At 67.9% G+C, this 54246-nt stretch carries 60 protein-coding genes (2 of these 60 running past the window's edge); 38 read left to right on the top strand and 22 right to left on the bottom strand.

Annotated features, from left to right (window positions below):
* The 3 genes from cycA to QE394_RS07065 all read left to right on the top strand — a co-directional run.
* Positions 1-55 carry the end of a D-serine/D-alanine/glycine transporter gene (cycA, locus tag QE394_RS07075; protein WP_235501508.1) on the top strand. The gene continues 1490 nt to the left of window position 1, outside the view, so the window shows 55 of its 1545 coding nt (coding positions 1491-1545); its start codon lies beyond the left edge, outside the window; its stop codon occupies positions 53-55.
* A 219-nt stretch (positions 56-274) separates the two neighbouring features.
* Positions 275-1081 carry a hypothetical protein gene (locus QE394_RS07070; RefSeq protein WP_349034134.1) on the top strand — a complete coding sequence of 269 codons (807 nt, stop codon included), beginning with the start codon at positions 275-277 and terminating at the stop codon, positions 1079-1081.
* Positions 1065-1814, top strand: a complete 750-nt coding sequence (locus QE394_RS07065; RefSeq protein ID WP_045732844.1) for a 5-oxoprolinase subunit PxpA — start codon at positions 1065-1067, stop codon at positions 1812-1814. Before QE394_RS07070 ends, QE394_RS07065 begins: the two co-directional genes overlap by 17 nt.
* Positions 1815-1845: 31 nt before the next feature.
* Here the strand turns inward: QE394_RS07065 and QE394_RS07060 are convergent, their stop codons facing one another.
* The gene (locus QE394_RS07060; protein WP_349034133.1) at positions 1846-3195 is read right to left on the bottom strand and encodes a DUF445 domain-containing protein; all 1350 of its coding nucleotides are present in this window, start codon (positions 3193-3195) and stop codon (positions 1846-1848) included.
* Positions 3196-3244: 49 nt separating this feature from the next.
* Here QE394_RS07060 and QE394_RS07055 point away from each other — a divergent pair, with 49 nt between their 5' ends.
* The 7 genes from QE394_RS07055 (at position 3245) to QE394_RS07025 (ending at position 7877) form a co-directional block, all read left to right on the top strand.
* Positions 3245-4201, top strand: a complete 957-nt coding sequence (locus QE394_RS07055) for a glycerophosphodiester phosphodiesterase family protein (protein WP_349034132.1) — start codon at positions 3245-3247, stop codon at positions 4199-4201.
* 2 nt (positions 4202-4203) lie between these two features.
* Positions 4204-5550 carry a CoA transferase gene (locus QE394_RS07050; RefSeq protein ID WP_349034131.1) on the top strand — a complete coding sequence of 449 codons (1347 nt, stop codon included), beginning with the start codon at positions 4204-4206 and terminating at the stop codon, positions 5548-5550.
* A 102-nt stretch (positions 5551-5652) separates the two neighbouring features.
* Positions 5653-6120: a hypothetical protein gene (locus tag QE394_RS07045; protein ID WP_056080048.1), complete on the top strand. Its 468-nt coding sequence runs from the start codon at positions 5653-5655 to the stop codon at positions 6118-6120.
* On the top strand, positions 6117-6866 hold the full coding sequence (locus QE394_RS07040) for an AzlC family ABC transporter permease (protein WP_156368393.1): 750 nt from the start codon (positions 6117-6119) through the stop codon (positions 6864-6866). The genes QE394_RS07045 and QE394_RS07040 overlap by 4 nt, the downstream gene beginning before the upstream one ends.
* Positions 6863-7174, top strand: coding sequence for an AzlD domain-containing protein (locus tag QE394_RS07035; protein ID WP_261621117.1), 312 nt, complete (start codon positions 6863-6865; stop codon positions 7172-7174). Before QE394_RS07040 ends, QE394_RS07035 begins: the two co-directional genes overlap by 4 nt.
* A gap of 91 nt (positions 7175-7265) precedes the next feature.
* Positions 7266-7520, top strand: a complete 255-nt coding sequence (locus QE394_RS07030; protein ID WP_349034130.1) for a hypothetical protein — start codon at positions 7266-7268, stop codon at positions 7518-7520.
* 108 nt (positions 7521-7628) lie between these two features.
* Positions 7629-7877: a hypothetical protein gene (locus QE394_RS07025; protein WP_349034129.1), complete on the top strand. Its 249-nt coding sequence runs from the start codon at positions 7629-7631 to the stop codon at positions 7875-7877.
* A 21-nt stretch (positions 7878-7898) separates the two neighbouring features.
* Here QE394_RS07025 and QE394_RS07020 read toward each other — a convergent pair whose 3' ends face one another.
* Entirely contained in the window at positions 7899-8123 is a 225-nt protein-coding gene (locus QE394_RS07020; protein WP_056080007.1) for a hypothetical protein, read from the bottom strand.
* Between the two features lie 202 nt (positions 8124-8325).
* The gene (locus QE394_RS07015; RefSeq protein WP_056080010.1) at positions 8326-8946 is read right to left on the bottom strand and encodes a TetR/AcrR family transcriptional regulator; all 621 of its coding nucleotides are present in this window, start codon (positions 8944-8946) and stop codon (positions 8326-8328) included.
* Between the two features lie 120 nt (positions 8947-9066).
* Between QE394_RS07015 and QE394_RS07010 the strand changes: the two genes are divergently transcribed.
* The 6 genes from QE394_RS07010 (at position 9067) to QE394_RS06985 (ending at position 13990) form a co-directional block, all read left to right on the top strand.
* On the top strand, positions 9067-9390 hold the full coding sequence (locus tag QE394_RS07010) for a thiamine-binding protein (RefSeq protein ID WP_056080013.1): 324 nt from the start codon (positions 9067-9069) through the stop codon (positions 9388-9390).
* Positions 9391-9475: 85 nt separating this feature from the next.
* Entirely contained in the window at positions 9476-10153 is a 678-nt protein-coding gene (locus tag QE394_RS07005) for an O-methyltransferase (RefSeq protein ID WP_056080015.1), read from the top strand.
* 98 nt (positions 10154-10251) lie between these two features.
* A complete protein-coding gene (locus QE394_RS07000) occupies positions 10252-10731 on the top strand; it encodes a DNA starvation/stationary phase protection protein (protein ID WP_261621113.1) in 480 nt (159 codons plus the stop codon).
* A gap of 81 nt (positions 10732-10812) precedes the next feature.
* Positions 10813-11853 (top strand): acyl-CoA dehydrogenase family protein, encoded by a 1041-nt coding sequence (locus QE394_RS06995; RefSeq protein ID WP_349034128.1) that lies wholly within the window; start codon positions 10813-10815, stop codon positions 11851-11853.
* Positions 11847-13241, top strand: coding sequence for a bifunctional PIG-L family deacetylase/class I SAM-dependent methyltransferase (locus QE394_RS06990; RefSeq protein ID WP_349034127.1), 1395 nt, complete (start codon positions 11847-11849; stop codon positions 13239-13241). The genes QE394_RS06995 and QE394_RS06990 overlap by 7 nt, the downstream gene beginning before the upstream one ends.
* Positions 13238-13990 (top strand): glycosyltransferase, encoded by a 753-nt coding sequence (locus tag QE394_RS06985; RefSeq protein WP_349034126.1) that lies wholly within the window; start codon positions 13238-13240, stop codon positions 13988-13990. The genes QE394_RS06990 and QE394_RS06985 overlap by 4 nt, the downstream gene beginning before the upstream one ends.
* A 53-nt stretch (positions 13991-14043) precedes the next feature.
* Here QE394_RS06985 and QE394_RS06980 read toward each other — a convergent pair whose 3' ends face one another.
* The 5 genes from QE394_RS06980 to QE394_RS06960 form a co-directional block, all read right to left on the bottom strand.
* A complete protein-coding gene (locus QE394_RS06980; protein WP_056080032.1) occupies positions 14044-14301 on the bottom strand; it encodes a hypothetical protein in 258 nt (85 codons plus the stop codon).
* 323 nt (positions 14302-14624) lie between these two features.
* A complete protein-coding gene (locus QE394_RS06975) occupies positions 14625-15833 on the bottom strand; it encodes a YihY/virulence factor BrkB family protein (protein ID WP_349034125.1) in 1209 nt (402 codons plus the stop codon).
* Between the two features lie 114 nt (positions 15834-15947).
* The gene (locus tag QE394_RS06970; protein WP_056080139.1) at positions 15948-16610 is read right to left on the bottom strand and encodes a DUF3618 domain-containing protein; all 663 of its coding nucleotides are present in this window, start codon (positions 16608-16610) and stop codon (positions 15948-15950) included.
* A complete protein-coding gene (locus QE394_RS06965) occupies positions 16607-17035 on the bottom strand; it encodes a phage holin family protein (RefSeq protein ID WP_268159574.1) in 429 nt (142 codons plus the stop codon). Before QE394_RS06965 ends, QE394_RS06970 begins: the two co-directional genes overlap by 4 nt.
* Positions 17035-18045 carry a hypothetical protein gene (locus tag QE394_RS06960; protein WP_349034124.1) on the bottom strand — a complete coding sequence of 337 codons (1011 nt, stop codon included), beginning with the start codon at positions 18043-18045 and terminating at the stop codon, positions 17035-17037. Before QE394_RS06960 ends, QE394_RS06965 begins: the two co-directional genes overlap by 1 nt.
* A 187-nt stretch (positions 18046-18232) precedes the next feature.
* Between QE394_RS06960 and QE394_RS06955 the strand changes: the two genes are divergently transcribed.
* Positions 18233-19006 carry a hypothetical protein gene (locus QE394_RS06955; protein ID WP_156368328.1) on the top strand — a complete coding sequence of 258 codons (774 nt, stop codon included), beginning with the start codon at positions 18233-18235 and terminating at the stop codon, positions 19004-19006.
* Here QE394_RS06955 and QE394_RS06950 read toward each other — a convergent pair.
* Positions 19003-20070 carry an NAD-dependent epimerase/dehydratase family protein gene (locus QE394_RS06950; RefSeq protein WP_349034123.1) on the bottom strand — a complete coding sequence of 356 codons (1068 nt, stop codon included), beginning with the start codon at positions 20068-20070 and terminating at the stop codon, positions 19003-19005. The genes QE394_RS06955 and QE394_RS06950 overlap by 4 nt on opposite strands.
* A gap of 145 nt (positions 20071-20215) precedes the next feature.
* Between QE394_RS06950 and QE394_RS06945 the strand changes: the two genes are divergently transcribed.
* From QE394_RS06945 to QE394_RS06895, 11 genes are all read left to right on the top strand, one after another.
* The gene (locus QE394_RS06945) at positions 20216-21148 is read left to right on the top strand and encodes a sigma-70 family RNA polymerase sigma factor (protein ID WP_314216491.1); all 933 of its coding nucleotides are present in this window, start codon (positions 20216-20218) and stop codon (positions 21146-21148) included.
* Between the two features lie 155 nt (positions 21149-21303).
* Positions 21304-21840, top strand: coding sequence for an HAD family hydrolase (locus QE394_RS06940; protein WP_261620101.1), 537 nt, complete (start codon positions 21304-21306; stop codon positions 21838-21840).
* A complete protein-coding gene (locus tag QE394_RS06935) occupies positions 21840-22928 on the top strand; it encodes a glycosyltransferase family 9 protein (RefSeq protein ID WP_349034122.1) in 1089 nt (362 codons plus the stop codon). The genes QE394_RS06940 and QE394_RS06935 overlap by 1 nt, the downstream gene beginning before the upstream one ends.
* Positions 22925-23953 (top strand): glycosyltransferase, encoded by a 1029-nt coding sequence (locus tag QE394_RS06930; protein WP_349034121.1) that lies wholly within the window; start codon positions 22925-22927, stop codon positions 23951-23953. Before QE394_RS06935 ends, QE394_RS06930 begins: the two co-directional genes overlap by 4 nt.
* Positions 23950-25209, top strand: coding sequence for a glycosyltransferase (locus QE394_RS06925; RefSeq protein WP_056077030.1), 1260 nt, complete (start codon positions 23950-23952; stop codon positions 25207-25209). Before QE394_RS06930 ends, QE394_RS06925 begins: the two co-directional genes overlap by 4 nt.
* Entirely contained in the window at positions 25206-25907 is a 702-nt protein-coding gene (locus QE394_RS06920; protein ID WP_056077029.1) for an SIS domain-containing protein, read from the top strand. Before QE394_RS06925 ends, QE394_RS06920 begins: the two co-directional genes overlap by 4 nt.
* Entirely contained in the window at positions 25904-27364 is a 1461-nt protein-coding gene (locus tag QE394_RS06915) for a PfkB family carbohydrate kinase (RefSeq protein ID WP_349034120.1), read from the top strand. Before QE394_RS06920 ends, QE394_RS06915 begins: the two co-directional genes overlap by 4 nt.
* A 74-nt stretch (positions 27365-27438) precedes the next feature.
* Complete coding sequence (locus tag QE394_RS06910; RefSeq protein ID WP_056077025.1) at positions 27439-28140, top strand: SDR family oxidoreductase; 702 nt, start codon at positions 27439-27441, stop codon at positions 28138-28140.
* A gap of 53 nt (positions 28141-28193) precedes the next feature.
* Positions 28194-29627, top strand: coding sequence for an aldehyde dehydrogenase family protein (locus QE394_RS06905; RefSeq protein ID WP_349034119.1), 1434 nt, complete (start codon positions 28194-28196; stop codon positions 29625-29627).
* Entirely contained in the window at positions 29618-31168 is a 1551-nt protein-coding gene (rfaE2, locus tag QE394_RS06900; RefSeq protein ID WP_349034118.1) for a D-glycero-beta-D-manno-heptose 1-phosphate adenylyltransferase, read from the top strand. Before QE394_RS06905 ends, rfaE2 begins: the two co-directional genes overlap by 10 nt.
* 53 nt (positions 31169-31221) lie before the next feature.
* Positions 31222-32151 carry a fused MFS/spermidine synthase gene (locus tag QE394_RS06895; RefSeq protein WP_349034117.1) on the top strand — a complete coding sequence of 310 codons (930 nt, stop codon included), beginning with the start codon at positions 31222-31224 and terminating at the stop codon, positions 32149-32151.
* Here QE394_RS06895 and QE394_RS06890 read toward each other — a convergent pair.
* Entirely contained in the window at positions 32148-33044 is an 897-nt protein-coding gene (locus QE394_RS06890; protein WP_261620108.1) for a LysR family transcriptional regulator, read from the bottom strand. The two genes, QE394_RS06895 and QE394_RS06890, sit on opposite strands and share 4 nt — an antisense overlap.
* A gap of 130 nt (positions 33045-33174) precedes the next feature.
* Here QE394_RS06890 and QE394_RS06885 point away from each other — a divergent pair, with 130 nt between their 5' ends.
* Complete coding sequence (locus QE394_RS06885) at positions 33175-34557, top strand: MFS transporter (protein WP_349034116.1); 1383 nt, start codon at positions 33175-33177, stop codon at positions 34555-34557.
* 46 nt (positions 34558-34603) lie between these two features.
* Positions 34604-35353, top strand: coding sequence for a 3-hydroxybutyrate dehydrogenase (locus tag QE394_RS06880; protein WP_314216483.1), 750 nt, complete (start codon positions 34604-34606; stop codon positions 35351-35353).
* Between the two features lie 67 nt (positions 35354-35420).
* Here the strand turns inward: QE394_RS06880 and QE394_RS06875 are convergent, their stop codons facing one another.
* Both QE394_RS06875 and QE394_RS06870 read right to left on the bottom strand, forming a co-directional pair.
* Positions 35421-35684: a hypothetical protein gene (locus QE394_RS06875; RefSeq protein WP_056077014.1), complete on the bottom strand. Its 264-nt coding sequence runs from the start codon at positions 35682-35684 to the stop codon at positions 35421-35423.
* Between the two features lie 261 nt (positions 35685-35945).
* The gene (locus QE394_RS06870; protein WP_056077012.1) at positions 35946-36323 is read right to left on the bottom strand and encodes a helix-turn-helix domain-containing protein; all 378 of its coding nucleotides are present in this window, start codon (positions 36321-36323) and stop codon (positions 35946-35948) included.
* Positions 36324-36463: 140 nt separating this feature from the next.
* On the opposite strand from QE394_RS06870, the gene QE394_RS06865 reads away from it, so the two are divergent.
* Positions 36464-37330 (top strand): SDR family oxidoreductase, encoded by an 867-nt coding sequence (locus QE394_RS06865; RefSeq protein ID WP_349034115.1) that lies wholly within the window; start codon positions 36464-36466, stop codon positions 37328-37330.
* A 132-nt stretch (positions 37331-37462) separates the two neighbouring features.
* Here the strand turns inward: QE394_RS06865 and QE394_RS06860 are convergent, their stop codons facing one another.
* The 4 genes from QE394_RS06860 to QE394_RS06845 all read right to left on the bottom strand — a co-directional run bounded on the left by QE394_RS06860 (position 37463) and on the right by QE394_RS06845 (position 41168).
* Entirely contained in the window at positions 37463-38098 is a 636-nt protein-coding gene (locus QE394_RS06860; protein WP_349034114.1) for a LysE family translocator, read from the bottom strand.
* A gap of 48 nt (positions 38099-38146) precedes the next feature.
* Positions 38147-39643, bottom strand: coding sequence for an amino acid permease (locus QE394_RS06855; protein WP_349034113.1), 1497 nt, complete (start codon positions 39641-39643; stop codon positions 38147-38149).
* A 150-nt stretch (positions 39644-39793) separates the two neighbouring features.
* Positions 39794-40384, bottom strand: coding sequence for a DinB family protein (locus QE394_RS06850; protein ID WP_349034112.1), 591 nt, complete (start codon positions 40382-40384; stop codon positions 39794-39796).
* Between the two features lie 64 nt (positions 40385-40448).
* Positions 40449-41168 (bottom strand): class I SAM-dependent methyltransferase, encoded by a 720-nt coding sequence (locus QE394_RS06845; RefSeq protein WP_349034111.1) that lies wholly within the window; start codon positions 41166-41168, stop codon positions 40449-40451.
* 167 nt (positions 41169-41335) lie between these two features.
* Here QE394_RS06845 and QE394_RS06840 point away from each other — a divergent pair, with 167 nt between their 5' ends.
* The 4 genes from QE394_RS06840 to QE394_RS06825 all read left to right on the top strand — a co-directional run bounded on the left by QE394_RS06840 (position 41336) and on the right by QE394_RS06825 (position 46213).
* Positions 41336-42160: an IclR family transcriptional regulator gene (locus QE394_RS06840; protein ID WP_349035382.1), complete on the top strand. Its 825-nt coding sequence runs from the start codon at positions 41336-41338 to the stop codon at positions 42158-42160.
* A gap of 212 nt (positions 42161-42372) precedes the next feature.
* On the top strand, positions 42373-44115 hold the full coding sequence (locus QE394_RS06835) for a urocanate hydratase (protein ID WP_349034110.1): 1743 nt from the start codon (positions 42373-42375) through the stop codon (positions 44113-44115).
* A gap of 105 nt (positions 44116-44220) precedes the next feature.
* On the top strand, positions 44221-45813 hold the full coding sequence (hutH, locus tag QE394_RS06830; protein WP_261620114.1) for a histidine ammonia-lyase: 1593 nt from the start codon (positions 44221-44223) through the stop codon (positions 45811-45813).
* A gap of 163 nt (positions 45814-45976) precedes the next feature.
* Positions 45977-46213, top strand: a complete 237-nt coding sequence (locus tag QE394_RS06825; protein ID WP_045732783.1) for a hypothetical protein — start codon at positions 45977-45979, stop codon at positions 46211-46213.
* Positions 46214-46318: 105 nt separating this feature from the next.
* Here QE394_RS06825 and QE394_RS06820 read toward each other — a convergent pair whose 3' ends face one another.
* Positions 46319-46579: a hypothetical protein gene (locus QE394_RS06820; protein WP_349034109.1), complete on the bottom strand. Its 261-nt coding sequence runs from the start codon at positions 46577-46579 to the stop codon at positions 46319-46321.
* Between the two features lie 186 nt (positions 46580-46765).
* On the opposite strand from QE394_RS06820, the gene QE394_RS06815 reads away from it, so the two are divergent.
* Positions 46766-47635, top strand: coding sequence for a fumarylacetoacetate hydrolase family protein (locus tag QE394_RS06815; protein ID WP_349034108.1), 870 nt, complete (start codon positions 46766-46768; stop codon positions 47633-47635).
* Between the two features lie 11 nt (positions 47636-47646).
* On the opposite strand, the gene QE394_RS06810 is transcribed toward QE394_RS06815, so the two are convergent.
* Genes QE394_RS06810 through QE394_RS06795 form a run of 4 tightly spaced genes read right to left on the bottom strand, consistent with a single transcriptional unit; the run spans position 47647 to position 51126 of the window.
* Positions 47647-48039 carry a universal stress protein gene (locus QE394_RS06810; RefSeq protein ID WP_015935818.1) on the bottom strand — a complete coding sequence of 131 codons (393 nt, stop codon included), beginning with the start codon at positions 48037-48039 and terminating at the stop codon, positions 47647-47649.
* Between the two features lie 37 nt (positions 48040-48076).
* Positions 48077-49615: a tripartite tricarboxylate transporter permease gene (locus QE394_RS06805; protein WP_268159526.1), complete on the bottom strand. Its 1539-nt coding sequence runs from the start codon at positions 49613-49615 to the stop codon at positions 48077-48079.
* On the bottom strand, positions 49616-50119 hold the full coding sequence (locus tag QE394_RS06800; protein WP_091717869.1) for a tripartite tricarboxylate transporter TctB family protein: 504 nt from the start codon (positions 50117-50119) through the stop codon (positions 49616-49618).
* The gene (locus QE394_RS06795; RefSeq protein WP_056076990.1) at positions 50116-51126 is read right to left on the bottom strand and encodes a tripartite tricarboxylate transporter substrate-binding protein; all 1011 of its coding nucleotides are present in this window, start codon (positions 51124-51126) and stop codon (positions 50116-50118) included. Before QE394_RS06795 ends, QE394_RS06800 begins: the two co-directional genes overlap by 4 nt.
* 256 nt (positions 51127-51382) lie before the next feature.
* Between QE394_RS06795 and QE394_RS06790 the strand changes: the two genes are divergently transcribed.
* Entirely contained in the window at positions 51383-52957 is a 1575-nt protein-coding gene (locus tag QE394_RS06790) for a sensor histidine kinase (RefSeq protein ID WP_349035381.1), read from the top strand.
* Positions 52954-53625, top strand: coding sequence for a response regulator (locus QE394_RS06785; protein WP_349034107.1), 672 nt, complete (start codon positions 52954-52956; stop codon positions 53623-53625). The genes QE394_RS06790 and QE394_RS06785 overlap by 4 nt, the downstream gene beginning before the upstream one ends.
* Before the next feature lie 42 nt (positions 53626-53667).
* On the opposite strand, the gene hutG is transcribed toward QE394_RS06785, so the two are convergent.
* On the bottom strand, positions 53668-54246 hold the 3' portion of the coding sequence (gene hutG / locus QE394_RS06780) for a formimidoylglutamase (protein ID WP_349034106.1). 399 nt of this gene lie beyond the right edge of the window; the window shows 579 of its 978 coding nt (coding positions 400-978); its start codon lies beyond the right edge, outside the window; its stop codon occupies positions 53668-53670.

Raw genomic sequence — 54246 nt, 5'->3', positions numbered from 1 at the left:
GCAGGACCGCGAAAGGTCCGCCCAGGAGGAAGCATCCAGGGGCTCCCGCTCCTAGGCTTCTTCGCAAATCCAGGCCATCAGGTTGCGGATAAGCGAATAAGCTCCTGACTGCAACGCTGCGGCGGGACCCACACCGGGTCCCGCCGCAGTGCTGTCTGCAGCAGGAGGGTGCAGGGGCGCCGGGGTCAAAGTTCAGCATGCTTAGTGTTTCTGCATCTAGGATGGAGAAGCACGGCAGCCACCCGCTGCAGCTCGACGTGAAACGAAGGTGACCATGGCTAAGCGCAGCAACCCAGCAGTACGGATCGCCCAGGAAACTGCCCACAATGCAGTCTTTGACAAGGACGGCAAGCCCAAGCCCGGCGTCCACAACATGCTCCTGAAAGCCGTGGAGATCCAGCGCCCGCTGGTGCTGGCCTACATCCGCCGGCTGCAGAAGAAGCACCCCCGTGCCACGGCAGCCCAGCTGGCCGGCTTCCTTGAGCGCGACTACCTCCGCGCCGTCACCGGCGGCGGCGCAATCGTGGGGGCCACCGCCGTCGTGCCCGGTGTGGGGACCGTCGCGTCGCTGGGACTCTCCGCAGCCGCCACGGTGGGCTTCCTTGAGGCAACCGCCCTGTACGCAACCTCCCTCGCGGAGCTCCGCGGCATCCGCCTGACCAACCCGGAGAAGGCCAGCACCATGGTCATGGCCATCATGCTGGGAGAGGAAGGAACCGCTCTGCTGGGCACCCTCAGCGGACAAATGGCCGGCAACGGCGCGGGAGCCACCAAGCAGTGGGGCAGCGTGCTCTCCAAGTCGATGCCGATGCCGGGCTTCAGCACCATCCGCAACCGCATCCAGAGGGCCTTCCTCAAGAACCTCCTCAAACGCCAGGGAACCGCGCTCCTGGGCCGGGCCCTCCCGTTCGGGATCGGCGCCGTGGTGGGCGGAGCCGGTAACCTCGTGATGGGCCGTGCGGTGGTGGCCAACGCCAAGGAGGCGTTTGGACCCATGCCGGACAGCCTGCCCGGCGAGCTCACGGCAGCCGGGGCCACGGACAACCAGCTGGAAGGCAACACTTTTGGATCTCAACGCTGACCTCGGCGAATCATTCGGCTCGTGGACCATGGGCGATGACGCCCGGATGTTCCAGCTGGTCACCAGCGCCAACGTGGCCTGCGGCTTCCATGCCGGAGATCCCGTCACCATGCTGGACAGCTGCCGCGCGGCCTACGAACTGGACGTCACCGTCGGCGCGCACGTTGGCTACCGGGACCTGGCGGGCTTCGGCCGGCGGTCCCTGGACACGAGTTTTGATGAGCTCTTCGGCGACGTTCTGTACCAGCTGGGCGCGCTCGACGGCGTGGCCCACGCCGTAGGTGCGTCGGTGGACTACGTGAAGCCGCACGGGGCGCTCTACAACCGTTTGGTGCACGACGCCGAGCAGGCCTCCGCCGTGGTGGCGGCCGTCAACGCCTACGACCCCGGGCTGCCGATCCTGGGCCTCCCCGGTTCCGAGCTGCTCAAGCAGGCGCAGGAAGCCGGGCACCCGGTGTTCGTCGAAGCTTTCGTGGACCGCGCCTACCGGGCTGATGGAACGCTGGTGCCGCGGTCCGAGGAGGGCGCCGTGCTGCACGATGTCGACGCGATCGTTGAGCGGGCCGTCCGGCTGGCCACAAAGGGCGAAGTCGTGGCCACGGACGGCACCGTGGTCCAGGTCCGGCCCGACTCTTTGTGCATCCACGGAGACACCCCCGGCGCCGTGGAAATGGCGGCCGGTGTCCGGGCAGGCCTGGAAGCCGCGGGCGTCAGCCTGGAGTCCTTCGCCTGACCCAGCCCGGGTGCACACCGGTGGCCGGAGCTCAGCCGAAGATCAGGTGCGCCACCGTGAAGATCAGCAGCCCGGCCAGCGATCCCACCACGGTGCCGTTGATCCGGATGAACTGCAGGTCCTTGCCCACCTGGAGTTCGATCTTCTGGGAGGTCTCTTCCGCATCCCAGCGCCCCACAGTATCCGTGATGACCCCGGCAATATCTGACCGGTACGTCTTTACCAGGTAGCCGGCGGCGTCGCCGATCCAGGTATTGACCTTGCCGGCGAGTTCGGGATCGTTGACCAGCCGCGAACCGAAGTCGCGGACCGCGGCCTTGAACTTGACCGTCAGTTCGCTGTCCGGATCGTCCACGGCTCCGAGCAGGGCGTTCTTGACGGTGCCCCACGTCCGCGAGGCCAGCTCCCGGACCTCGGGATCGCCCAGGACCTGGGCCTTGACGTCCTCGGCGCGCGCAATCATCCTGGGGTCGTGCTGCAGGTCCTGCGCCAGGTCGTTGAGGTACTTGTCGATCTGTTGCCGCACCTGGTGGTTGGGGTCGGACTGCACGGCACGGGCGAATTTGAGGATTTCAACGTAGACCTTGTCGCCCACCAGGCCATCGACGAACTGGGGTACCCAGGTGGGGGAGCGGTCGGAAACCAGCCGCGAGACAGTCTCGTGGTTCTCGTCCACCCAGTCGGCGGCACGGTCCACCAGCAGGTCCACCAGGGTGTGGTGGTGCCCGTCGTGGAAGATCCGCTCCGCGAGCCTGCCCACCGGCGGTCCCCACGGCGGGGTCAGCAGGTGCTTGCGGACCATGCCCTCGATGACCGCCTGGACGTCGTCGTCGTTCAGGACCTTGAAGGCGCCCCGGATGACCGCCGCACCTTCCTTGGCCACCCGGTCCGCGCCGCCGGGTGCGGAGAGCCATTCACCGGCGCGGCGGGCGATGTTCACGCTGGCCAGCTTGTCCTGGACCACCTGCTCGGAGAGGAAGTTGGTCTCCACGAACTCGCCCAGGGACGCGCCGATCTGGTCCTTTCGGCGCGGAATGATGGCGGTGTGCGGAATCTTGATGCCCACGGGGTACTTGAACAGCGCGGTGACGGCGAACCAGTCAGCCAGCGCACCCACCATGCCGCCTTCCGCGGCGGCGCGTACGTACTGCAGCCACGGATATTCCTCCTGCAGCGCAAACGCGAACACGAAAACCACGGCCATGGCGATGAGCAGGCCCAGGGCCAGCATCTTCATCTTCCGCAGCGCTGCCGCCTTTTCGGCGTCTCCCGCGCTGAGTTGATGGCCGACGACGGCGGGCCGCGGTTTCGCGCCTTCCGGCACCGGAGGAGCGGTGCGGGGAGGGGATTCCCGGGCAGTTGGCTCAGAGTTCACCTGCATGTGCCAAGCCTAGCCCCGCTGACCGGGCCGGGTCGGCTACCGTGTCTCCATGACACCTGACGAGCTCACGCCTGACGGGACCACATCTGAGGGGACCATAGCTGACGAAACCGTTCCGGACCGGCTGGCGCAGCGGCCGCTGGTCTTCGCCCACCGCGGCTCGAGCGGCGCCTTCGCCGAACACACCCGCGCCGCCTACCTGCAGGCGCTGGCGGACGGCGCTGACGGCGTAGAGTGCGACGTCCACCTGACCCGTGACCAGCATGTGGTCCTGCTGCATGATGCCAACCTGGACCGCACCTCGGACGGCACCGGCCCGGTGGCCGAGCGGACCCTCCGCGAACTGCGGCAGCTGGACTTCTCCTCCTGGAAGGGCGCCCGTATCCCGGAAACCTACGGCGCCCGGTCCGAGCAGCTCCTCACGCTCCCGGAACTCCTGGACGTCCTCCGCGGCGCGGGCCGGCCAGTGAAGCTGGCCATCGAGCTCAAACACCCCAGCCCTTACCATCTCAAACTCGAGGACCGCGTGCTGGAGGTCCTGCGCAGCGAAGGCTGGGATCCCGGAAGCTCCACGGTGGACAACGTGGCGGTGACCTTCATGAGCTTCAGCCCGGATTCGGTCCGGCACCTGCTGCAATCCGTGCCCGCGCAGTACATCTGCCAACTGGTGGACGACCTCACGGTCCATGAAATCCGCGGCGGCCTGGGCCTTGGCCTGATCACCGGCGGAGCAGTCGCCAACCTCATGAAGGCCACCCAGCTGGAGGGCGAACGTATCCTTGACACCGGCCTGGTGGGGCTTGCAGGACCGGGCATCGACTACGTCCGTGAACGCCCGGACACCATTCGGCAGTGGCTCAAGGCCGGAAGGCGCTTCCGGGTGTGGACCGTGGATTCGGCGGACGACGTGGCGCTGTGCCGGGAGCTGGGGATCCAGGAGGTCACCACAAACGTCCCGGCCCGGGTGCTCTCGCAACTGCAGGCGGCACCCCCGCGGGGACGGTAGCCGTGGCGGGGGCGGATGCAGAGGGCCTGCGCACCTGGTGGGGCGGCCCGCTGGATGTAGAAGGCCTCGCCCTGGCTGCCGTGGGTGCTGCGGGCGCCGCGTTGGACCGGTACACGGGTGCGGCCGGCAGGTACACGGCCAGCCCGGAACTGACCGCCGCCGCATTCGACTCCTCGGGGCACCTGAGGATCGCCGGCCGCCCCTTGCAGGGATTTGCTCCGCTCTCGGGTTTCCGCCCTACCCGGGACGGCTGGATCCGGCTGCATGCCAACTACCCACACCACCGGCAACGCCTCCTGCAGGCCCTGGATGCCACGACGCCGGAGGAAGCCGAAGCCGCTCTGCGCAGCAGGGATTCCCTCGACGCCGAGTCCGCCATCCAGGCGCGGGGTGCAGTGGCAGCCGCCGTCCGGACCCGGGCCGAGTGGCAGGCCTCGGACATGGGCCGGGCAGCAGCCGCCGGGCCGTGGATCGTCCTTGACCCGCAGGTTCAGGACGGCCCGGCTGCTGGCGCTGCCACGCAGGGCAGCGGCCGCCGGGACATCCCGCAGCCCGGTGGCAATCCGCGCCGGCCGCTGGCGGGGGTGCGCGTCCTGGACCTCACCCGCGTGATCGCGGGCCCGGTGTCCACGCGGCTCATGGCGGCCCTGGGAGCCGACGTACTCCGCATCGACCCGCCGGTGCTGCCCGAACTTTCCGACCAGTTCGTGGACACCGCCTTCGGCAAACGCAGCGCCGTGGCCGACCTCGGCCTGCCCGAAACCCGCGCCGCGCTGGAACGCCTGGTTGCCGGCGCCGACGTCGTGATCACCGGCTACCGCGGCGGCTCCCTGGGCCGCTTCGGCCTCGACGCGGCGTCGCTGCTGTCCACCCGGCCGGACCTCGTGGTGGTCACACTGAACAGCTGGGGGACGGACGGGCCATGGAGCAGGCTGCGCGGCTTCGACAGCATCGTCCAGGCCGCCAGCGGAATCGCCCACCTGTACGGAATGACGGACGACGCCGGATGGCGGCCGGGTGCCCTGCCGGTCCAGGCCCTGGACCATGCAACAGGGTACGGGGCGGCAGCCGCGGCGGTTACCCTCCTCACCCGGCGGCGGGAAAGCGGCGCTGGCGGATCGGCGCGCCTGTCACTCGCCCGGACAGCGGAGGAGCTTTTCGGGCTTCCACCTAACCCGCGCAGACTGCAGGCCCTGCCAGCGCCGGGATACCGCACCCTGGCCAGCTCCTACGGCGAACTGCGGTACGTCCGGCCTCCGCTGCTGGTGGAGGGGCAGCCGCTGGACTACCCCGGCCCGCCACCGCCCTACGGCAGCTCCGCCATGGAATGGGTGCCGCGCATGGACTGATCCGGGCGACGCCCATTGACGGTGGCTGCACAACGGTAGCCCCCACAACGAGGGGACGCACGCTGGTTTCTGCCGCTGCCCGCGCTGTGATTGAGTGGAGCCATGCCTTTCCCCAGCTCCGGCCGGGCTGCACGAAACCTGTCCGCTGCTGCGATGAGCGCCCTGCTCCTGGCCAGCGCCGGCAAGCACTTCCGAAGCCCCGGCTTCTACCGCCAGGTGGTTCCCGACTACCTCTGCCGTGAAGACCCCGCACCCGGCACCGTGCCCACCGGCGCCAACGGCCCATTCGCTGTTCTCTCACGTGAGGAATGGATCGCCGCGTCCGGCCTGATCGAGGCCGCGGCCGCCGTCGGGATCCTCATTCCAGCAACCCGAAAGGTCACCGCCACTGCCGTGGCCGCGATGTTCACGGCGTTCCTCGCCGGCCACGCTGACGCGCTCCGGCGGGCCTACAGCCCGGAAGGGACGCCGCTCCAGCGGCGGATCCACACGGCGCGCCTGCCGCTGCAGGCACCCCTCATCGCCTGGGCCTGGAGCCTCCGCAACACTGGCCCGGACGGCCGGCGGTGAAGCTGGCGGCGTCCCCCGCCGTGCGGGTGGGGATCTCCATCAGTATCGCCACCGGTCTTTATGGCGTGTCCTTCGGTGCCCTGTCCGTCACCTCCGGCCTGGATTTCTGGCAGACCATGGCACTGAGCCTGCTGCTGTTCAGCGGCGGCTCACAGTTCGCGTTCATCGGCGTGGTGGGCGGCGGCGGTTCCGGCATTGCCGCCATGAGTGCGGCCACCCTGCTGGGCATGCGCAACGGGATCTACGGGATGCAACTCAATGCCCTCTTACGGCCCGAAGGGTGGCGCAAATACGTCGGCGCCCAGCTGACCATCGACGAATCCACGGCCACGAGTACCGGCCAGGCTGATCCTGCCGAGCAGCGCCGAGGCTTTTGGGCGGCGGGCATTGGCATCTACGTGCTCTGGAACCTCTTCACCGCCGTAGGCGCGCTGGCCGGCAGCGGACTCGGCGACCCCAAGCAATGGGGGCTCGACGGCGCCGCGGTGGCCGCCTTCCTGGCGTTGCTCTGGCCACGCCTGAAGGGCCGCGAGCCGGTGGCCATCGCCGTCGTCTGCGCCGTGGCCACCGTGCTGGCCGTGCCGTTCGTTCCCGCGGGGGTGCCCATCCTGGTGGCCGCGCTGGTGGCGGCCCTGATCGGCTGGTTCAGCCACGGCCGCAGCGATGAGGGCCTCGAACCTGATGTGGAACCGTACGGCGGCCACCACCGGCAGGGGCACGGCGACGCTGCGGAGGCCGGCCAATGAATCTCTGGTTCTGGATCCTCGTGTCCTGCGTGCTGGCCTACGCCTGGAAGCTGGTGGGCTACTTCGTCCCCGCCCGGTTCCTGGAAAACCCCCGCATGTCCCGGATCGCCGGCACCATGACCATCGGACTGCTCGCCTCCCTGACCGTGGTGAACGCCGCGGCCACCGGGCAGGCGCTCGCCGCGGATGCCCGGCTGGGAGCGCTGGCGGCGGCAGCCATCGCCTTGGCGCTGCGTGCGCCCTTCCTGCTGGTAGTCATTGTTGGCGCCGGTACCGCCGCCTTACTCAGGATGGCCGGCTGGAACTGACGTGATCTGGCTCACAGGAAGTGGGCGGGGCTGGCGGTATCATAATCTCGGCTATGCAGTTGGCCGTTGGATTACGTGTGAAACGGCCATCATGGAAAATCAGCAGCACGCCGGCGAAAGAGCCGGCATGTCCCGCCGCAGGAACCCCCAGCGCCGGGCCGGTCTCCCCGCCAAACACTTCATCACCCGCTTCGCCGGGCTGTCCGATGTCCCTGCGGCAGACCTGGAGTTACTGGCAGGCAGCCTAAGGAACGCACTGGACCTGCAACCCGGCTCGCCCGTCCCGGCGCTGCATGCCGCCGTTCACCGGGAGATCCGGCGCCGCGCGGATGCCGCAGCGGGATAGCCGCCTCCCGGGCCGGCAGCATAACGCCTGTGGTGAACTGTAAGCAGGCCGCCCGCCACACGGCGGCGGCGAAACCTACGCCTGGCTCCGCCAGAAGGAGGACCCGCGATGAACGACAAGTCACCCCGCGGCTCGGAATCAACCAGGGAAATGCGGGACACTGCCCGCCGCCGCAGGGACTCCGAAGAGAAACTGCAGCAGCATCTCCTCGAGGCCAGGGGCCACGTTCCCAATGAGTACAACGAACCTCATGCTGCCGATGCAGATGGCACTGCCCCTGACACCGGCGCGGCTGATGCAGGCACCGCAGGTGCAGGGGATCCAGGTTCAGGCCACCGGGACGCAGAAGGGGCCTAGCGGCCGGACGGGCGGGGGCGGTTACGCCACGCCGTGCGCCGCCCCGTCCGGCGTCACCGAACGGCGGCAACTTTCTTCGACTGCGAGGTCGTACCACGCATGCGCCCCGTATTCCGGGTCCTCGGTGTCCAGTTCCTGGAACAGGATGTCGAGCAAAGTAGCCAGTTCGTCCGCTGGCAGTCCGGCCAGGACCTCATCCGGCTCGCGGGGGTCGTCCAGATACTGGATCAGCTGTGGATTCTTCATCGGGCTGCGGACTTTGTTCGCTGGATGCACAAGAACTGTGTCATGGATCGCTCCAGTACAGAAGGTCGTGGGCTGGCTGCGTAACCCTCTTGAATTCTAAAACAGGAGACGGGGTCGGACAACGGTCCCTTTGGCGGCATACAGGCAGGGCGGGCCAGTCTTAGCTCCGACGGGGCGGGCGGCCTTCCGGTGGTGGCGCCGGCTACGGTGCCACGGGTGCAGGCACCGGCACGTGCGCGGGAAGCGCACGCGCGGGACGTGTTGACCTGATGGCATCCTCCACCAGGGCCAGTGGACGCCGCCAGGCGTCCGATCCGGGTTCCATGGTGTCCACCACGGAGATCAGCATGGCCAGGAGGCGGAACATGTCCGTCATGGAAATGTCCTGCCGCAGGCTGCCCTGGCCTTGCCCGCGGACCAGCAGGACGCTGAGGGAATCCATGAGGGAACCTGTGATGCCGGTCAGGAGCCCGCGGCGCCCGGCCACCGCGCCGAGCAGGTTGGCGTCGGCGCTGGCGGCGGCCATCAGGGACTCCAGCACCCGGAACAGCCCGTTGGCGGCATCGATGTCCGCCAAGGCGCCGTCAACCACGGGGTCCACCGAGATCCGCAGTTGGCGGTTCAGTGCGGCGAGGACCAGTTCTTCCTTGTCGGCGAAATTCCGGAACAGGGTGGCCGGTCCAACGCCGGCGGTGGTGGCGATGGTCTGCAGCGGAACCTCGGGGCCGAACTCCCGGAAGCACTGCCGCGCCGCGGCGATGATCTTGTCCACATTTCGCGCGGCGTCGGCGCGGAGGGGCTTGCGGGCGACTGCGAGGCTCATGCCATGAGGTTAGCAACGGAGGGTCAGCCCATCACCGTTACTGAAGGGTAGGAGCTCATTGTGACGCCGGCCCTGTTCGGGCGGATGTTGCCCTGTGGCGTGCAGTGGCAGACTTGCCCCATGCTCCTTGCCTTTTCAGTTGCCCCGTCAGGTACTCCAGCCGAAGGTTCACGCCCCGGAGATGCCTCCGTGCATGACGCCGTTGCAGCCGCAGTAAAGATCGTCCGCGACTCTGGCCTGCCCAACACAACCGATTCGATGTTCACCACCATCGAAGGCGAGTGGGATGAGGTGTTCGACGTCGTCAAACGGGCCACCGAGGCCGTAGGCCGGTACGGCAGCCGCGTTTCCCTGGTGATCAAGGCCGACATCCGGCCCGGCTACACGGGTGAACTCACAGCCAAGGTGGACCGGTTGGAAGAGGCGCTCGCGGAGGGCTCCTGAAGTCACCCTCCCCTGTGGGGGCGGTCGATTTCCCGGCCGCCGGAAGCCTCTGGACCGGCTGATCGCCGCGTGCCAAACTGTGCCCATGTTCGAGCACAAGCCGCGGCCGGAATGGATCGCCACCGAAGAGTTCCTCTCGCGGGTGGTGGTCCACCCGGACCCTGCGCTGGACCAGGCCATCCGGTCCGCGGCCGAAGCGGGCATGCCGGCCATTGAGGTGGCACCCAACGCCGGCAAGCTGCTGATGCTCCTGGTGCAGCTCTCCGGTGCCCGGCGGATCCTGGAAATCGGTACGCTTGCCGGCTTCAGCACCATCTGGATGGGCCGCGGACTGCCCGCCAACGGCACGCTGGTCACCTGCGAGTTCCTCCCCAAGCACGCCGAAGTGGCGTGGGCCAACATCGACTTCGCCGGACTGGGCCAGAAGGTGGAAATCCGGCTGGGCCCGGCGCTTGAGACGCTGGCCGCGCTGGAGGAAGAAGGCCGCGAGCCGTTTGACTTCATCTTCATCGACGCGGACAAGGAGAACAACAGCCGCTATCTTGACTGGGCGGTCCGGCTGGGCAGGCGCGGAGCCACCGTGGTGCTGGACAACACCATCTGGGAAGGGGCGGTCCTGGATCCGGACATGGATCCCGTGAACGCCCCCGGCATCGTCGATGCCCTCACCATGCTGGGGGAGCATCCCCGCCTGGATGCCACCGTTATCCAGACCGTGGGATCCAAGGGATGGGACGGCTTCGCCCTCGCCCGCATCACCTGACAACGCCCTCCGGCGCCCGCCGCACCTCCATTGATAAGTATGCTTAGAATAAGCGTCCGGCTGGCGGGCAGCCGGACAGGCCGCAATGGAGGAAAACGATGAAGGCATCACCCACCCTTGCCAGCAACCTGCAGATGGTCCTCACGGACCTGATTGAGCTGCACTTGCAGGGAAAGCAGGCCCACTGGAACCTCGTGGGCACCAACTTCCGGGACCTGCATTTGCAACTGGATGAAATCGTCACGGCGGCGCGGCTGTTCGCCGATGAGGTCGCCGAGCGCATGAGGGCCCTTCACGCACTGCCGGACGGCCGCAGCAGCACGGTCACAGCGGACAACCGCCTGGCTGAATTCCCGGAGGGGCTGACGTCCACGAAGGACACCGTCAAGCTCATCACCGCCCGGCTGGAGCGGACCGTCAAGACCACGCGCGACGTCCACGACGACGTCGACGATGAGGATCCCACCAGCGCAGACCTGCTGCACAAGATCATCGAACGGCTGGAGCAGCTGGCCTGGATGGTCAACGCCGAAACCATGGCGCCCACCGCCGCGGTGACCGAGCCGGCCAGCAAGTAGGTGGCAACGGGGGACAGCCCGGACAGCGGTCGGGGCATATTACAAGGAAACCCGGAAACCGGCGGCAGCCCCGTCCGGCCCGTGCTTCTCAGCTCCACGGCGGAACAGCTCGCGCGGTTTGGCCCCGGGCTTGCGGCTGTGGGCTGCGCAGCGGGGGATGTGCCGGCGCTGCTTCAGCTCGCCGTCGCGGCCGGACGCTCCTGGCCGATGCCGGGCGAAGGCCGGACCGCGCAGCTGTGGGAATTGCTCGCATCTGTGGCCGCCGTGGACGTCGCTGCTGCCCGGGTCTTCGAACCGCACCTCGACGCTGCGGCAATCCTGAAGCAGGCTCCGGCAGTGGCCGACGCGGGCGAAGGCTCCTGGGGTGTCTTCGCGGCTGAAGGCCCGGGGCTTCGGCTCCGGGCCGCGGCCAACGGCACGGGGTACGTCCTGAACGGGTCAAAGCCCTGGTGCTCCCTGGCAGGCCAGCTTGACCACGCGGTCATCACCGCGCACACGGACGACGGCGGCCGGGCAGCGTTCGCCGTCGACCTCCACCACGCCGGGGTTAGGTCCGAGGAACCGGAATGGATTGCCCGGGGACTTCGCGAGATCCCCAGCGGCACGGTGCACTTCGACCACGTACCTGCTGCGGCTGTGGGCGGCAGCGGCTGGTACCACAGCCGTCCCGGCTTCGCGTGGGGCGGTATGGGGGTTGCCGCCTGCTGGCTCGGGGGAGCGGTGGGTGTTGCCCGCGACTTCCGGGACGGCCTGCGGAAAGGCGCCGAAACGGGCCGCGAGCCGGACCAGCTGGCGCTCGCTGCGCTGGGCGAAACGGACCGGATCCTCGTTTCCGCACTGCAGTACCTGGCCAGAACCGCCGAACGGGTGGATGCCGCTGGAACCGCGGCCGGGATCAGCAGCGACTGGAGCGAGGCCCAGCGTGTCCGCGGAACTGTTGCCTCCGCCGTCGACCGCGTCCTACAACTGGTGACGGCCAACCGCGGGCCCGGGCCACTGGCGTTTGACGCCGCGTACGCCAAGCGGGTGGCAGATCTGGCCCTCTATGTCCGGCAGCACCACGGGCACCGTGACGACGCCCAGTTGGGCTCGCTGACCCTCAAAGGTGACTGCCCATGGTGACCTTCTCCCACGCGGACCTGGGCACGGCCGAACACGCCTGGTTGGCAGCCGGATTGTCCGCCGCCCCTGAGCTGCCCCTGGACGCCGGCGAGTTGGCCGCCTTGGGCTTCGTGGTCCTCGCCGCCCACCCCGACGACGAAACCCTGGGCGCAGGAGGGCTGGCAGCGAGCCTGTGCGAGCTGGGAGCATCCGTGGAAGTGCTGCTCTGCACGGCCGGCGAGGGCTCCCACCCGGAATCCGTAACGCACACGCCCGAACGGCTCGCCGCGGCCCGGCTGGAGGAGTTCGCGGCAGCCCTCACGGCGCTGGGGCTGGAGGGCCGGTGGCGTTTCCTCGGCCTGCCCGACCGCGGACTGGGCCTGCACGCGGATGTCATCGCTGATGCGGTCCGGCAGGCCGCGGCCAGGCTCGCCGGCGCCGAGGGGAAACGCCGGGACGTGGTGGTCGTGGCGCCGTACCGGGCGGACGGCCACGCCGACCACGACGCCTTGGGTGCAGGGGCGGCGGACGTTGCCGCGGAGGGCGGCCACGGCCTCCTCGAATATCCCATCTGGTACTGGCACTGGGCCGGCCCGGACCATTCGGACTGGCGGGACTGGATGAGGTTCCACCTGGACCCGCCCGCCCGGCAAGCCAAGGACCGTGCAATGGCCGCGCATGTCACGCAGGTCCTGCCGCTGTCGCCTGCCCCCGGTGACGAAGCGCTGCTCAGCGAAAGCTTCCTGCGGCACTTCGCCAGGGGCTACGAGATGTTTGCCTGGACACCGCCGCGGAAACCGGCGCAACCACCGCATTGCAGCGGTGAGGCCACGGAGATTTTCGACCGCGTGCATCAGCGCACCGAGGACCCCTGGAATTACGGTTCCAGCTGGTACGAACAGCGCAAGCGTGCCCTGACGCTGGCCGCCTTGCCGGAGGCCTCCTACGGGGCAGGACTGGAAATCGGCTGCTCTATCGGCACCCTGACGGCGGATTTGGCACCCCGGTGCCGGAGCCTGCTCGGGGTGGACGCGAGCGGGGTGGCCGTGGAACACGCGAGACGCCGGCTGGCGGGGGCGCACCACGTCACGGTGGAGCAGGCCGTGCTTCCGGCTGCCTGGCCGGAGGGCTCCTTCGACCTCATCGTGGTGTCCGAGGTGGGCTACTACCTGGCCCGCGGTGAGCTTGCCGGCATGTGGGATCGGGTGGAGGCGGCCATGCAGCCCGGCGGGACGCTGGTGCTCTGCCATTGGAGGCACCCGGTGGCGGGCTGGGAGCTTGATGGCGAATCCGTCCACGCCCTCGCCAGGGAGCGGCTGAGCTGGCGCCAGGCAGGAATCTACCGCGAACGGGATTTCCTCCTGGAAGTCCTCGTGGCTCCCGTTCCGGCAGGGACGGCCCCGCAATGACAGCTCCAACCGGCCATCGCGTCAGCCATCTTGGCGTGGTTGTCCCCGCCCACAACGAAGAGCGGCACCTGGATGCCGCACTTGAGGCCGTCCGCACCGCCGTCGCCGACCTGCAGGTGCAGCGCCCCGGACTGGGCGTCCGCGTGCTGGTGGTCCTGGACGCCTGCACCGACCTCTCAGCGTCTGTGGCTGCCCGGTTCACTGCGGCAGATTCCCAGTTCAACGTCCTGACAGCGGATTTCCGCAGCGTTGGGCGGAGCAGGCGGGAAGGGAACCGGGCGGTCCTGGCCGAAGCCGGTGCCCTGGGTGTTCCCGCACCGGAAACCTGGATTGCCAACACCGATGCCGACTCCCGCGTTCCTTCGCATTGGCTTACCCGGCAACTGGAACTCGCTGATGCCGGCGCGGACGCTGTGCTGGGCTCCGTGGAGCCGGACTCTGACGGGATGGACACGGGGCTGCTGCAGCGGTGGCACGCGCGGCACCGCCTGCAGGACAACCACCACCACGTCTACGGTGCCAACCTCGGTGTCCGCGCATCCGCCTACCTGGCAGCCGGCGGATTTCCCGCCGCGGAATCCGGTGAGGACCGGAGCCTCGTCAGGAAGCTGCGCAGCGGAGGCGCCGTGATCGCCGCTACCGACAGCAACCGCGTCATTACCTCGGGCAGGTTGGAGGCGCGCGCTCCGCGCGGGTTCGCAGGTTACCTCCTTGCCCTTGCCCTGGACCCCCGCGGTGCAGAGGGCTGAGGAGACGCGAAAGGGCTGCCACGGAAAACCGTGGCAGCCCTTTCGGTTAGCGGTCAGACCAGGTCTGGTGCGCTGGCAATAATGTAGTCAGCTGCCGCGGGGCCGGTCATGGAGAGGTTGTTGCTGTCCGGATCGATGCCCTTCAGTTTCAGGGCTTCCCACAGTTCTTCGGGCGACTGGAGCCGGACCTTATGGATCAGGCACCAGCTGGTGTACAGCCCGTAGAGTTCGTCGCGGCCGAGGCCGAGGCCGGGTTCTTTGGCCGGAACAACTGCATCGGCAAGAAATTCTTCAAAATGGTTGGCAGGCATATCCGCTCACAAGGTTGGACCGTGATTTCCGCCGTGTCTGCTTCAGCGGCCCTGGCGTCAGTTGGCCGACAGGGTAAACATGAAGGTATTTCAGCACGGAGCGTTTTGTCCAGTTATGCGAGGCTTTCCCGCTGCGGAATATGGCCAGGTCACGTGGGGCATCCGCCCGGGCGGAATCCGTCCAGGGGGCCGACGGCGACTGGGGGGACTGGCCTCGGTCTCAGAAGAGGCCATCTCACCGCCGGCCCCGCCTAACCCCAGGGTTCATGCACCCGGGAACTCTTCAGGACCTGATTAATCTTCCACCCATTTGGGGGTCCTGCCTAGTGCCTTTGGCCTCCGCGGTCTTCGTCTTCCGGCGTGCCGTGCGTGGCGCGGTCGCGGACCTTGTCCCGGACCCGTTCCCGGTGCGGTTCAGTGGGTGCGTTTTCCCCGGCGCCGGTTGCCTGTGCGTCGCCGTTGTCCCCGTTCTCCGCGGCATATTTCTCCCGCAGTTCGCGGCCGTGCTTGATGTCTTCTTCTTCCTGGGCCTGCAGTTTTTCGCTCTTCTTGGTGTCGCGCGGCGGCAGCTGGATGGTTTCCTCTGCCTTGATGCCGGCCTGGAGTTGGCGGCCGCGTTCAGTCTCGGCGTCGAACTCGGCTCCGAAGAGCAGCGACATGTTCAGGATCCAGAGCCACAGCAGCATGACGATCACGCCGCCCAGGGCGCCATAGGTCTTGTTGTAGTTGCCAAAGTTGCCCACATAGAAGCCAAATCCCAGGGAGGCCAGCAGGAAAACGACCAGGGCGATGCCCGACCCCATACTCATCCACTTGAACTTCGGCTGCTTGACGTTGGGTGTGGCGTAGTAGAGGACGGCGATGATGACAATGATGAGGGCCACCATCACGGGCCACTTGGCAATGTTCCAGACAGCGAGGAAAACGCCGCTGAGCCCGATGAAGCCGCCGACGGCTTCCGCCACGGGGCCGCTCAGGACCAGCATGCCGGCGAGGATGGCGATGATGACGATCGCCAGCAGGGTCACGGCCAGCATGGTGCCGCGCAGCTTGACGAACGGGCGTCCCTCGTCTACTTCATATACGCGGTTCAGGGCACGGCCGAAAGCACCCACATACCCGGAAGCCGACCACAGCGCGGTGGCCAGGCCGATGACCAGGGTGAATCCTGCGGCCGGAGCGTTGGCCAGGTCCTTCACCACTCCGCCGATGGTGTCCATAGTCTCGCCCGGGACGAACCCGCTGACGATCTGCAGGAGCGCGTCGGTGGTCTTCTGCGGATCGCCGAACAGCCCGATCAGGGACACCAGGGCCAGGATGGCCGGGAACAATGACAGGACCGCGTAGTAGGTCAGGGAAGCGGCGAGGTCAGGGCACTGGTCCTTGCTGAACTCGCGCAGTGTCTTCTTGGCGATGTATTTCCAGTTCGGCTTGTCCAGCTCCTTGGGGCTGTCAGGTTTCCTGGAGTCGTTTGGATCCGGTGCCTGTCCCGCTTTCGCGGTGCTGGTTTCGGATGCGTCATGAGTTGCCATGGGGTGTCCTCTCGGTCAGGGGGCCAACCAGACAGGCCGGCTCCGCGGGTGGGCGGGGCCGGCCTGTCGTGTGATGCGGTTGCCTACGGAATGACGTGCTGTTGCCGCGCCTGCCTAGGTGTTTTGGATGGTGTCTTTGGCGTTGGTGGCGCGGTCTTTGACGTCGGTGGCGGCGTCTTGGCTGTCGGTTTTGACGTGGTCGATGCCGTCGGTGGCGGTGGTTTTGACGTTGTCCATGGCGTGTTGGGCTGGTTCTTTGAGGTCTTGGACCATGCCTTTGGCGGCGTCGGTGAGTTCGGTGGTGAGGGGTTCGGCGGCGGTTTTGAGCTGGTCTGCTGCCTGGCGTTCTTTGTCGCTGGCGGGGATCAGGGAGGAGATCAGCATGCCTGCGCCGAAGGCGATGAGGCCGGCGGCGAGGGGGTTGCCCTGGGTTTTGGCTTTGACCCGGTCCGGTGCGGCGGCGACGGTGTGGCCGGCGTCGGTGAGGGTGGAGGCGACGTTGTCTTTGGCGTCGTGGAGGGTGTCGCCGGTGTTGTGCAGGGCGTTGGAGGTGTGTCCGGCCCCGGTGTGGGTGGCGTCCTGGACCCGGCTGGTGGTGTGGTCTGCTGCTCCCATGATTTTCTCCTTGACGCCGGTGGCGGCGTCTTTGAGTTTGTCGGTTTGGCGGTGGACGATGTTGGACGGTGTGACCTTGTCCGCGACGGCGTCGACGTTGGTGCCGAGGCGTGCGCGGGTGGCTTCGATGTCTGCTCGGATTGCGTCGGGGTTCTCGCTCATCGGTTTACCTCACCTGGTTTGAGGGTCGGGGGGATTTCGGCGAGGGTTTCGCCGGTTTGGGGCAGGCCCTTGATTTCTTTGAGGTTCTTCCGGCCGATGCTGGCCAGGACCGCGGCTGCGATGGCCCAGATGACGGCGACGATCACGGCGGCCCAGCCCAGTGGCATGAGGGCGCCGAGGCCGAACATCAGGGCCAGGGACAGGAAGAGCAGGACGAAGTGGCCTGCGACGCCGGCGCCGGCGAGCATGCCGCCGCCTTTACCGGCCCGGGTGGCGGATTGTTTGAGTTCGGCTTTGGCGAGGTCGACTTCCTGGCGCATCAGGGTGGACAGGTCCCGGGTGACATCGCCGAGCAAGTCACCCAGCGACGCTGTCTCCGCTTTCTGGTGCGCCACGCCGGGCGACTCAGGAATCTGGCTACTCATCAGAACCTGCCGGACTCGCCGTCCGCGGACCGGTCGCGGGTGCGTGGATCGTTTGCCATGGGGTCATCCGCAAGCTCGCGGTCATAGACGGGGTCTTCGGCGATCTGGTTTCCGGACCAGGGCTCCTCGACCAACTGGGGGCTGTCCAGCCCACTGGCCGGCCGCGCAGGTTCCGGGTATCCGCTGCCGGGAGCGCCGCCGTCGTACCCTGCCGTGGTGGTCGCCGGACCGGGCAGCTGCACCGGCGGAGGCGGGACAGTACCGCCGGCCGGTGGGTAGGACTCGCTGTACTGGTCGCCGTATCCGGTTCCCGAGAACTGGAGTCCGCCGGAGTGCCTGCCCGGGGTGCCGGACGTGCCGGTGCCGGAGGACGCCTCCGGGGCACCGGCCGTGAGGCTGCGCGTCAACCGGCCAGCCAAAACGCCTGCGCCTGCCGCAAGCAGCAGGAACGTTCCGGGCTTGTTGCGGGCGAACCGCTGCACGTCGCCCAGGAGGTCGCCGGGTTCCCTGCTTTCCAGCCAGGACGCCACGGAAGAGCTGCGCTCGGCTGCCTGGCGGATCAGGTCACTCGCCATACCCTGCTGTTCCGGCGCGGTGGCCATGCTGTGCAGCTGGTCGGAGATGTTGCGGATCCCCTGCGCGGCCTTCTGCTGCTGCGCGCCCGCCTCGCTGGTCAGGCCGGTCTTCGCCTGGTTCATCAGGTCCTTGGCGTTGGTCTTTGCCTCGGCGGCGACGTTGGCGGCTTCTTCCTTCGCCGTATGCGCCACATCCTTGGCCGCAGAGGTTGCCTGTCCGGCCACGTCGGAGGCCTCTGCCTTTGCCGCGTCGGTCTTCGAACCGCCTGACGGAGTGCCCGCCTGGTAGCCACCTGACGGGTAGTCATCCGTCCCGGGTACAGACGTCTGTGGAGTTGTGGCGGCGGGGAAGGTTGTTGCAGCCCTCTCGCCGGGAATTCCTGTATTGGCCGTGGGAGCCGCGTTGGGGTCCTCGGGCCATTGGTTCTCTGTCATCTTCCATCTCTCTTTCCAAGAAGGCCGGTTGTTGATCAAGAACCAGCAATACTGGCCGTAAAATGATAAGCATGATTACTAATGAAAGGTAAGTACCCTTCGTAAGCGAGTTATAACCGAACCCGAAAAGTCAGCCGGACGGCGAGGGCCTGCCCGGTCGCAACTGAAGTGGAAAGTGGTGGGTAGCGTGGAAACAGCTCCATGGATTTGGATAATCATTGCCGTCGTTGTGGTGTTGCTGATTGTTGTCCTGCTGATGAGCGGGCGGCGCCGGAAAGCGGTCCAGCAGAAACGCGAGCAGGAGCACCGCGAGAAAGCAGCGGAAATCCGCAGGGAAGCGGAAAACAAAGAACTTGACGCGCGTGAGCGTGAGGCCAAGGCTGCCCGGGCCCGGGCTGATGCCGAGCAGGCACAGGTCAACGCCGCACGCCTTAGCCAGGAAGCCGACGAGAAGGCCCGCGAGGCAGGTTCGCTCCGCAGCGAAGTCGCCGATCACACGCGCAAGGCTGATGAAATAGATCCTGACGTCACGCACGACGCCGGCCGGCGGGCGCGCAGGGCCGACGACGGTGAGCAGCGTCCGCGCCAGTCCGACGCTGCCGCCGGATCAGCCGGCCACACGCACGACGAACGCGTGCAGGGCGACCACGCACACACCACCCCTTCGCAGGATGACCGGGCCTTGGGCGGGCAGGCCGCCGGGTCACACCGTGACAGTGCACACGATGACCGGGCCTTCGGTGACCCGGTGTACGGCGACCACGCGGGAAACAGTCGCGAGGCTGACGGGCGCGGGCCGGTAGCCGGGCAGGACGGCGCCGGTGCCGACGGCCGGACCCTAGGTGATGAGCGGCGCCCCGGTGAGCGGGATCCGCGCCCGGACGAACGTGACCGGCAGCCGGGCGACGCCGGCGTTGACGAAATCCAGCATGGGGAGCGTAATCCGCGCGACGGAATCTAGGCCGCGGGGAACCGTCGCGGCTGCGTGCGGCTTCGCGGTTTCAGTACGGGGGAGGGAGCTACTCCCTTCCCCGTTCCCATGCCTTCCAGTACTTCCCGGACTGCGTCCACAGCCGGGGTCTTTGGCTCCCAGCCCAAAATCCGCTGCGCCCGCCGGGTGTCCATAACGGGAGCGCCGGCGGCCATCTCCACCCACCCCGAATCGGTGGGTTGAAGTCGCAGCCGCCACGCCAGCCCCGCGGCCCGGTGAAGCAGCCACATGGGCACGGGGAGGATTCTCTTGGCGCCAAGGATCCGGCCCAGCTCCTGGGGATCCAGGACCGGTTCGGCCGCGATGTTGAAGGCACCGCTGGCCCGCTGGTCAACCACGCGCCAGTAGGCCTCGGCCACGTCATCGGCGTGCACTGCCTGGAACACCAGATTGTCCGGCGCGGGCAGCAGCGGGATCCGCAGTTTGCCGGGCAGCAGCCGCGGAATGACCGGGCCCAGGAAGTACCGGCCGATCTCGCTGCCGGCGTCGCCTTGAAAAATCAGGCCCGGGCGGAGCCTGGCCACGGCAATGCCGGGCTCGGACTCAGCGAACCGGTCCAGCAGCGCCTCCTGCTCAGCCTTGTGCCGGCTGTAGTGAGAGCCCTGCATCCCCTGGGTGGGCCAGGATTCGTCCCTGCGCCCATCCTTGGACGACTTGCTGTAAGCGCCCACTGAGGATGCGCAGACCACTTGCTTCACCCCCGCGGTCCTGGCTGCGTCCAGCACACGCCTGGTCCCATTGACGTTCGTCCGGTACAGCTGCTCCAGGTCCCGGTTGGGCTGGATCTGCCACGCCAGATGGACGACGGCGTCAGCTCCTTCCAGCGCTGCTTCCAGCTTTCGGCGGTCCTGCTCCAGTCCCACATCGAGCGTGTGCCATTCCACCCCTGCGTACGGAGCCTGATTGGTATCCGGCAGTCGGCGGCTGATTCCGGCGAGCTGGAGGCTTCCCGGTTTCCTGGCGAGCTGGCCCTGCAGATTCCGCAGGAGGGCTGTGCCGGCGTTTCCACTGGCCCCGGTGATGACGATCCGCATGAGAGTGCTCCTCCGCAAATTGGGCAGAACTGCGTACCAGACGAGCCTATCGCCGAAAAAGATTGTTTTATAAGCAAGCTTATGATTTGCTGCTTCTAAGTCTTGCCGCAGGCTTTCGGAACCATCCCCGAGGGAACCAACGTCAATGCCAGAATCATTCTCTCCAGCGGTCGTGGACTCTCCATTCATCCACGACCCCCAGTCCACGCCGACTCAAAAAACCGCTTCCTGCCACGATCCGCACGCCAGATCGGGGCAGTTGCGGGAGACCTTCGAAAACGACCTGGTCCTGGGCTACCTGGACCTCGCCGAAGCACTGGCCGCGCGCTTCGAAGCCCGCGGCCGCGAACGGGCGGACCTGAACCAGGTGGCCTACCTGGGACTGGTCAAGGCCGCCCGTGGTTTCGACAGGTCCAAGGGCGAAAGCTTTCCCGCCTACGCCGCCCCCACCATCACCGGGGAGCTGAAGAGGTACCTCCGTGACAGGACCTGGGTGGTCCGCCCGCCACGGAACATCCAGGACCTGCGCACCCGGATGTTCCGGGCCGAACCGGAGCTGACCCAGGCGCTGGGCAGGACTCCCACCGTGGAAGAGCTCGCCGGGGAACTGGAGACAGACCCCGCAGCGGTGCAGGAAGCCATGTCGGCATCCAGCAGCATGCACCCGGACTCCCTGGATGCGGTCAATCCGCATTCGGACGCGCCGTCCATCGGTGAGATGCTCGCCTGCCCGGACGCACCCTTTGAACGGCTGGAGGAACTGGCCTGCCTGCGCGACGCCATGCATGACCTTGACCCCGCGGACAGGGAGCTCCTCTACCGCCGCTACTTCTGCGAGGAAACCCAGGTGCAACTGGGCAAGCGCCTGGGCATGTCGCAAATGCAGGTTTCACGCCGGCTGGCCCGGGTGCTGGTGGAACTCCAGCGCCGCCTCGAAAACAGCTCCCGGCTCGACCAGCCGTCCGGCGAATGCTCCGGCACTGCAACCTCCAAGGGGCGGCCGCAGGCCCAACGAGCCGGACACTCCCAACGGGAGCCTGCCCGGCGCCGCGGGTTAGGCCGGCCGCCGGCGCAGTGACTGGACCGCACTGACTTCGGGCCCTGCCCCGGCCGGGCCGCGCCACACCACAGATCTCCTATCTTGCCTGTTCAGCGGGCCGGACACGTTGCTGTCCGACGCCCGGTGCAACGTTGGCCTGTTTAGGAAGAGCAGAAGGAGGGAACAGGACCGACATGGGAAGCTCCGCAACTGCCAAAATCCGCGCCGTGCTGTTCGACCGGGACGGAACCCTGGTGGTCGACGTCCCCTACAACGGGAACCCGGCCCTGGTGCGGCCCATGCCCGGTGCGAGGGAAGTGCTGGATAGCCTGCGGGCCGACGGCATCGCCACGGGCGTGGTCAGCAACCAGTCCGGCATCGCCCGCGGACTCATCAGCGAGGACGACGTTGCCAGCGTCAATGCCAGGGTGGAAGAGCTCCTGGGCCCCTTCGACGTGTGGGAAGTCTGTCCGCATTCGGACCAGGACAACTGCTCCTGCCGTAAACCGGCGCCGGGAATGGTCCACAGCGCCTGCCGGAAGCTGGGCATCGACGAATCCGAAGCTGCCTTGATCGGTGACATCGGCGCCGACGTCCTGGCCGCCGAGGCTGCCGGGGCCACCGGAGTCCTGGTCCCCACCCCGGTGACCAGGGCCGAGGAAGTGGCTGCCGCCCGGCTGGTGGCACACGACCTGGCCGGCGCCGTCGTCCTGCTCCGGGAGGCGCCGTAATGGGCCGGGTCCTGGTGGCCCGGCTGGACAGCATGGGCGATGTCCTCCTGGCCGGACCCGCAGTGCGGGCCGTCGCCAATGGCCGCGTCCCGGACGGCAGCGGCGCGAACCATGTGGTGATGCTGTGCGGCAGGCAAGGCGAGGCCGCTGCGGGACTCCTGCCCGGCGCCGCCGAGGTCTACAGCTGGGACAGCCCGTGGATCATGAACCCGGCTCCCAAAATGACGGGCCCCCACGCGGACCGCCTCATCGAGTACGTCCGCAACTCCAGGATTACCGAAGCCGTCATCCTCACCTCGTTCCACCAGTCCCCGCTGCCACTGGCACTCCTGCTCCGGCTGGCCGGCGTCGAGCGGATCACGGGCGCCTCGACGGACTTTTCGGGCTCCCTGCTCGATGTGCGGCTCAAACCCGGCGAGGACTTTCCCGAAGACCAGCCGGAAGCCGAACGTGCCCTGGGCATCGCCGAAGCCGCAGGATTCAGGCTCCCCCAGGGCGACGACGGCAAGCTCCACATCACTCCCGGCCCGGATGTGCATGACCTCGTGGGAGACGGACCGTATGTGGTGGTCCACCCGGGCGCCGCCGTACCGGCCAGGGCATGGCCTCCGCTCCACCACGCCGCCGCCGTCGAACTCCTCCAGGGCGCAGGCCACCGCGTGGTGGTGACCGGCGGCCCCGGAGAAACCTCGCTGACGGCAACCGTGGCCGGGCCCTCCGCGCTGGACCTCGGCGGCCGCACCGATGTGCATACGCTCGCCGGTGTCATGGCCGGTGCTGATGCGGTGGTCACCGGAAACACCGGCCCCGCCCACCTGGCGGCGGCGGTGGGCACACCGGTGGCCTGCCTCTTTTCCCCCGTGGTCCCGGCCATCCGCTGGGCACCGTACGGGGTGCCGCTGGAGCTGCTGGGAGACCAGAACGCGGCCTGCCGGCTGACCCGTGCCCGCGTCTGTCCCGTCCCCGGCCACCCCTGCCTGGACTCCGTATCCCCCGAAGAAGTGGTGGCAGCCGTTGAACGCCTGATCGGCGGCGTGAGCTCCTTCAGCACCCACGTCAGCACCCGTAGAAAGGCCCGCAACAGATGAGAATCCTGCTCTGGCATGTCCACGGATCCTGGACGGACGCCTTCGTCCGCGGCAGGCACGAGTACCTGCTCCCCGTCCTGCCCGAAGGCGGCCCGTGGGGCCTGGGCCGCGCCGGCCGCAACTGGCCGGACTCGGTGCGGGAGGTGGACCTGGCGACGCTGGACGCAGGCTCCGTTGACGCCGTCGTGCTTCAACGGCCGGAAGAAATCAGCGAAGTCTCCCGGGTCCTCGGCCGGACCCCCGGGGTGGACCTGCCCGCGGTCTTCGTGGAACACAACACACCCAAGGGTGATTTCCCGTTCACCCGGCACCCGCTGGCGGACCAGAACACCATTCCCCTGGTGCACGTCACCCACTTCAACCGGCTCGCCTGGGACAACGGATCAGCCCTGTCCAAAGTCATCGAGCACGGCATCCCCGACCCCGGGCAGCTCTATACGGGGGAGCTGCCGGACCTGGGCGTGGTGGTCAACGAGCCCGTGCGCCGCGGCCGGGTCACGGGTACCGACCTGCTGCCCGCCTTCGCCGCGGTGGCGCCGCTGCAGGTGTTCGGAATGAAGACCGAGGGGCTGGCAGCTGCCGCCGGCATCGGGACCGGCCGGCTCACCCCGCGCGGTGACCTGAAAACGCAGGAACTCCACCGGGAGCTGGCACGCTGCCGCGTCTACCTGCACCCCATGCGCTGGACTTCCCTGGGCCTGTCCCTGCTGGAGGCCATGCACGTGGGCATGCCCGTGGTGGTGCTGGCCGCCACCGAAGCTCCCCGGGCAGTCCCGCCGGAAGCCGGGGTGGTGTCCTCGGACATCGACGAGCTGCTCCGGTGCGCGCGCAGGCTGGTCGCCAACCCGGATGAAGCACGACGGCGGGGCATGGCCGCGCGCGAGGCCGCTCTGGCCCGCTACGGGCTGGGCAAATTCCAGGACAGCTGGGACGGGCTCCTGGCGGATCTCGCGCGCAGCCCCTCGGCCCGCCACCGGCCGGACGGGAAGATCCTTGTTACGGCGCAAGAAAGGAAGACCGCATGAAGATCGCGATGATTTCCGAACACGCCAGCCCGCTGGCAGCCCTGGGCGGCGTGGACGCCGGCGGGCAGAATGTCCACGTGGCCGCACTGTCCGAAGCGCTGGCCAGGCGCGGACACCAGGTCACCGTGTATACCCGCAGGGACGCGACGGAGCTTCCCGCCCGCGTAAAGGTTGGACCCGGGTTTGAAGTGGTCCATGTGGACGCCGGCCCGCCGCGGCACGTTCCCAAGGACGAGCTGCTGCCGTTCATGGGTGAACTGGCCGACGGCGTGGCCCGGGATTGGGACCAGCGGCCCCCGGACGTGGTCCACGGACACTTCTGGATGTCCGGCCTGGCCGCCCTGGACGCCGCCCGCCGGGCCGGCTCGGGCTGCCGGGTCCCCGTCATCCAGACCTTCCACGCATTGGGCACGGTCAAGCGGCGGCACCAGGGTGCCGAGGACACCAGCCCGCAGGAACGCCGATGGCTTGAACCCGGCGTCGGGCGCTCCGCGGACCGGATCATCGCCACCTGCTCGGACGAGGTCTTCGAGCTCAAAGCCATGGGCATCGACACCGGAAAGATTTCCATCGCACCCTGCGGCGTGGACCTGGACGTCTTCGGGCCGGATGGTCCGGTGGACGCCAAGCCCCGGTCCCACCGCATCCTGTCGGTGGGCCGGCTGGTGCCGCGCAAGGGCGTGGACCTGGTGATCCGCGCCCTGCCGCACCTGCGCGCAGCGGGCTTCGCCGACGTCGAACTCCTCATCGTTGGCGGCGGCGGGGACTCGGGTGCCCTTCATTCAGACCCCGAGGTGCGACGGCTGCTGGACCTCGCCGCAGCACTCGGCGTCCAGGACCAGGTGGTGCTGGAAGGCCAGGTGCCCCGCGGGGACATGCCCGGCATCTTCCGCAGTGCCGATGCCGTGGTGTGCGCCCCCTGGTACGAGCCGTTCGGCATCGTTCCCCTTGAAGCCATGGCGTGCGGCGTGCCGGTGGTGGCCGCAGCCGTGGGCGGGCTGCGGGACACCGTGGTGGACCACGCCACCGGCCTGCACGTCCCGCCCCGCGACCCGGAAGCCATCGCTTCGGCCCTGGCCATGCTGCTGGGCAACCCCTCGTTGCGGTCCGAACTCGGCGATGCCGGCCAGCGCCGCGCCCGCGCCCGCTATTCGTGGGACCGGGTCGCTGCGGAATCCGAAAAGGCCTACAAGCTGGCGGTGGCGGGTGCCGCCGCCCACCCGGCAGCCATCCCCATGGAAGGAGCGGCACTGTGACTGCTGAATCATCCCTCCGCGACATCGACCTGGCGCACTTGGCCATGGCGCCGGCCCTCCCCGCGGTACTGCCCGGCGCCGCGTACGTGGATTCCGCCAGCGCCGACGCCGTCAGGCTGCACCTCGACAACGTGGTTCCCGCCCTGGAATCCCTGCGCAGCCAGTCAGGCCGGCTCGCCGCCTGGGGCGTGGAGCTGGCCCACCGGATGCTCCGCGGGCAGCGGCTGCTGGCGGCCGGAAACGGTGGCTCCGCCGCCGAAGCCCAGCATCTCACCGCTGAACTGGTGGGACGGTTCGACGGCGAGCGGGTCCCGTTCTCCGCCATCTCGCTGCACGCGGAAACATCCGCCATGACGGCCATCGCCAACGACTACGGGTACGACGACGTCTTCGCCCGCCAGGTGCGCGCCCACGGCCGCTCCGGGGATGTGCTGGTCCTGCTGTCCACCAGCGGCAAAAGCCCCAATCTGCTGCGCGCCGCGGAGGCAGCGTCCCGCCTGAACATCACCACCTGGGCGCTGACTGGTGCAGGGCCAAACCCCCTGGCCGGCGCCTGCGATGAAGCCGTGATGATCGATGCCCTCAATGCCAATGCCCAGGAGGGCCACCTGATCGCCCTGCACGCCGTCTGCCGGGCCTTCGACCTCGAGGTGGCCCGCCACAGCCCGGCCGTCCTGCAGCAGGGAGGCCGGCCATGAGGATCGTGGTGGTGGGCGACGTGATGCTGGACGTGGACCTCTCCGGCGAGGCGACCCGGTTGAGCCCGGATGCACCCGTCCCGGTGGTGGACGTTTCCGAAATCCGCAGCCGCGCCGGCGGCGCCGGCCTGGTGGCGCGGATGCTGGCCGGGGAAGGCTGGCCCGTCACCCTGGTGACGGTGTTCGGCGATGACGACGCCGGGCGGCAACTCCGCGGCCACCTCGCCGGCGTGCGGCTGGTGTCCGGCTCAAGCGGCCACCCCACGCCGGTGAAAACCCGGGTCCGGGCCGGTTCCCATGCCGTGGTCCGCTTCGACCAGGGGTGCGGCAGGCCACCGGTACCGGCGATGTCGCCTGCCATGCTTCGCGCCGTGGCGGAAGCCGGTGCCATCATCGTGGCCGACTACGGCAGGGGAGTGGCGGCCAGCCCGGAGCTGCACCGCCTCCTTAACAGGCGCACCGCGGAAGTGCCCGTCATCTGGGACCCTCATCCGTCGGGGCCGGAACCGGTGCCGGGAGTCGCCGTCGTAACACCCAACCTGGCGGAGGCCACAAAAGCCGCCGCCGCTTACGCAAGCACCGCCCCAGGTGACGGTGCGCCCGGCGACCCGGCCGCCGTCGTCGGACGCATCCTGCTTGAACGCTGGCAGAGCACCGCGGTCCTGGTGACCAAGGGTTCGGAAGGGGCCGTGCTGCTGCAGCGGGACAGCGTGTCCCCACTGGATGTTCCGGCGCCGCGGGTGGAAGCCGGGGATCCCTGCGGGGCCGGCGACCGCCTCGTTGCAGGCCTGGCAGTCCACCTCCTGGCCGGCAGCGCCCTGCCCGAGGCAGCGGAACTGGCAGTCAGCGATGCCGCCGACTTCCTGGGCGCCGGTGGTGTCTCTGCCTTGCCTGACCGGAGCACGGACCACGGCGGGCCCCGGGACGGCGGCGGGGATGCATCGGCATCAACCGGTACGTCGGTGGAACGGCCGGCGGATGGGCCGGCACCGCTCCGGCGCCCCACAGAGCCGCTGCTGCTGGCCCGCGCCGTCCGCGGCAACGGTGGAACGGTGGTGGCCACTGGCGGCTGCTTCGACCTGCTGCACGCCGGCCACGTGCGCTCGCTGGCCGCCGCCCGTGAACTCGGCGACTGCCTCATCGTCTGCCTGAACTCGGACAGCTCGGTCCGGCGGCTCAAGGGCCAGGAGCGCCCCATTATTGGCCAGCAGGACAGGGCCGAGCTCCTGCTGGCCATGGAGTGCGTGGACGCCGTGATGGTGTTCGACGAGGACACTCCGGAAGCTGCCCTGGAGCGGCTTCGCCCTGACATCTGGGTCAAGGGCGGTGACTACAAAGGTTCCCGGTTGCCCGAAGCGGAGCTCGTGGAGAGCTGGGGCGGCCGGTGCGTGACTGTTCCCTACCATCCGGCACGGTCCACCACCGGGTTGGCCGATGCGCTCGCCAAGGTGGGTTGATTACCCCTATCCACCCACGTGTCGCACCCAACCGCACAACACCCGAAGATTGATTCCCCATTGAAAGGAACACCATGACTGCAGATGCCAACAACCCCGGACGCGTACTGGTTACCGGAGGTGCCTCCGGACTGGGTGCCGCCGTCGTCGAAGCCGTCCTGAAGGCAGGCGGAACGCCCGTGGTACTGGATCGCGATATCAGCAGCGTCTCCGGCGTGAAGGCGTTCGAAGTGGACGTTGCGGACCGCCTGGCCGTGGAAGCGGCGGTCCGTGAGGCGGCTGGGACGGTGGGCGGCCTGGACGGCGTGGTCACCGCAGCCGGCATCGACCGGTGCGGCAAGCTCGCCGACGTGGAGGCCACGGAGTGGGAGAAGGTCATCGGGGTGAACCTGATGGGCACCGTCTCCGTGGTGCGCGCCGCGCTGCCCTACCTGAAGGCCACCCACGGCCGAGTCATTACCGTCGCCTCCACGCTGGGCAAACGCGCCGTGGCCGACGCCACCGCCTACTGCGCCTCCAAGTTCGGTGTGGTGGGTTTCAGCCACGCCCTCGCCGCGGAAACCGGAGGAGAGATCGGCGTGACCACCATCATCCCCGGTGGCATGAAGACCCGGTTCTTCGATGACCGCACCGAACAGTACAAGCCGCAGGACGATTCGCGCCTGAACGATCCCGCCAACACCGCCCAGGCCATCCTGTTCGCGTTGAACCAGCCCCGGGGCTGCGAGGTCCGCGAAATGCTGATCTGCCACGAGGAAGAAGGGTCCTGGCCCTAAACCCAGCCCTAACTCGGCCACAGCCCACGTCCGCACACGACGGGAGGAACCCCATGCCCACCACAGCGATCGACACACCAGCAGGCCGGGACACGGCCGAATCCGGCGGCATCACCATCACGGACCCGCGCACCGGCGAGGTCCTTTGGACAGTCCCCGAAGCGGGCCCGGAAGCGGTGAACCATGCCGTGGAGGTGGCCCGCAGGGCAGCGCCGGAATGGGTTGCCACCGCTCCGGCGGACCGCGGGGCAGCGCTCAAGGCTGCGGCCCGGGCGCTGGATGCCGCCGCGCAGGAGCTGGCAGGGCTCAATGCCAGCGAAACCGGGCGGCCCGTGGAGGAAGCGCTGGCCGGCATCGGAGCGGCTGTTTCCACCCTTGAGCAGTACGCCGAGCTGGCCCCGGTGCACCGGGGCCACAGCCTCCGGGGCAACCGGCTCGCCGCCGACTACACCGTGGCCGAGCCGCGCGGTGTCGCGGTGCTCCTGACGCCGTGGAACGATCCCGTGGCCGTGGCCTGCGGCCTGATCGGTGCCGCCCTGGCCACGGGCAACACCGTCATCCACAAGCCGAGCGAACGCTGCCCGCGGCTGGGCGAGGCGCTTGGCGAGGTCCTGGCGCCGGCTTTCCCGCCCGGAGTGTTCCTTACCGTTTCCGGCGGGGCCGCCGTTGGCGCACTGCTGTCCCAGTCCGAGGTGGACGTACTGGCGCACGTGGGCTCAAGCGCATCAGGCGCCCGGATTGCCCGTGCGGGCGCCCTTACCGGTGCACACGTGCTCCGCGAGAACGGCGGCAACGATCCGCTCCTGGTGGACCGCGACATCGACCCCGCCTGGGCAGCGGAGCAGGCCGCCATCGGCGCCTTCAGCAACAGCGGCCAGATCTGCACGGCTGTGGAGCGGATCTACGTCCACCGGGACATCGCGGAACCATTCACCGCGGCGCTCCGGGCGGAGGCTGCGCGGCGCAACAGCAACGGATCCGTGGCCCCGCTGGTGGACCGGCGGATGCGCGACGAGGTCCACGCGCAGGTCACCGAAGCCCTCGGGGCCGGCGCCACCGCAGTGGAGGGAGGCGACCTGCCGGACGGCCCGGGATCCTTCTACCCGGCCACCGTGCTGGTTGATTGCACCGGACAGATGCAGGTGATGACGGAGGAAACCTTCGGCCCGGTTGCCCCGGTGCAGGTGGTGGACTCGTTCGACGACGGCCTGCGGCTCGCGTGCAGCGGCAAGTACGGCCTCGCGGCCACCGTCCTGAGCAGCAACATCGCCCACATCCAGCAGGCCGTGGCGGCCCTGCCGGTGGGAACGGTCAAGGTCAATGCGGTGTTCGGCGGCGCTCCGGGCGGCGCAGCCCAGCCCCGCGGCGACAGCGGAGTCGGGTTCGGCTACGGGCCCGAACTGCTGGACGAGTTCAGCCAGGTCAAGGTGGTCCACATCGCCGCGCCGCCGGCGCCCTCCGCCGAACAGGACCAGCCATGGGCCTGAACCCGGAAACAGCCGACCTTTCCACCCAGCGGGCGCTCGCCGAATGGCTGCCCGGGCGGCTGGCGGCAGAGCAGCCGAGCGTCCTGGTGATCGGTGACCTCATGCTGGACGGCTGGTGGAGCGGCACCATCGAGCGGCTCTGCAGGGAGGCTCCGGCGCCGGTGGTGGACATCGCCGTCCGGGACTCCTTTCCCGGCGGCGCGGCAAACACCGCCATGAACCTGGCCGCCCTGGGTGCGCGGGTCTCCGTTGCCGGCATCATCGGCAGGGACGACGCCGGCGCGGACCTGCGCCGCCAGCTCGAGGCGGCCGGCATCGACGTCCGGCACCTGCACTCCCACCCGGACATGGTGACCACCACCAAGATCCGGATCAGCAGCGGCGGCCAGGTGATGCTCCGCATCGATGACGCCGCCCGGACCGTGCCCGCCGAAGCGCTGGCTGCGCTGGCCTCCTCCGTGAGCGCCGCCGTCGAACGCCGGGATGCCGTGCTGGTGTGCGACTACGGCAACGGCGTGCTCGCGGACCCCGTGCAGGAAAGCCTGGTGGCAGCCCTGGCCACTGCCGGGGCTGCCGGGAACCGCCGCCCGCTGGTGGTGGTGGATTCCCATGACCCACGGCCCTGGGCGCCGCTGCAGCCGGACCTGGTCACGCCAAATGCGCAGGAGGCCGCACGGCTGCTTGATGTCCGGCTCCCCGAAGGGCCGGACCGGGCGGACACTGTCACCGGGCAGGCGCCGGCGCTGCTGGCAGCAACCGGCGCCGCAGCGGTGGTGGTCACCCTGGACCGGGACGGCACCGTGCTCATCAGGCCCGACGGCGCCACCCACCGCAGGTGGGCACGTCCGGCTGCCGAGAAGCAGGCCTCCGGGGCGGGCGATACCTTCGTGGCGGCGCTGACCCTGGCGCGCTCTGCCGGGTTGCCGCTGACGGCGAGCCTGGACCTCGCCCAGTCTGCCGCGGACGTCGTGGTGCACCAGCCCGGAACCTCGGTGTGCAGCACCAGCCAGCTCAGCCGGTACCTGGCAGCCTTCGCGGACACTGCCCTGGGCGCTGACGAGCTCAAGCAGCAACTGGACCTGCACCGGTCCGAGGGGCAGCGCATCGTGCTGACCAACGGCTGCTTCGACGTCCTGCACAGCGGCCACACCCGCTACCTGAACCAGGCCAAACAGCTGGGTGACGTCCTGGTGGTGGCGCTGAACAGCGACGACTCCGTCAGCCGCCTCAAGGGGCCGGGGCGGCCCATCAACGCCGTCGCGGACCGGGCGGCAGTGGTGGCGGCCCTGAGCTGCGTGGACTACGTGACTGTTTTCGACACCCCCACCGCCGAACCGCTGATCCGGCAGCTCCGCCCCGACGTCTACGCCAAGGGCGGCGACTACACGCCGGAAATGCTGGCGGAGACACCTGCAGTTGAGGAGTCGGGCGGCCGGGTGGCCATCCTGGACTACGTGGCCGAGCGTTCCACTACCGCCGTGGTCAACCGCATCCGCGGCGGGCAGGGAGCCGCCACGGCGCTGCAGGGCTCGGGGGAGTAGGCCCTCCGCAGTTCCACTAGGGTTGGATCCATGATTGAGGCGGGGCACGGGTAATGGCGAAACGCGGAAAGCCGGGCGGCCGGGGACGTGCTGCGGCCGGCGTCGTGGAAGGTCCGGGCCCCGGTTCCAAGGGTCCGGTGGAAGGCGTCTACTACGTTGATACCGGTGACTGCGAGCTGATCGCGGACCAGGACAACTCCAGCGGCTGGCTCCTGAAAATCAACGGGGTCATGAGCTCGCACATCGACCTCGCGGACCCGCTGTTCCTCGACTTCGAATACATGCGCTGGATTGCGGCGCTCATCGAGTCCCGCTGGCCGCCGTCGGACGCTTCGTCCGCCCGGGCAGCCGCCGCCCATAACCCGGGCAAGTTGCGGGGGCTCCACCTCGGCGGCGGAGCCTGCTCCCTCGCGCGGTACTTCGCCGCAGCCTACCCGGACGCGCGGCAGGTGGTGGTGGAACTCGACGGCAAGCTCGCCGGGTACGTCCGCGGCTGGTTCGACCTGCCCAAGGCGCCGCTGCTCCGGATCCGGGTGGGGGAGGCCCGGGAGGTGACCGAAACCCTCACCGCGGACACCCGCGACTTCATCATCCGGGACGTCTTCGCCGGCGCTTTCACTCCGCGGCCGCTGACCACCGCCGAGTTCAACCAGCATGCCGCCCGGGTCCTTGCCCCGGGCGGCATGTACGTGGTGAACTCCGGGGACGCCCCGGACCTGAAGAATGCCCGCGAGGACGCCGCCACCATCGCCGCTTCCTTCAAACACACCCTGATCATCGCCGATCCCGCCATGCTCAAGGGGCGGCGCTACGGAAACATGGTGATGGCCGGCAGCGACGTCCCCTTCGGTGACGACCCCAAACTGGCCCGCAGGCTGCTGGGCGGGGCAGTACCGGCGCACATCTGGGACGACGCCCAGGTCCGCGCCTTCGCTGGCGGCATCCCGGTGCGCCACGACCCTCCGGCACCTCCGGAGGATTAGCCCCTTCCCAGGAGCTTCTCCCGGTGCATCGTCACCTGTTCGCGCAGGGCCTGGACGACGGCGGCAACGGCCGGGCGGCGCATCGAATCAGGCCGCAGCACCATCCAATAGGGGAGCAGCTCGGCGATCCGGTCCGGGAGCAGCCGGACCAGGTCATCGTGCAGGTCGCCCATGAAACATGGAAGGAAGCCGATGCCGGCGCCGGCGCGGGTCGCTTCAACGTGGACGAAGACGTTGGTGGACGTGAGCCCGTCCCGCATTGCCGGAACCAGACGCCGCGGGGCGTCCAGGTCGTCCACCTGCAGCATGGAATCCACGAAGTAGACCAGAGGATGCCCGTTGAGGTCAGCCACGGTGGCGGGTGTGCCATGCTCCGCCAGGTACGCGCGGGAGGCATACATCCCCAGCATGTACTCGCCCAGCCGGACCGCCTCCGCGCGGTGCACCTGCGGCTCACCCACCACCACTTCGATGTCCAGGCCGGAGCGCTGCTGCAGCGCACGCCGGGTCATGGTGACCACCTCCACGCTCAGCCCGGGGTGCGCGCGCCGCAGCCGGGCCACCGCGGGCGCGGCAATGTACGCACTGAAACCGTCCGTCGCCGTCATGCGTACGACGCCGGTAATGGGGTCGGGTGCGCGGCCGCCGGGTCCCAGCGTGGCCAGGACCTCCTCCACCTGCTCGGCCACGCGCACCGCCCGTCCGCCCAGCTCGGTCAGCTCCCAGCCGCCCGCCGCCCGCGCCAGGACGCGCCCGCCGAGCGACTTCTCCAGCGCCGCGATCCTGCGTGAAACGGTGGTGTGGTTCAAGCCCAAAGCCTGTGCCGCCGTCGTGAATTTCGCCGAACGTGACACCTCAAGGAGGACCAAAAGATCATCGGGGTTGGCATTCATATCTGCAATTGTGCACACAGCGGGTGCTGGTTTGGCCATTGAAGGCGCAAGTTTGTGCAGGAATACTCAGGGTAGTCATTTGTGCTGGAGATCACAGCACGTGTCAACGTGGACACTAAGGAGAAAACCAGTGAGCGTAGGAGAACGCCCGGCCAACCAGGGCGCCGGAACCCCCACAAAGGGTGGAGGACTGAAGAAGATCGTGGCCGCCTCCATGGTGGGCACCGTGGTGGAATGGTATGAGTTTTTCCTTTATGCCACGGCCGCCACCCTGGTCTTTGGCAAGTACTTCTTCCCCGCCACCGGCAACGAGCTGGACGGCATCATCCAGGCCTTCATCACTTACGCGGTGGGATTCGTAGCCCGTCCGCTGGGTGGCATTGTCTTTGGCCAGATCGGCGACCGGCTGGGCCGCAAGCCCACCCTGCAGCTGACCATCGTGATCATCGGCGTCTCGACGTTCCTGATGGGCTGCCTCCCCGGCTTCGCCGACATCGGCTACCTGGCACCGGCCCTGCTGGTGTTCCTGCGCTTCATCCAGGGCTTTGCCCTCGGTGGTGAATGGGGCGGCGCCGTCCTGCTCGTGGCCGAACACAGCCCCAACAAGACCCGTGCCTTCTGGTCGAGCTGGCCGCAGGCCGCGGTGCCGGTGGGCAACCTGCTGGCCACGCTGGTCCTTTACATCATGTCCTCCACCCTCAGCAGCGAGGCCTTCCTCGGCTGGGGCTGGCGCGTAGCGTTCTGGCTCTCCGCCGTGATCGTGTTCGTGGGCTACTACATCCGCCGGCACGTCTCCGAAGCCCCCATCTTCCTCGAAGCCAAGGAGCTCGTGGAGAAGGAGAAAGCTGTCAGCTACGGCGTGGGCGAGGTCATCCGGAAGTACCCCAAGGGCATCCTGCAGGCCATGGGCCTCCGTTTCGCCGAGAACATCATGTACTACCTGGTGGTCAGCTTCGCCATCGTGTACCTGAAGAGCGTCCACAAGTACGACACCTCCTCCCTGCTGCTGGCGCTGCTGATTGCCCACGTCATCCACTTCCTGGTGATCCCGCAGGTGGGCCGCCTGGTGGACCGCTGGGGCCGCAAGCCTGTCTACCTGGTGGGTGCAATCACCGGCGCCACCTGGCCGTTCTTCGCCTTCCCCATGTTCGATACCCGCAACGCGGTGATCATTGTGCTGGCCGTAACCATCGGCCTGTGCCTGCACGCCTTCATGTATGCCGGCCAGCCCGCCATCATGGCCGAGCTGTTCCCCACCCGGATGCGGTACGCCGGCGTCTCGCTCGGATCCCAGGTGACGTCCATCTTCGCCGGTTCGCTGGCGCCGCTGCTGGCCACCCAGTGGCTCAAGGACACCGGTTCCTGGCTCCCCACCGCCATCTACCTGGTGGTCGCCTGTGCCATTACCGCGTTCGCCGTGCTGAGCCTGCGCGAGACCAAGGGGATTGCGCTGCAGGACGTGGACAGGGCCGACGCCGCCCGCGAGGGTCTGCTCAAGGCCTCCGCGCACTGAGCCGCCACGGCACCACGACAGTCCGCGCGTACGAAGGGATTTTGAGATGGAACACGAACTGAATGGCCGGAAGGCCCTGGTCACCGGCGGTGCCGGCGGCATCGGCGCGGCCTGCGTCCGGGAACTGGCCGCCCGCGGGGCGAAAGTGGTGGTGGCCGACGTCGACGCGGCAGCGGCTGCCGTCCTCGCCGACGAAGTGGGCGGCACGTCCTGGGCCGTGGATCTGCTGGACGTGGACTCGCTCGCCACCCTGAGCCTGGACTGCGACATCCTGGTCAACAACGCCGGGATCCAGCGGATCAGCCCCATCGAGGAGTTCGATCCGGTGCAGTTCCGCAGGATCCTGGCCCTGATGCTGGAGGCGCCGTTCCTCCTGGTCCGTGCCGCCCTGCCGCATATGTACGCCAACAAGTTCGGCCGCATCATCAACCTGTCCTCGGTGCACGGGCTCCGCGCCTCCCCGTTCAAGAGCGCGTACGTATCCGCCAAGCACGGCCTGGAGGGGCTGAGCAAGGTGACGGCGCTTGAGGGCGGCGAGCACGGCGTCACGTCCAACTGCGTCAACCCCGGCTACGTCCGGACGCCGTTGGTGGAAAAGCAGATCGCGGACCAGGCGGCCGTTCACGGCATCCCCGAATCCGAAGTGCTGGCCAAGGTGATGCTCACGGAGGCGGCCGTCAAACGCTTGGTGGAGCCGGAGGAAGTGGCGTCCCTGGTGGCGTGGCTGGCCTCGGACCACGCCGGCATGGTGACCGGCGCCAGCTACACCATGGACGGCGGCTGGTCGGCCAAGTAGGACTTCCGTTGCTCGCCAATCGGTGGGCGAAGCAGTGAATGCCAGGCTGGGCTGGCCGCTTCGGCGGTCAGTCCAGCCTTCGCAGTTGCCGGTGGTCGTAGAAGAAGAGCCCGCGGACGGTTTTGACGCCCACAGTGGTTCCCTCCTGCGTCACCACAGTCCCCTCGTGCCTGCCGTTGAAGGGATCGTCCCCCAGCACGGCATCCCCGATCCGGTAGGGGCTGCGGGGGCGCAGTGCCTCAACCGCCCTGCCCCATCCCAGCGCCACCGCTGAGCCAAGGCTGATGGGGCGGCCCATGCCGGACAGGTCTTGGACATTATTCGTATCCATGCGTACCAACTCCCAGGCGGCAGCTTGCCGCTCAGTCGCGGTGCCTGGTGCCGGAACGCTCCCCAGCAGAGGATGGTCCTCCTAATCCCGGCGTGCACCTTACGCCAAAGCTAGGCGCTAATCACACCAGTCACACCAGTAACAGGTACTCAGGTTTAAATGCAGCACTACCCGGAGGAGGACACGGGAAGGTCACGGAGCAGGCGGCACTGTGGAACCGGGCTGCATGGGACGCGCTCCAGCCTGTGCCGGTGTCCGATTTTATGCCCTGCCGTTGATGATCTCCTCGGCATTGTCGAAGGTCCACGCCACCAGCGGAACCAGCAGTGCGCTGAGTTCGTAGCCTTTCTCCGTCAGGCTGTAGTCCACCCGCGGCGGGATGACAGGCTGTGCGTCCCTGCTCACCAGCCCGTCCCGTTCCAGCGTTTTCAGGGTCTGGGCCAGCATCTTCTCGCTGATGCCCTCCGCCCTTCGCCGCAGTTCGCTCCAGCGCTGCGACCCCTCGGACAGTGCAATGAGGATCAGGACGCCCCATTTGCTGGTGACGTGGTCCAGGAGCGTCCGGCTGGGGCAGCCGGCCGGGAACACGCCGCCGGAAAAGCTGAGCGGAAGGGGAGCGGGCTGCAGGGTTGCGTCCATGGCATCAGCTTACCGCCGGGTCAGTACCTTACGGCGGGGTGAGTACCTTACTTCAAAGTGCGTACTCTCTTTCGGGAAGTAACCCCACGGGGGCATGGTTGTGCCCTTCGACAGAGTAAACACCCCGAAAGGACCCACCCATGAGCATCGTCATTACCGGAGCCACCGGACACCTGGGCCGCCACGTCCTCGAAGCACTGCTGGAGCGCGACGTTCCTGCCGGTGACATCGTGGCCGCCGGGCGCTCCGTGGACAAGCTGGCGGATTACGCCGCCAAGGGCGTCCGCGTCGTTTCCGTCGATTACTCCGACCCGGACTCCGTGGCAGCTGCCCTCAGGGGTGCCACCCGCGTCCTGCTGATCTCCGGCAGTGAAGTGGGCCAGCGGGTGGAGCAGCACCGCACCGTCATCGAGGCCGCCAAGGCCGAGGGCGGCGTGGAACTCCTCGCCTACACCAGCATCGCCAACGCGGACACCACCGGCATGAAGCTGGCGGACGAGCACAAGGCAACGGAGGAACTGCTGCGTGAATCAGGCGTACCGTTCGCCCTGCTGCGTAACGGCTGGTACCTGGAGAACTACACGGAGCAGCTGCCCGGGACCCTCGCGCAGGGTGCCATTGCCGGCAGCGCAGGCGACGGCAAGGTCAGCGGCGCGTCGCGGCAGGATTACGCCCAGGCGGCCGCGGCAGTGCTGGTGGCCGACGGCCAGGCCGGCAAGGTGTACGAGCTTGGCGGCGACCACGCCTTCAGCATGGCCGACCTTGCCGCGGAAATCTCCGCGGCCACGGGCACGGACATCAGCTACAACAACATGCCCAGCGGCGATTACGCAGGCCTCCTGGCCCAGGTGGGTGTTCCGCAGGCGTTTGCGGAGATCCTGGCAGACTCGGACCTGGGCATCGCCCGGGGCGATCTCCTGGTCAGCACGGGCGATCTGCGGAAGCTGATCGGACGCCCGACGACGTCACTCGCCGAGGCGGTCCGGGCCGCCGCGGCTTCGGCCTAGCAGGCGCAAACGGTGCCCGGTCCCTTAAGAAGGGGCCGGGCACCGTTGCGTCTCCGGTCAGCTGTGTTGCTGTGCTTCCCGTCTGGGCCGGCCGGTCCGGTGGCTACGCTTCATGCCGGGTGCGGGTGTTTCCTAGGATTTGCTGCCCGTCAGGGCCAGTGTCCCGCCGAGGCCGACCATCAGCGTGCCGCCGGTGGCCTTGACGGTGGAAACCCGGCGCGGCGACCGGGCAAACCATTCCCGGGCGGTTCCGGCGGCCACGGCCCACAGGCTGTCGGAAACGACTGCAATGATGAGGAACACCGCGCCGAGGACCCCCAGCTGCAGGGGAATCGACCCCGACGGATAGTCGACGAACTGCGGGAGCACAGCCACGAAGAACACCACGGACTTCGGGTTGGTGGCACCCACCACCGCCCCTTCCGCCACCAGCCGCCGCGGCCGGGTGGCGGTTGCACGGCCTTCGGAACCGGCGGGGACTTTCCGGTGCCTGATGGCCTGGACGCCCAGGTAGACCAGGTAGGCGGCCCCGGCGAATTTCACTGCGCTGAAGAGCAGTACCGACTGCGCCACCAGCACGCCAACCCCCAGCGCGACAGCAGCCACCTGCAGCAGCTGGCCGCAGGCATTGCCCAGCACTGTCAGGACGCCGCCTTTCCAGCCCAGGGCCAGGGACCGGCCGATGACGAACAGAACGCTGGGGCCGGGGACAGCAATCAGCACCACCGAGGCCAGCGCGAACGCCAGGAGGCTGGAGGCATGAACCATGCCTGATCTTAGCCCCGGGAGGAGCCGCCTGGCGCTGTCTTGCCGCTCTCAGTCCGCCCGGGTGCCCCGGGCAGCCCCGACCACCGGCAGCGGCGAGGTTTCGTCTTCAAGGTGGGCCCGCCGTCGTCCGTCACCCTTGACCCACAGGCGGTAGCCGAGGACCAGGAGTCCCAGCCAGGCTGCGCCGACGTAGAGGGCGATCCGGGTGTCCTCGAAGGCGCCGAGTACAACGATGACCAGTGCCATGAAGGCGATGGTCAGCACCGATGCCGCGGGCCACCATGGCGAGGGGAACTCCGACGCCGGGAGTCCGCTGTGCTTGATTTCCCGCTTCATTGCCACATGGGAAGCGAGGATCATGACCCACACCCACACGGTGGCGAAGGTGGCGATCGAGGCGATGACCAGGAAGACGTCCTCGGGGATGACGGCGTTCAGGACCACGCCCACCAGGAGGATCGCGGTCATCATGACCACCGTCATCCACGGAACTCCGTGCCGGGAGACCTTGCCGAAGGCGGCGGGTGCATGGCCCTGCCTGGAGAGTCCGAAGAGGATGCGTCCGGCACCGAAGATGTCGCTGTTGATGGCCGAAAGCGCTGCCGTGATGACCACGGCGTTCAGGATGTGGGGCGCGGCCGGGATGCCCAGCCCGCTGAAGATTTGGACGAACGGGCTGCCGTTGCTTCCCACCTCGTTCCAGGGGAAGAGGCTCATGAGTACGCCGAGGGTGAGGACGTAGAACAGCAGCACGCGGACCGGAACGGTGTTGACGGCCTTGGGGATGACCTTCTTGGGCTCGGCCGCTTCGCCCGCGGTGATGCCGAGGGTTTCGATGCCGCCGAAGGCGAACATCACCACGGCAAAGGATGCCAGGAGCCCGCCGAACCCGTTGGGGAACAGGCCGCCGTGCTCAACCAGGTTACCCAGGCCCGGTGCCACGCTGGAGCCGCCGGCCTGGAAACCGAAGGCGATGATTGCTGCTCCGCCGGCGATCATCGCAACGATGGCTGCCACCTTGATCAGCGAGAACCAGAACTCGAGCTCGCCGAAGACCTTGACGCTGAGGAGGTTCAGGGCGGCCAGGAAGCAGATGATGGCCAGGATCCAGATCCAGCGGTCTACCTGCGGAAACCAGAAGCCCATGTAGATACTGAAAGCCGTGACGTCGGCGATGGCCACGATCGCCATCTCGAACACGTAGGTCCAGCCGGTCACGAAGCCGGCCAGCGGGCCGAGGTAGCGGCTGGCGTACTGGCCGAAGGAGCCGGATACCGGGTGCCGCACGGCCATCTCGCCCAGTGCCCGCATCACCATGAAGACTGCGGCGCCGCCGATGATGTAGGCCAGCAGGACGGCGGGGCCCGCCTTCTGGATGGCGGAAGCGGAGCCGTAAAAGAGGCCGGTGCCGATGGCCGAGCCCAGCGCCATGAACCGGATGTGGCGGACGTTCAGCCCGCGGTTCAGGACGCTTCCGACGGCGGCTGCCCGCGTCTGCTGTCCGGTGTGGCTTTCGTTCCGGGTTGGGGATGGTGCTTGTTGCATACACTTACCTTCTCGTCTTTGGGAGGGGAGCCGCTAACCAGCAGACCACTTCCGGGGACGCCGTGATGAGCCTCACGCAGGCTTGGTGTCTTTGATCTCAGACTGTCCGGGCGGCCCTGGTCAGTGAGCACGGCGCCTGCGGTGGGTCGGCTACTCCCGCCCTTCAGCTGCCGCGGCCCGCGCTGCACTTTCGATGTCAGCCCGGTGGCTGGCCCATTCCTCCGGTGACCGTGACGTCAGGTTGGGGTCGCCGGGGCGCTGGCCTGCCGTCCCGTCGATCAGTTCCCGGAGAATGTCCGCGTGGCCCAGGTGGTGCGCCCGCTCGGCCACCATGTGCACCAGGATCTGGTGCAGGGTGACTTGACGTCGCTCCTCCGGCCACCACGGCACCGACCCCACTGCATCCAGCGGCAGGGCTTCGATGGTGGCATCGCTGTGCTCGCCGGCGAACCGATGCAGCTCGAGGATGTCCGCGAGGGATTCATCAGCGGAGGCCCACATGTCCGCATCGGGGAGGGCGTCGGCGTCCAGCCACGGAAGGCGCCGCCCGCTGGGCCGGCCGAAGACAACACCAAAGTAGTCGAGCTCCACGCTGGCCACATGCTTGACCAGGCCCAGGAGGTTGGTGCCGGTGGGTGTCAGTGGGCGGCGTGCGTCGTACTCGCCCAGCCCATCGAGCTTGGCCACCAAATTGTCCCGCCGGACCCGGAGGTAGCGGTGCAGTGTCTCTTTCTCATCCATGAAGCGCAGCCTATCCACGAATGGCTGGACATCCGGTCCCTGCCGGTAAACCGTCAACGCCCCATCACACGGCGCGGCAGACAAAAACCATGATGGGCGCGTGATCGGTAAAGGGCGTACGGATCCAGTCGCCGTAGGTCGCCTCCACGGCGAAACCCGCCGCGCGCACATCACGGGTGATGGTGTTGCGGTCGCGGAATGCCAGCTGCTGCGTTTCGTCGACGCATTCACCGGTGGCGGCAAACGTGGTGGACGTCTGAAGCTTCACGACTCCCGGTGCCGGTGCGGAGACAGTCCTACGCTCGATCAACGGCCCGTGCAGGCTGTCCCGTCGTTTGTCATCGAATGCCCAGTTGTCCCAGGCGCGCACTGCCGGATTCCGACTTTCGAAGGCCAGCGTTCCTCCGTTCCCCATTGCCAGCCGGAGGTCCCGAAGTGTCCGGGGCCAGGCGGCGCCCGGAATCGCCTGGACAACATTGCCGGTCATGGCGGCGAAGTCGTAGCCCGTCCCGGGGATGCTCCTGCTGTCGCCCACCACCCAGTCAACGTGGGCAGCACCCGGCCGGTTGCGGGCGAAGCCGATCATCGATGCTGACGGGTCAACTCCCACCACCGAGCGTTCCACTGAGGCAAGAGTGACAGTGAGGATGCCTGTGCCGCACCCCAAATCCACCACGCTCCGGGCAGACGCTTCGCCGGCGAGGCCGCGGTAGAAATCATGGTCGGGCCCGTCCGGATTGTCCTGGTCATACACATCTACGAGGCGCGGGTCGTAGTCGGTCATGCAGGCCAGCCTAGGCCACGGAATGCCGGATCTGCATGTTCCACTTGTCCGGAATCCCAGACAGTCCCAGGCTGAACAGCAACTTTGAAGCCCTGATGAAGGTGCATGCTGGAGTATGGGATCCCGGACACGGCCGGATCCCGGTGAAGGGAGTGCGGATGGTTGCCATGGAGACGATGCCGAGGGCAGCGGAACAGCCGGCGCAAGATGCCAGGCCGGCGTCGAAGGTCCCTGCTGCCGAGAACACGCTCCGGATCCTCAAGCTGCTGGCCTCCCGCCGCGGCCCGATGGCCGCCTCGCAGATCGCCTCGTCGCTGGGCCTGCCGCGCTCCAGTGTCTACCACCTGCTGGGGGTGATGGAGGCGAACGGATTTGTCCTGCACCTGCATGAGGAGCAGCGCTACGGCCTGGGGATCAGCGCCTTCGAGCTGAGCTCGGCGTACTCCCGGCAGGAACCACTTTCCCGGCTGGGCCGGCCCCTGCTGGCGTCGCTGGTGGACGCGCTGGGGGAGAGCGCCCACCTGGCTGTCCTCCACGGCCGGGACGTGCTGTACATCGTGGAGGAGCGGGCCAAGAACCGCCCGTCGCTGGTGACCGACGTCGGCGTCCGGCTTCCCAGCCACCTCACCGCGAGCGGCCGGGCCATCCTTGCGGCCCTCCCGAAATCGCAGGTCCGCGCGCTGTACCCCAATGCCGCCGCGTTCACTGCAAGGCACGAAACCGAATCACCCATCATGAAGTACTCGGCGCTCTCCTCGCACCTGGACCAGGTGCGGCAGCGCGGTTACGCCACGGAACACGGCGAGGTGACCCCCGGTTTTGGCTCCATCGCCGCAGCCGTGACCGACCACCTTGGCTGGCCCACCGCCGCGGTGGCCGTCACCTTCCTGGAGGAAAAGGTTGCCGCGGACTCCTGGCCCGTCCTGGCCGCCCGGGTGCAAAAAGTGGCCAACGAACTGTCCGTCCGCATCCACGGACGGCCCGCCACATAGCCCCACTTGCGCCATCACATCGTGTCCCTAAAACCCCCTGTTAGGGACTCGAAGTGATAGGGCACCGCGGGGAGGCGGGCATGTCTGGAATCCCGGACAGCACCGCCGCAAAACCCCTGTAAGGCCCGTTACCAAAGGGCTTTAGTAGATACAGAAGAACTTTCCCGTCCCGGACTTCCGCAGAACCAGACACACAATGAAAAGGAGCCACCATGGCACCCGCCGATTTCACCACCGGTGCCCGCCCGGTCAAAGCAGCCCGCGGCACTGAGCTCACCGCCAAGTCGTGGCAGACCGAAGCGCCGCTGCGCATGCTGATGAACAACCTGGACCCCGAGGTGGCAGAACGCCCGGACGATCTTGTGGTCTACGGCGGCACCGGCCGCGCCGTCCGGTCCTGGGCAGCGTTCGACGCCATTACCCGCACCCTCGAAACCATGGAAAAGGACGAGACCCTCCTGGTCCAGTCCGGCAAGCCGGTGGGCGTGTTCCGCACCCACGAATGGGCGCCGCGGGTCCTGCTGGCCAACTCCAACCTGGTGGGCGACTGGGCAACCTGGCCCGAGTTCCGCCGCCTCGAAGCCGAAGGCCTGCTGATGTACGGCCAGATGACGGCCGGCTCCTGGATCTACATTGGCACGCAGGGCATCCTGCAGGGCACCTACGAAACCTTCGCCGCCGTCGGACGCAAACTCGCGGACGCCCGGCAGGACACCGCAGGCCGCCCTGCTCCGGCCGCCGAAGGGTCCGCCGAAGGACCCCTCGCCGGAACCCTGACCCTGACCGGCGGCTGCGGCGGCATGGGCGGCGCCCAGCCGCTCGCCGTCACCCTCAACGACGGCGCCTGCCTGATCGTCGACGTCGACGAAACCCGCCTGCGCCGCCGCGCCGGCAAGCGCTACCTGGACGAGGTTGAAACAGACCTCGACGCCGCCATCGCCAAGGTGCTCAAGGCCAAGGAAGAGCGCCGCGGCTGGTCGGTGGGCTATGTGGGCAACGCCGCCGAAGTGTTCCCGGAACTGCTCCGCCGCCACCAGGCCGGCGAACTGGCCATCGACGTCGTCACGGACCAGACCAGCGCCCACGACCCCCTGTCCTACCTTCCCGAGGGCATCACCATGGAGGAATGGCACACCGAGGCGGCAGCCGATCCCGAGGGATTCACCAAGAAGGCGCAGGCCTCCATGGCCCGCCAGGTCCAGGCAATGGTGGAGTTCCAGGACGCCGGCGCCGAAGTGTTTGACTACGGAAACTCCATCCGCGATGAAGCCCGCAAGGGCGGCTGCACCCGGGCGTTCGAATTCCCCGGCTTCGTCCCCGCCTACATCCGCCCCTTGTTCTGCGAGGGACTCGGCCCGTTCCGCTGGGTGGCCTTGTCCGGTGATCCGGAGGACATCCGCGTCACCGACGAAGCCATCAAGGAGCTCTTCCCCGAGAACAAGCACCTGCACAAGTGGATCGACGCCGCCCAGGAACGCGTCGAGTTCGAAGGCCTGCCCGCCCGCATCTGCTGGCTGGGATACGGCGAGCGCGCCAAGGCCGGGCTGCTGTTCAACCGCCTGGTCAAGGAAGGCAAGGTCAAGGCTCCGATCGTGATCGGCCGTGACCACCTGGACTCCGGCTCCGTCGCGTCCCCGTACCGGGAAACGGAAGCCATGGCCGACGGCTCGGACGCCATCGCCGACTGGCCGCTGCTGAACGCCCTGCTCAACACCTCCTCGGGCGCCACGTGGGTGTCCATCCACCACGGTGGAGGCGTCGGCATCGGCCGCTCCATCCACGCCGGCCAGGTTTCCGTGGCCGACGGTACCGACCTCGCCGCCGAAAAGCTCGAACGCCTCCTCACCAACGATCCCGGCATGGGCGTCATCCGGCACGTCGACGCCGGCTACGACCGGGCCGCCGAGGTCGCCAAGGAACGCGGCGTCCGCATCCCCATGAACGAGACCCGCTAACCACATCATGCCGCTGACCCAACTGAGTCGCAGCAGATGTCGTTTTGAAGGCTCATAACGACATCTGCTGCTACCTGGTTGGGAGTAACCACCGAAGTAGGAATCATGACTCTCACCACCCACGAACCGCTGACCGTCACCCTCGGATCCGCCGGCGTTACGCCTGAGGATGTGCTCGCCGTCGCGCGCCACAACGCCAAGGTGACCATCTCGCAGGATGCCCTGGACACCGTTGCCAGGGTCCGCGCCCACATTGACGGCCTCGCGGCCAGCGACACCCCGGCCTACGGCATCTCCACCGGCTTCGGGGCGTTGGCCAACCGGCACATCCCCAACGATCTGCGAACCCAGCTGCAGAAGTCGCTGATCCGCAGCCACGCCGCTGGAATGGGGCCGGCCGTTGAGCGGGAGGTGGTGCGCGGCATCATGTTCCTGCGCGCCAAGACCCTGGCATCCGGCCGCACCGGCGTCCGCCCGGTGGTCCTGCAGACCATGGTGGACGTCCTCAACGCCGGCATCACACCGGTGGTCCGCGAGTTCGGCTCGCTGGGCTGCTCCGGCGACCTCGCACCCCTCTCGCACTGCGCCCTGGTGCTGATGGGCGAAGGCGAGGCGGAAGGGCCCGACGGCGTCCGCTACGGTGGGCGCGGTGAGGAACCTGTCGCCGGGCTGCTTGCAGACCACGGCATCGAGCCCGTCGTCCTCGCCGAGAAAGAAGGCCTGGCGCTGGTCAACGGCACCGAGGGCATGCTGGGCATGCTGCTGATGGCCATCGCCGACCTCCGCAAACTCCTGACGACGGCGGACATCACCGCCGCGCTCAGCGTCGAGGCACTGCTGGGCACCGACCAGGTGTTCCTGCCTGAACTGCACGCCGCCCTGCGGCCGCACCCGGGCCAGGCCGCCAGCGCGGACAACATGCTGCGGGTCCTTTCCAACTCCCCGATCGTCGCGTCCCACCGGGTGGGGGACTCCAAGGTCCAGGACGCGTACTCGCTGCGCTGCGCACCCCAGGTGGCCGGGGCCGTCCGCGACACCGTGGACCACGCCGAGCTGGTGGCATCCCGCGAGCTCGCCGCGGCAATCGACAACCCCGTGGTCCTGCCGGACGGGCGCGTCAGCTCCAACGGCAACTTCCACGGCGCCCCGGTGGCCTACGTCCTGGACTACCTGGCCATCGCCGTGGCCGACCTCAGCTCCATCGCCGAGCGCCGCACGGACCGGATGCTGGACCCGGCGCGTTCGCACGGCCTGCCGGCATTCCTTGCCGCGGACCCCGGCGTGGATTCCGGCCTGATGATCGCCCAGTACACCCAGGCCGGCCTGGTTTCGGACAACAAGCGGCTGGCAGTGCCCGCGTCCGTTGACTCCATCCCCAGCTCCGCCATGCAGGAGGACCACGTGTCCATGGGCTGGCATGCTGCCCGGAAGCTCCGCAAATCTGTGGAGAACCTCCGCCGTGTCCTGGCCATCGAGCTGGTGGCCTCGGCCCGGGCGCTGGACATGCGCACGCAACTGTCCGGCGGCGCCCTCACGCCGGGACCGGCGGGAACCGCCGTCGTGGCCGCGTTGCGGACCGTCGTGGACGGTCCGGGAACGGACCGCTTCCTCTCGCCGGAACTCGAAGCGGCTGACCGCCTCGTTTCCTCGGGCGACGTGCTCAGGGCAGCCGAATCCGCCGTCGGAACGCTCGCCTGACACCGAAGAATCTTCAGCGTCTGCGCACTCCGCGTCCATCAGTTGGAATTTTGTCCGACACGGCGGCCGGTGGCACGCGGAGTGTAGTAGAACTGAAGGTGTAGTGAAAGTCACACCGAAGACGCTGTGACGGCAGAACGCATACAAAGGGGTAGTAGTTCAAATGAAAGCACGTGGGGCAGTCCTGTCGAGGCGCCATGCCCATTCCGCCGCGGTATCCGACTGGAAATCACTCCAGGTTGGCGACCACGTCGAGATCATGAAGCATGCGCATGTGGTAGCCGCCGGTGAGGTGGAAGAAGTATCCCAGAGCGGAAACGTTCTCTGGCTTGTACCGGCCGGGCCGGCGGAGAAGCAGCTCTTCCTCAAGTCCGACGGCGTGCAGGTGCGCCGCAGCTAGCATTACGGCCCGCACCACGGAACGGACCAAACGAAAATCCCCGCACTGCCTCACGGCAGGGCGGGGATTTTCGCGTTTATGAGTTATGTGGCGGCAGCGGCGCTGTCAGGCCGCGATGGCCTCGAACGTCTGGCCGAACGGCACCGACTCGTCCAGGGCAACCGTGTAGCGCCCGGGGTAGTGGCGGGTCACCAAAATCCCGCACGAAGCATCCTGTGCTGCCACGCTGATCAGCTCGGCAACCGCGCCTTCCAGTCCGGCGTGGACGTCGCTGGCACTGGAGAATTCCAGGTCGATGGACCGGTGCGCGGGCGCTTCGGCAAGGCCGAAGGCGGCGGGACGGCGTTCCAAGGTAGCTGTACTCATGTGCTGAACTTTCTGTATTTTTGCCTGAAGCTACAACAGTTTACCGGCTGGCGCGCCAGATGTCAGATGTCTGTTCTCTTATCGCCGGTCATAAACCGCCGGTTCACGGTGCACGGCAGCAATCCGCGACGATGGAGAGGGGCACGGAGCACCCGGCCCGCAACCCGCCATCAAAGGAGATCCGCCATGAAAATCATGCGCCTGGGCAACGCCGGCGAGGAGCAGCCGGCAGTACTGGTTCCCGGAGCGGACGGCACCGACAGGTACTTCAGCCTGCTGCCCCTCACCACGGATGTGGACGGCGGATTCCTTGCCGCCGGCGGCCTGGACCGGGTGCGGGAAGCCCTGGCGGCAGGGGAACTGCCACTCCTTGAGAATGCCGGGAACCTCCGTATTGGCGCTCCGCTGGCCCGGCCGGGCTCGGTGGTGGGCATCGGCATGAACTACGCGGCCCACGCGGCCGAATCCGGCTCCGCACCCCCGGAAATCCCCGTGGTGTTCCTCAAGCCAGCCAACACTGTCACGGGACCCTGCGATCCTGCCCCCATCCCCCCGCACTCCCGTAAGTACGACTGGGAAGTGGAACTCGGCATCGTGATCGGCAAGGAGGCCAGCTACCTCGCGTCCGAAGAGGAAGCCCGGGAGTGCATCGCCGGATACGTCACGGCCAACGACCTTTCCGAACGCGAATACCAGATCCCGGGGGCGGCGGGCCAGTGGACCAAAGGCAAGTCGCTTCCCGGGTCCACGCCGCTGGGCCCGTGGCTGGTTCCGGCAGGGGATGTGGACGCCGGAAACCTGGCCCTGGGCAGTTGGGTCAACGGGGACGTGCGCCAGGACTCGAACACGGGGGGACTGATCTTCAGCCCGGCAACGCTCGTCCACCACTGCAGCCAGTACATGCGGCTGGAGCCCGGTGATGTGATCGTCACCGGGACTCCGGAGGGGGTGGCGCTGAGCGGCCGCTTCCCCTACCTCCAGCCGGGGGATGTGGTGGAGGTGGAGGTGGAAGGGCTGGGCCGCCAGCGCCAGGAGCTTTACCGCGCGGGTGCTTAGGCGCCGGTTCGCTAACCCGCTTTGACGGCCAGGACGGGGCAGTCGGCTTCCAGCAGGATGCGCTGGGAGACGCTGCCCATGATCAGCTTGCCCACCGGGGTCCGGCGGCGCAGGCCGATCACGATCAGCTCGGCGTTGTGCTCCTCGGCCGCGTCGAGGACTTCCGCTGCGGCATCGTGGCCACGGACCGGCTGCTTGATCACGTGGTCGATGCCCTGGGTGGCAAGACGGTCCTCGATGCTTTGGATCTCCTGCTCCTGGGCGTAGCGGTTGTCCACCAGGGCGTCACCCCTGGAGGAGTTGATGACCAGCAGGGTGGTGCTGCTCCTGCGGGCCTCGGCGATCGCCTGGGTGAGGGCGGCTTCGCCTTCGGGTGTTGGGACGTATCCCACCACGATGGTCATGGTGTCTCCTTTGGTTTCGTGGTCCGCGCTCGGCGGTTCAGTCGCTGTAGTCTGCTGCGCCGGAGTTCGCCGGAAGCAGCGGGCTGTTCTTCGGACGGTTGCGGCGGATCAGCTTGTAGGCAAACGGCCACAGCAGGATCAGGCCGATGATGACGTAGATCCCGACGGCGATCGGCTCGCTCCACAGGCCGGCGGGGTCGCCTGCACTCAGCTGCAGGGTCTTGCGCAGCTGCCCCTCAATGCGCGGACCCAGAATCACGCCGAGGATCAGCGGCAGCACGGGAAGGCCGAAGCGCCGCATCATGAACCCGAGTGCGCCGAGCACAAGCAGGATCACCAGGTCGAAGGCCTGCAGGTTCACCGAGTAGGCGCCCAGCGTGGCGAAGAACAGGATGCCTGCGTACAGGTACGGGCGGGGGAGCTGCAGCAGCTTGGCCCACATCGGTGCCAGCGGCAGGTTGATGATCAGCAACAGGAAGTTGCCGATGAAGAGGCTGGCGATCAGCGCCCAGACCAGGGGTCCCTGGCTGGTGAAGAGCTGCGGGCCCGGCTGGATGCCGTAGGACGTGAAGGCGGCGAGCATCACGGCTGCCGTGGCGTTGGTGGGCAGGCCCAGGGCCAGCATGGGGGTCAGGGTGCCGGCAGCGGCAGCGTTGTTGGCCGCTTCCGGGCCGGCGACACCTTCAATGGCGCCCTTGCCGAACTCTTCAGGGTGCTTGCTGAGGCGCTTTTCCGTGACATAGGAAAGGAAGGTGGGAATTTCGGCCCCACCGGCAGGGAGCGCACCAAAGGGGAAACCGAAGGCGGTGCCCCGCAGCCACGGCTTCCAGGAACGCTTCCAGTCGGACTTGCCCATCCAGGGCTGACCCACGGGGATCGCATGCAGCGGTGTCCGGCGCAGGTGCGCCGCTACCCACAGTGCCTCGCCCACGGCGAAGATGGCTACCGCCACCACCACGATGTCCAGGCCGTCCGCCAGGAGCGGCTGGCCGAACGTCAGCCGGCGCTGGCCGGTGACGGAGTCCATTCCCACCAGGCCGATGGCCAGGCCGAGGCCCAGGGAAGCGAAACCGCGCAGCCGCGATGAACCGAGCACCGCCGTAACGGCCAGCAGGGCAAGCACCATGATGGCGAAGTAGCTGGGAGCGCCGAGGCTGACGGCGAACTTCACTACGATCGGTGCGCAAACGGCGAGCAGCGCCGTGCCGATGGTGCCGGCGACGAACGAGCCGATGGCCGCCGTCGCAAGCGCCTGCGCGGCCCGGCCGGCTTTGGCCATCTTGTTGCCCTCGATGGCGGTCACCACGGAGGACGATTCACCGGGGGTGTTGAGCAGGATCGAGGTGGTGGAGCCGCCGTACATTCCGCCGTAGTAGATGCCGGCGAACATGATGAAGGCGCTGGTGGGCTCCAGGGCGTAGGTGACCGGGAGCAGCAGGGCGACGGTCATGGCCGGGCCCAGGCCGGGAAGCACGCCGACGGCGGTGCCCAGGATGACGCCGATGACGGCATACATGAAATTCATGGGAGTCAGGGCGGTGGCAAAGCCGTCCATGAGGGAGGACCAGACGTCCATTTAGAGGATTCCTTCCAGGAGGCCGGCCGGCAGTGCGATGCCCAGGCCGAGGTAGAAGCCGTAGAAGGTCAGCAGGGACAATGCCACGGAAATCAATCCGTCCCGTACGTAATGGCGGCTCCCAAGGGCCAGGACGCTGCCCCAAAACAGGACGGTGCCGGAAATGACCCAGCCGGCCCAGTCGACGAGCAGGATGTTCAGGATGAAGGCCCCCGCCAGTGGCAGGATGGTCTTCCAGTCGGCGGGGTGCTCCAGGTCGACGTCCTCGCCGCCTTCGGCCTCTCCCTTGCCGCCGCGCAGGACGTTGATGGCCAGCAGTACGGCGCAGACCACCAGCATTCCGGCCACGATAAACGGAACGGTCTTGGGCCCTACCGGGTCAGACTTCGAATAAGGGGTTACCAGGCCGTTGGCGTCCAGGAAGACCAGGACGCCGGCCGCGCCGAGTAGGAGTGAGACTCCCAGCTCGGCGCGGCCTTTAAGGCCTGTGGTCAGGGATGTCACGCCAACCCAAGCTTGGTGAGGACGTCTGCCACCCGCTTGTCCTGCTCGGTGAGGAAGCTCTTGAACTCGTCACCGGTGATGAACGCATCGGTCCAGCCGTGGGTTTTCAGTGCTTCCTTCCAGCCTTCGGTGCCGTGCATCTTCTCCAGTGCCGCGATCAGGGAGGACTTGTCCTCCTCGCTGATGCCCGGAGGGGCCACGATGCCGCGCCAGTTGGTGAAGACGAGGTCGATGTTGGATTCCTTCAGCGTGGGGGCGTCGACGCCGTCGAGCCGCTTCTCGCCGCTCGTGGCCAGGACGCGGACCTCGCCGGATTCGATCTGCTTCAGGTACTCGCCGGCGCCGGAGGCCGCGAAGCCCAGCTTGTTGCCGAGGATCGCGGGGAGAAGGTCGCCGCCGCCGTCGTAGGAAACGAAGTTGACCTTGGTGGCGTCGATGCCCACGGCACCTGCCAGCTGCATGGGCAGCAGGTGGTCCGGGCCGCCCGGGGAGGAGCCGCCGCCGACCGCGATGGAACCCGGATCTGCCTTCCACGCCTTCACGAGGTCGTCGATGGTCTTGTACGGGGAGTCCTTGCTGACCATGATGGCGCCGGGCTCTTCGATAAGCCGTGCCAGCGGAGTGGTCTCGGTCAGCTTCGACTCGGACTTGTTGGTGTAGCTGGCACCCACCACGCCCAGGCCCATCAGCATGGTCAGGTCGCCGTTGCCCTTTTCGTTGACAACGCGGGCCAGGCCCACGGTGCCGCCTGCGCCGGCAAGGTTGAAGACTTCGGTGTTGGTGGAGATCTTCTCGTCGTCGAGGACCTTCGCGGCGGCGCGGGCGGTGGTGTCGTAGCCGCCGCCCGGGGTGTTGGGGACCATGATCTGGAGTCCGGTGACGGGCTTGGCGGCGGCGCCGGAGCTCTCGGCACCGGTGGAGCTTTTGCCGGTGGCACCGCAGCCGGTGGCCATCAGGGCGATGCCGGCAGCGACGGCGGCAATTCGCAATGCGCGGATCTGGCGCATGGGGTTCCTCTTCTCATGAAAAACGATCAGCAAGACTGACTGGTGCAACCGATGCTATGGCCGGCCGTGATGCCGGTCACTCTTATGTACGCAGAGAAAGTTAAGTACATTGCGTTCACGTTTCCGAAGTCCCACCCCGCATTCTTCCGCGCCCCGGTGGCGCCGCAGGTGGGATATAGTTCCCACGTATTACGGCCGGGACCGGTGGCCGCATGAAGCCAATAAAGGACCAGCCACAGTGACTCGACGAAGAGGCATGTCCCTCGCGGGGCAATACCTGGTGCTGCAGTTGCTCATCGTGTTGGCCGTGCTGGTGGCGGTGGTGGCCATCTCGCTGGCGCAGTCCGCCGCAGCCTTCGAACGCGTGGAAGGCCGCCGGGCGTTGTCCGCGGCCGAAGCCCTCGGCGCCAACCCTGCCGTCCGCGAGCTGCTTCCGGCGGCCGCCCCGCGGGGCGGTGCAGCACTCCCGGCAGTGGCCGAGTCCGTGCGGATCGTCTCAGGATCCTCCCAGGTGGCGCTTGCCCGGAAGGACCGTACCGTGGTGACGGCGTCGGATCCCAGCCTGCTGGGACAGCAGCTGGCGCTCGGCGAAAGCCGGGTCATGGAAGGCCGGGCCTGGACCGGGGTGCTGACCACCAACGGAACAGCAGTACTGTCCGCGCACGTTCCGGTCCTGGACGATAGCGGCAAGATGATCGGCATCGCGTCCATCAGCCGCAACTATCCCACCACGTTGGAGCGGCTGGGCGATGCCGTCCCCAACCTGCTGACTTATGTGGGCGTGGCAAGCGTCCTCGGCGTCGCTGGTTCACTGCTGCTGTCCCGCAGGGTCAAACGCCAAACGCTGGGTATGGAACCGAGTGAGATCACGGGCTTGGTGGAGAACCGCGAGGCCATGCTGCACGGGCTGAAGGAGGGCGTGGTGGCGCTCGACCCGCACGAGCGGATCACCGTGGCCAACGACAGCGCCAGGGAATTGCTCGGACTGCCCGCGGACTGTGTGGGCAGGAAACTGGCGTCCCTTCCGGTGGACCCGGCACTGAAAATTGTGCTCACCCGCGACCAGCCGGACCCGGACCAGCTGGTGCTGGTGGGGGAGCGGCTGGTGGTCCTGAACCGGGTCCCCATCCAGTCTCGGGGCCGCGGGATCGGATCGGTGACCACCCTGCGTGACCGGACGGAAATGTCCTCGCTTGAGCGGGAACTGGGCGCCACCCGGACCGCCACCGACACCCTCCGCGCTCAGGCGCACGAGTTCGCCAACCAGCTGCACGTCATCTCGGGGCTGATCCAGATCGGAGACTATGATTCCGTGGTCCAGTTCGTCAACGGGGCAACCGTGGAACGGACCCGGCTCAGCGACGAGGTGACGGGCAGGATCAAGGATCCGGCCCTGGCCGCGCTGCTCATCGCCAAGTCCAGCCTCGCCACCGAACGGGGCGTCGCCCTCCAGCTCGATCCGGCGTCGTCCCTGCGGCCTGTGGATGAGGAACTGTCGCGGGACCTTGTGACAGTGGCGGGGAACCTGGTGGACAACGCGTTCGACGCCGTCTCCGGGCTCCCGCAGGCAGCCGTCCGTGTGCTGGTGGAAGATGGTGAGGGACAGGTGGTGGTGACGGTCCGGGACAATGGCCGCGGGGTTCCCGCCGACGCAGCGGACCACATCTTCCGGCAGGGCTTCACCACCAAGGATGCCCGGCGGGAAGGCGGCCGCGGCTTCGGACTGGCCCTCTCCCGTGTGGTGTGCCGCAGGTCCGGCGGCGACCTGGCGGTGGCCAACGACAACGGGGCGGTCTTCACCGCCCGCTTCAACAAAGGTGCACACGCATGATCAAGGTCCTGATAGTCGATGACGACTTCATGGTGGCCAAAGTCCACGCCGGCTTCATCCAGCGCACCGCGGGCTTCACCGTGGTGGGCGCCGCGCACACCGGTGCCCAGGCCGTCGTCGAAACCCAACGCCTCCAGCCGGACCTGGTGCTGCTGGACATCCACCTTCCGGACATCAACGGCCTGGACCTGATGCACCGGTTGCGGGAGGTGGCGCCGGAACTCGATGTGCTGGTGATCAGCGCCGCCCGCGAGGTCGAAACGGTGCGCAAAGCGCTGCGCGGCGGGATCGTGCACTACCTCATCAAACCCTTCTCCCAGGCTGACCTGCAGGAGCGGCTGGACCACTATCGCAGCGCCTACCACGGCCTCGATTCGTCCAAGGACGTGGCAGAGCAGTCGGACGTCAACAGGGTTTTCGGGCTGGATAGCGATGCGGCCCAGCGGCCACTGCCCAAGGGGTGCAGCGTAGAGACTTTGCGGTTGGTTGAAGGCGCCTTGAAAAGGGCCGACGGCGACCTGTCGGCTGCCGAGGTTGCCGAACAGTTGGGCACGTCAAGGGTCAGCGCGCGCCGCTACCTGGAGTACCTGCACGACGAAGGGCTGCTGGAGGTCCGGCTGAAATACGGGGTGGGGCGGCCGGAACGCAGGTACCTCCCCAAGCCCTGAGTCCGTCCGGCACTCCGGAATGCTGGCTGGAGGGACGGCCGGTCAGCGGAGCAGCGTGTCCACCAGTCGCGCCGCCACGCGGGCGGTTCGGTGGTCAAGGTCGAACTCCGGGTTCAGTTCCGCCACATCGCAGTGCAGGAGCTTCCCGCTCCGGGCAACCTGCCGGCACACCGCGCTGATGACAGGCAGCGGAACGCCGTAGGCTGCGGGTGCGCTGACACCGGGTGCCACCGACGCCGGAAGCACGTCCAGGTCGATGGTCAGGTACAGGACATCGATGCCGTCGAGGAAGGACGCCACGAACTCCCCGACCCGGCCCGCTTCGCAGTCCTCGTCCAGCAGGTAGCGGACCCCCAGGCGGTCCGCGGTGTCGAACAGGGCCCGGGTGTTGTTCGCCTCGGAAATCCCCACGACGGCGTACCGGAATTCCCGGCCGGTGCCGGCCTCCGCGCGGGCCATCTGGAGGAACGGGGTCCCCGAGCTGGGGACGGGTTCGTCGCGCAGGTCAAAATGGGCGTCGAGGTTCAGGACGCCCAGCCGGCTGCCGTTCCGGACGGCACCGGACCCGCTGACGCCGAGGTAGCTGGCGTAGGCGGTCTCGTGGCCGCCGCCCAGCACCAC

The organism is Pseudarthrobacter sp. SORGH_AS 212 (assembly GCF_030818145.1).
Taxonomy (GTDB): domain Bacteria; phylum Actinomycetota; class Actinomycetes; order Actinomycetales; family Micrococcaceae; genus Arthrobacter.
The sequence above is the reverse complement of the archived record's forward strand: the minus strand, read 5'-3'. Positions and strand labels throughout refer to the sequence as shown.

Excerpts from the sequence above, each read along its gene's own strand:
- QE394_RS06865 (WP_349034115.1), top strand. The coding sequence starts at position 36,464 with ATGAGCATCGTCATTACCGGAGCCACCGGACACCTGGGCCGCCACGTC.
- QE394_RS06975 (WP_349034125.1), bottom strand. The coding sequence starts at position 15,833 with ATGGCAACTCATGACGCATCCGAAACCAGCACCGCGAAAGCGGGACAG.
- QE394_RS06805 (WP_268159526.1), bottom strand. The coding sequence starts at position 49,615 with ATGGACGTCTGGTCCTCCCTCATGGACGGCTTTGCCACCGCCCTGACT.
- QE394_RS06825 (WP_045732783.1), top strand. The coding sequence starts at position 45,977 with ATGAAAGCACGTGGGGCAGTCCTGTCGAGGCGCCATGCCCATTCCGCC.
- QE394_RS06950 (WP_349034123.1), bottom strand. The coding sequence starts at position 20,070 with ATGCGGATCGTCATCACCGGGGCCAGTGGAAACGCCGGCACAGCCCTC.
- QE394_RS07015 (WP_056080010.1), bottom strand. The coding sequence starts at position 8,946 with ATGAGCCTCGCAGTCGCCCGCAAGCCCCTCCGCGCCGACGCCGCGCGA.
- QE394_RS06820 (WP_349034109.1), bottom strand. The coding sequence starts at position 46,579 with ATGAGTACAGCTACCTTGGAACGCCGTCCCGCCGCCTTCGGCCTTGCC.
- QE394_RS06795 (WP_056076990.1), bottom strand. The coding sequence starts at position 51,126 with ATGCGCCAGATCCGCGCATTGCGAATTGCCGCCGTCGCTGCCGGCATC.
- QE394_RS06895 (WP_349034117.1), top strand. The coding sequence starts at position 31,222 with ATGGCGAAACGCGGAAAGCCGGGCGGCCGGGGACGTGCTGCGGCCGGC.
- QE394_RS07030 (WP_349034130.1), top strand. The coding sequence starts at position 7,266 with ATGGAAAATCAGCAGCACGCCGGCGAAAGAGCCGGCATGTCCCGCCGC.
- QE394_RS06870 (WP_056077012.1), bottom strand. The coding sequence starts at position 36,323 with ATGGACGCAACCCTGCAGCCCGCTCCCCTTCCGCTCAGCTTTTCCGGC.
- QE394_RS06930 (WP_349034121.1), top strand. The coding sequence starts at position 22,925 with ATGAGAATCCTGCTCTGGCATGTCCACGGATCCTGGACGGACGCCTTC.
- QE394_RS06985 (WP_349034126.1), top strand. The coding sequence starts at position 13,238 with ATGACAGCTCCAACCGGCCATCGCGTCAGCCATCTTGGCGTGGTTGTC.
- QE394_RS06840 (WP_349035382.1), top strand. The coding sequence starts at position 41,336 with ATGGAGACGATGCCGAGGGCAGCGGAACAGCCGGCGCAAGATGCCAGG.
- QE394_RS07010 (WP_056080013.1), top strand. The coding sequence starts at position 9,067 with ATGCTCCTTGCCTTTTCAGTTGCCCCGTCAGGTACTCCAGCCGAAGGT.
- QE394_RS07020 (WP_056080007.1), bottom strand. The coding sequence starts at position 8,123 with ATGAAGAATCCACAGCTGATCCAGTATCTGGACGACCCCCGCGAGCCG.
- QE394_RS06945 (WP_314216491.1), top strand. The coding sequence starts at position 20,216 with ATGCCAGAATCATTCTCTCCAGCGGTCGTGGACTCTCCATTCATCCAC.
- QE394_RS06960 (WP_349034124.1), bottom strand. The coding sequence starts at position 18,045 with ATGACAGAGAACCAATGGCCCGAGGACCCCAACGCGGCTCCCACGGCC.
- QE394_RS06915 (WP_349034120.1), top strand. The coding sequence starts at position 25,904 with ATGAGGATCGTGGTGGTGGGCGACGTGATGCTGGACGTGGACCTCTCC.
- QE394_RS06880 (WP_314216483.1), top strand. The coding sequence starts at position 34,604 with ATGGAACACGAACTGAATGGCCGGAAGGCCCTGGTCACCGGCGGTGCC.
- rfaE2 (WP_349034118.1), top strand. The coding sequence starts at position 29,618 with ATGGGCCTGAACCCGGAAACAGCCGACCTTTCCACCCAGCGGGCGCTC.
- QE394_RS06850 (WP_349034112.1), bottom strand. The coding sequence starts at position 40,384 with ATGGATGAGAAAGAGACACTGCACCGCTACCTCCGGGTCCGGCGGGAC.
- QE394_RS06925 (WP_056077030.1), top strand. The coding sequence starts at position 23,950 with ATGAAGATCGCGATGATTTCCGAACACGCCAGCCCGCTGGCAGCCCTG.
- QE394_RS06835 (WP_349034110.1), top strand. The coding sequence starts at position 42,373 with ATGGCACCCGCCGATTTCACCACCGGTGCCCGCCCGGTCAAAGCAGCC.
- QE394_RS07045 (WP_056080048.1), top strand. The coding sequence starts at position 5,653 with ATGCCTTTCCCCAGCTCCGGCCGGGCTGCACGAAACCTGTCCGCTGCT.
- QE394_RS07035 (WP_261621117.1), top strand. The coding sequence starts at position 6,863 with ATGAATCTCTGGTTCTGGATCCTCGTGTCCTGCGTGCTGGCCTACGCC.
- QE394_RS07005 (WP_056080015.1), top strand. The coding sequence starts at position 9,476 with ATGTTCGAGCACAAGCCGCGGCCGGAATGGATCGCCACCGAAGAGTTC.
- QE394_RS06890 (WP_261620108.1), bottom strand. The coding sequence starts at position 33,044 with ATGAATGCCAACCCCGATGATCTTTTGGTCCTCCTTGAGGTGTCACGT.
- QE394_RS06935 (WP_349034122.1), top strand. The coding sequence starts at position 21,840 with ATGGGCCGGGTCCTGGTGGCCCGGCTGGACAGCATGGGCGATGTCCTC.
- QE394_RS06845 (WP_349034111.1), bottom strand. The coding sequence starts at position 41,168 with ATGACCGACTACGACCCGCGCCTCGTAGATGTGTATGACCAGGACAAT.
- QE394_RS06980 (WP_056080032.1), bottom strand. The coding sequence starts at position 14,301 with ATGCCTGCCAACCATTTTGAAGAATTTCTTGCCGATGCAGTTGTTCCG.
- QE394_RS07025 (WP_349034129.1), top strand. The coding sequence starts at position 7,629 with ATGAACGACAAGTCACCCCGCGGCTCGGAATCAACCAGGGAAATGCGG.
- QE394_RS06905 (WP_349034119.1), top strand. The coding sequence starts at position 28,194 with ATGCCCACCACAGCGATCGACACACCAGCAGGCCGGGACACGGCCGAA.
- QE394_RS06855 (WP_349034113.1), bottom strand. The coding sequence starts at position 39,643 with ATGCAACAAGCACCATCCCCAACCCGGAACGAAAGCCACACCGGACAG.
- QE394_RS07000 (WP_261621113.1), top strand. The coding sequence starts at position 10,252 with ATGAAGGCATCACCCACCCTTGCCAGCAACCTGCAGATGGTCCTCACG.
- QE394_RS06990 (WP_349034127.1), top strand. The coding sequence starts at position 11,847 with ATGGTGACCTTCTCCCACGCGGACCTGGGCACGGCCGAACACGCCTGG.
- QE394_RS06965 (WP_268159574.1), bottom strand. The coding sequence starts at position 17,035 with ATGAGTAGCCAGATTCCTGAGTCGCCCGGCGTGGCGCACCAGAAAGCG.
- QE394_RS06910 (WP_056077025.1), top strand. The coding sequence starts at position 27,439 with ATGACTGCAGATGCCAACAACCCCGGACGCGTACTGGTTACCGGAGGT.
- QE394_RS07055 (WP_349034132.1), top strand. The coding sequence starts at position 3,245 with ATGACACCTGACGAGCTCACGCCTGACGGGACCACATCTGAGGGGACC.
- hutH (WP_261620114.1), top strand. The coding sequence starts at position 44,221 with ATGACTCTCACCACCCACGAACCGCTGACCGTCACCCTCGGATCCGCC.
- QE394_RS06860 (WP_349034114.1), bottom strand. The coding sequence starts at position 38,098 with ATGGTTCATGCCTCCAGCCTCCTGGCGTTCGCGCTGGCCTCGGTGGTG.
- QE394_RS06875 (WP_056077014.1), bottom strand. The coding sequence starts at position 35,684 with ATGGATACGAATAATGTCCAAGACCTGTCCGGCATGGGCCGCCCCATC.
- QE394_RS07070 (WP_349034134.1), top strand. The coding sequence starts at position 275 with ATGGCTAAGCGCAGCAACCCAGCAGTACGGATCGCCCAGGAAACTGCC.
- QE394_RS06790 (WP_349035381.1), top strand. The coding sequence starts at position 51,383 with ATGTCCCTCGCGGGGCAATACCTGGTGCTGCAGTTGCTCATCGTGTTG.
- QE394_RS06970 (WP_056080139.1), bottom strand. The coding sequence starts at position 16,610 with ATGAGCGAGAACCCCGACGCAATCCGAGCAGACATCGAAGCCACCCGC.
- QE394_RS07060 (WP_349034133.1), bottom strand. The coding sequence starts at position 3,195 with ATGCAGGTGAACTCTGAGCCAACTGCCCGGGAATCCCCTCCCCGCACC.
- QE394_RS06785 (WP_349034107.1), top strand. The coding sequence starts at position 52,954 with ATGATCAAGGTCCTGATAGTCGATGACGACTTCATGGTGGCCAAAGTC.
- QE394_RS06810 (WP_015935818.1), bottom strand. The coding sequence starts at position 48,039 with ATGACCATCGTGGTGGGATACGTCCCAACACCCGAAGGCGAAGCCGCC.
- QE394_RS06815 (WP_349034108.1), top strand. The coding sequence starts at position 46,766 with ATGAAAATCATGCGCCTGGGCAACGCCGGCGAGGAGCAGCCGGCAGTA.
- QE394_RS06940 (WP_261620101.1), top strand. The coding sequence starts at position 21,304 with ATGGGAAGCTCCGCAACTGCCAAAATCCGCGCCGTGCTGTTCGACCGG.